Source organism: Arthrobacter sp. MDT1-49-2 (genome assembly GCF_059090185.1).
In genome coordinates this window covers 54,826-101,648 of record NZ_JBNHFK010000012.1, presented here as the reverse complement: position 1 = coordinate 101,648, position 46,823 = coordinate 54,826, and the positions used below count along the sequence as shown (strand labels likewise).

The window sequence follows — 46,823 nt, the reverse complement described above, 5'->3', positions numbered from 1 at the left end:
AAAGCGTTTTACCGCCGTTCCGGTCCCAGCATCAACCGGAGTCTTTTCCGCCTGCCCGGTGAAGGGCACGGGAGTTGGACTCTGATTTTTGAAGGGATTTGGCCGCCATACTCGGGCGCTTTTCCAGCGTCCCGGCCGCGGCGACTTAGAAGACTTTACACAGGTTCGAGCCCGGGTGCAACTCGGATCAGAGGTGACCCCGGACACCCTCTTTCGCACCCGTTCGGGCGCCGCCATGGCTGCTGCCGCGGCGTGTGAGCCGGGCCGCGTTCGGTGCCTGATCCGGTCCGGATCCCAGAGGCGCTAGCCCGAGGGGCACTTTTAGGGATCCTTCACCGCGGGAGCGGCGATTGGCTAGCTAGCAGTGAGGACGAAAATCCATTCCCGCGACGCCGGGCCAACAGCCCGTCGATCCCAGCCTCCCCAAACATGAGCGGCATGAAGGCCCGCATCCTTTATTCCGTCCAGCACATCGTCCCAACTCGGGAAACGCAGCGTTTCGCTTGTGGCCCAGGTCCTGTCGCCGACGCGCCAGTGATCCACATGCGTAATGAGGTCCCCATCCTGCAGGATCTCCCCACATACAGTTCCCCACCCGATGTCACGAGGAGCCTCGTCAGCCCAATCACGCCATTCCTCCACGGCGGCGTTGCGGATCTCGAAGGCGACGTGACCACAGGGGCGCAGCGCCCGGCGCGCTTGAAGCAGTACATCCACCCATGCGGATTGATCGAGGAAGTACTGCGCGACGTGGCCGGTCATAAGGATCAGATTCGCGCACTCGTCCTCCAGATCAACGGCCGTCCCCTGAATCCAGGTGATATCCCCGGCATACGGCTGCGATTTGGCGATAGAGAGCATTGTCGCCTGAGGCTCAACTCCTATTGCCCGGTGACCCTGTTCCACCAGGCGGCTGCATAGAAGGCCGGTTCCTGCGCCGATGTCCGCGACAACCTGTGCCTGTAGTTCCTGAGCCAACGCGAGGTAGAACGGGATATCGGCGCGGCCCGCATAGTCGGCGTCGTAATGAACTGCGAGCTGTTGTGTGGCGTAGTAGTTGCCATAGGGCTCGTGCATGTACAGACTCCTGACAGATTGCGGCGGGACTGTGCTGCCACATCAAAGACCACCGTGCTCGAAATCTACCAACTGGTCCCATAAGCCGATGCCCTTTAGGGCTGCCGCCGCCAGGCTCCCCTATAGGTAGGTCGTGCCGGCAAGGACCCCAGTGTCCGAACGCAGAGAGCCTGCCGAGGGGTCCGGGCCCGCCGCAAGGCTTCCGAACGGGCCCTGAAACCGACGCCCGGCACCGCCGACCAACCCACCGGAATTTTCGGGTAGACTTGTTCGCGGCCCCTCATGTGGTGTCATCCTGTGAACTCCCCCAGGACCGGAAGGTAGCAAGGGTAAGCGGGCTCTGGCAGGTGCATGGGGGGTCTTTAATTTTCCCCGGAGAGTGCTTCGTCACCGCGCCGGGAGCCGGAGTGAAAACCGTCAGTGCCAACCGATAGGCTTCTATCTGTGAGTACAGCCCTTTACCGCCGCTACCGTCCCGAAAGCTTCGCGGATGTGATTGGCCAGGAGCATGTCACGGAGCCGCTGATGGCGGCCCTGCAAAAGAACCGCGTCAATCACGCGTATCTCTTCTCCGGCCCCCGCGGCTGCGGTAAAACCACTTCTGCGCGCATCCTGGCCCGCTGCCTGAACTGCGCCCAGGGCCCCACCCCCGTCCCCTGCGGCGAATGCGACAGCTGTGTCGAACTCGCCCGCGACGGATCCGGCAGCCTCGATGTCATCGAGATTGACGCGGCAAGCCACGGCGGCGTCGACGACGCCCGTGACCTGCGTGAACGCGCCACCTTTGCACCCGTCCGAGACCGGTACAAGATCTTCATTATTGACGAGGCCCACATGGTCACGTCCGCCGGGTTCAATGCGCTCCTGAAGATCGTTGAAGAACCGCCGGAACACATCAAATTCATCTTTGCCACCACGGAACCGGACAAGGTCATCGGGACCATCCGCTCCCGTACGCACCACTACCCCTTCCGTCTGGTTCCGCCGGAGCCCCTGCTGGCCTACCTGGAAAAGCTCTGCGCACAGGAGAACGTCAGCGTGGCCCCCGGGGTCCTCTCCCTGGTGATCCGCGCCGGAGGCGGCTCCGTCCGTGACACTCTTTCCGTCCTGGACCAGCTCATGGCAGGAGCCGGCCCCGAAGGGCTGGATTACGAGCTGGCCGTGTCGCTGCTGGGCTACACACCCGTGTCCCTGCTCGACGACGTCGTGGACGCCGTCGCTGCCGCGGATTCGGCCACCGTTTTCCGTGCCGTGGACAGGGTCATCCAGACCGGCCAGGATCCCCGCCGGTTTGTCGAGGACCTGCTGGAACGCTTCCGCGACCTGATCATCGTCAACGCCATGCCGGACAGCGCCGCCGCCGTACTCCGCGGCATGCCGGAAGACCAGATCAACCGGATGCAGACCCAAGCGGCGCAGATGGGTGGCAGCGAACTCTCCCGCGCCGCCGACATCACCAACACCGCACTCACCGAAATGACCGGTGCAACCTCTCCGCGCCTGCATCTTGAACTGCTCTGCGCCCGCATCCTCCTGCCTGCAGCGGACCAGACGGAACGCGGCACCGCTGCCCGGGTGGACCGCCTTGAGCGGCGCCTCAGCTACGCCGGTGATCCCACCGAGGCCATGGGACGCGCCGCAGCAGCAGCGTCACCGGTGAACACCGTTCCCGCAGCAGCGCCCACAGCGTCCCAGACGCCGTCGTCGGCTCCCGCGGTGGACGAGGCACCCTCCGCCCCGCGCGGAACCGATGTCGCCGCCACACCGGCTCCGGGCCGTGAGCCGCAGGCGCCGACGAGCCGGAACGATGGCGGGTCGGCTGCGTCCTCCGGCAGCTCGTCCTCCGGCAGCTCCCTGGACTGGGGCGGCACCTGGTCCACCCCGGTGGAATCCCCGTCCGCACCCTCTGCTGCACCGGCCACCCAGCCGGATCCACGGGGCGGCGATCGCAGCACCCCTCCGCAGGGTTCAGGCCAGCAGAATTCAGGCCAGCAGGAGCCGGTACACGCGCCCGCAGCCGCGGCTCAGGACCAGGCAGCGCCGCATCAGGTCCCGCCGCATCAGGGCCAGGCACCCGCACAGGCGCCGGCTGCCCGCCAGCCCGCTCCCGCTGCCGGCGGTGGCGGCGGTCAGATCGAGATGATCCGCCGTGCCTGGCCGGAAATCATGGATGCGCTAACGAGTATCCGCCGCGCCACCTGGCTCAACGTCAGCAAGAACTCCAGCCCGCGGGCTTTCGACGGGAAAGTCCTGGAACTGGCGTTTACCAACCCCGGCGCCGCAACCAACTTCAACCGCCCAGACCACTTGGAGAACCTGCGCAAGGCCATCCACCAGGTCCTGGCGCTGGACTGCCAGATCAATCCGATCCATGACAGCTCGGCGTCAGCGGGTGAGTCGGGCCCAAAAGCCGATAGCCGGCGCGCGCCGGCATCCGCACCGGCAGCATCAGCCCCGGCTGCCGCTGCCACCGCGCCCGTAGCCCCGGCTGTATCCGCAGCTGCTCCGACGACTGCGCGGGCAGACTCGGCAGTGCCTGGTGGCCCTGCCCCCGATTCCGCGCTGCCGGCCGGCACGGCCCGGGTTCCGCACGCAGCCCGGAATGCCTCCCCCACGGCTGGCGCGGCAGGCGCGGCAGGCAAACCCAGCGACGCAGCCTGGCCGATAGCCGCAGCGGCCGTCTCTTCCACAGCCGCTGCGCCGGCTGACGGCACCCGCAATGACCCCCGTCAGACTCCGACCACTGCCGCGGTGGATGGACCCGCAGTGGCCGCAGGCCCCACGAACGGCGCGCCCGTGAATGCGGCGTCGGCGGCACTGCGCCGCCGTTCGGGCAGTGCACCCGGCGGTTCCGGACCGGCAGGACCCGGTTCCGGCCGCAGCGGGGGACGCGGCTCCCGCGGCGGCGGCGTCGGCGTCGACGGACCGCCCGATGCGCCGTGGCCGGACGAGCCCTCCGATCCGTATGACTCTCCCGAAAGCAACGCCTGGGAAACCGCAGAGGCACCGGCCGACGTGTACTCCGGCGGCCACCTGTCCGACTCGGAGTGGGCCACCACCAACTGGGCCGGCACCGCTTCCACCTCCCGTCCGGCAGCCGGTGCGACGTCGGCACAGAGCGCACCGGCCGCGTCCGGCCCTGCTTCAGTGTCTGGTTCAGTGTCCGCCCGGCCGCACGGGACCCCGGACAGTGCGGGTGCACCGGGCGCGGGAGTGCCGGGCGCAGGAGCACACCGGTCCGCGGCACACGGTTCACCGGCATCAGCAGGGCCGGGGGTCGCAGCCTCGGTTGCCGCACCGGCCGCACCCACTGCACCCGCTGCACCGGCGGGAAACAACCCGAACCAGCCGCTCAGCCGCTACCAGAAACTGCTCAATGAAGCTGCCCAGCGCGGCGGCGGCGCGCCCGTCCGGGGGAGCCGGCCAGTAGAATCGTCCTACGTTGAAGACGTTCCCAGTGCTGATGACATCACGCTGGAGGACTCCGGACTGGTTGGCCGCAAGGCTATTGAACGGATCCTGGGCGGACGGCTGATCGAGGAACGCAGCCTCGACGGCCGCTGACCGGCCGCCCGACGCGAAGCCCGCGGCATCGGGCAGCAGCATGGGCAAGCAGGACCCCGCAGCAGCGCTACACCGGGCAGGCACCGGGCAGGCACCGGGCAACAGGCTCACCCTGAGCCACAAACGCAGATCAACCCAGCAGAGAAGGTTACGTGTACGAAGGTGCGGTTCAGGAACTCATCGATGAACTAGGCCGGCTTCCCGGCGTAGGACCGAAGTCTGCCCAGCGCATCGCGTTCCATATCCTCGAGTCGGATCCCGATGACATGAAGAAGCTGGCCACCGCCATTGTCACCGTCAAGGACCGGGTGAAATTCTGCAGTGTCTGCGGCAACGTGACGGAGCAGGAAACCTGCAGCATCTGCCGCGACCCGCGCCGGGATCCGACCATGATCTGCGTGGTGGAGGAATCCAAGGATGTCATCGCGGTGGAGCGCACCCGCTCCTTCCGCGGCCGCTACCACGTGCTGGGCGGGGCCATCAATCCGATTGCAGGCATCGGCCCGGACCAGCTGCGCATCCGTGAGCTCCTGAGCCGGCTCTCCGATGAGCAGATCTCGGAAATCATCATCGCCACGGACCCTAACCTCGAGGGTGAAGCCACGGCCACCTACCTGATGCGCATGCTCAAAACCCTGGGCATTACCGTCACCCGCCTCGCCTCCGGCCTGCCGGTGGGCGGCGATCTGGAATACGCCGACGAAATCACTCTTGGCCGCGCCTTCGAGGGCCGCCGGAGCATGTCCTAGGCGCTAGTCGCGGCGCACCTGCCGGACAGCCGGCACAGCCATCCGGCGAGCCGGTCAGCAGCACCGGGCGTCTGTTGATACCGCGGGCGCGGGCAGCCTGCCCGGCCTCGAACGGAAGTCACCGCAGCCTCGGGACAGACCCGCCGCGACGTGACGTTAAGTGCATATTTCCCTTCTGTTTCGGCACTTCCAGAGACCGGCTATAGACTTTTTGGACGGACGCAGTGGGTCCCGCGGTCCGGTTACCCGGGAACAGACCCGGGACAATCCCTGCCGCGCCGAAGATGCCGGGCACCAGCAACCACAACGAAACTTGGGAAAGTGTACGCATGAGCCTGATAGTGCAGAAATTCGGCGGTTCCTCTGTAGCGGACGCCGAAGGCATCAAGCGCGTCGCCAAGCGCGTAGTGGACACTCACGCTGCCGGAAACGAAGTGGTGGTGGTGGTCTCCGCCATGGGTGACAGCACCGACGAGCTGCTGGACCTGGCCGGACAGATCACTTCCCTGAGCAACGCCCGGGAAATGGACATGCTGCTCAGCGCAGGCGAGCGTATTTCCATGGCGCTGCTGGCCATGGCCATCAACGAGCTGGGCGGCTCCGCGCAGTCCTTCACCGGCAGCCAGGCCGGCATGATCACCGACGCCATCCACGGCAAGGCCCGCATCATCGACGTTTCCCCGCATCGGATCAAGACCGCCATCGAAAAGGGCGACATTGCCATCGTGGCCGGGTTCCAGGGCGTCAGCCAGGAAAGCCACGACATCACCACCCTGGGCCGCGGCGGTTCGGACACCACCGCCGTCGCGCTGGCCGCCGCTCTGGAAGCGGACGTCTGCGAGATCTACACGGACGTCGACGGCGTGTACACGGCGGATCCGCGCGTGGCCCCGAGCGCGCAGAAGATTTCCACCATCTCCAGCGAGGAAATGCTCGAGATGGCGGCCTCCGGCGCCAAGATCCTGCACCTGCGCTGCGTGGAATACGCCCGCCGCTTCGGCGTGCCCCTGCACGTCCGCTCGTCCTTCAGCCAGCATGAGGGAACCTGGGTGCTGCCCAGCCCCGATGACAAGATCAAGATTCAAGAGGGAGAACCCTTGGAACAGCCCATCATCTCCGGCGTCGCCCATGACCGTTCCGAAGCCAAGGTCACCGTGGTGGGTGTTCCCGACATCCCCGGCAAGGCCGCGGAAATCTTCGGGATCGTGGCAGGGGCCAACTCCAACATCGACATGATCGTCCAGAACGTCTCCACCAAGGGATCCGGCCGGACGGATATCTCCTTCACGCTGCCGATCATCGACGGCAAGGAAGCGATTGACGCGCTCAACGCCGCCAAGGAGCAGGTCGGTTTTGACGCCATCCAGTACAACGAGCAGATTGGCAAGCTGTCGCTGATCGGCGCCGGCATGCGGTCCAACCCCGGCGTCTCGCACCGCTTCTTCGAGGCCCTGCATAATGCCGGTGTGAACATCGACATGATCTCCACCTCCGAGATCCGCATCTCCGTAGTGACCAGCGCCAAGCTGCTGGACACGGCCGTGCGTGCGGTGCACGCGGCGTTCGGGCTCGACGGCGACGACGAGGCTACGGTCTACGGCGGTACCGGGCGCTAAGCACCCCGAGTACCGGGCGGGACGCCGGTTAGGCTCCGCTACCGGGCGGAATCCGCCGGAAGGCTCCGCCGGCTGCGGGCACGGTGAATCCCGAGGGCCGCTGCCGCCAGCACGGCGCCCGTCAGGGCGCCTGCGGTGTTGGCCAGCCAGTCACCGGTGGTGCAGCTGCGTCCGAGCACCGGGACAAACGCCTGAACGGCCTCGATGAGTGCGGACAAGACGCTGCCCGCCAGGAACATGGCCACAGGCCGCCGCGTTCGAATCCCGGCCAAAAGGACCAGTGGAACAAAAAGCACTACGTTGGCCAGCGGTTCCGGGGCCAACAGGTGGGCCAGCCCGCCGTCCATCAGGCACCGCGTTTCCACCGTGCGGTAGGTGGTGGGAAACAGGGTCAGCAGCAGGATGGCTCCGGCCATCAGCCTCAGGAGCGTCCGGGCTGTGTGCTGCCGGGTAAGCAGCCAGGCGCCGAGCAGGGGCCCGATGAGGACCAGCGCTATGAACGCGGTTTGCCCCATCCACGCATGGGTGCTCAGGAAGTGGCTAATGACGTTCGCGGGAGACGATGTAGCTGCTGCCGTCGGCGCGGGTGACGGTTTCCCACAGGGCCTTTTCCTGTTCCTGCTGCGCCTTGAGCAGGGCCTTGTTTTCCTCAGTCATCGGATGGTCCAGGGAGCCTTGCTGCGCGGGGCCGAAAATCAGCCGCACTTTGCCTGTGGCCCGCATAAACCGGGACACGAAGCTTTCCTTCTCAACCATGCTGCTTACCTCTCCGACGGGATTCTGGCTCTATAGTACGCTAATAATTAGTGCACTAACTATCCGTTTCATCCTTCCTCTGCCTACCTAAAGGGGCGCGTTATGGCAATAAATACGGCTCCCTCCGCCGAGGAGGACCTGCTGCTCGAGCGCCAGCTCTGCTTCGCACTTTCGGTCGCCTCCCGCAGCATCGTTGGCGCCTACAAACCGGTACTGGAGCGCCTGGGACTTACCCACCCCCAGTATCTGCTGATGCTCGCACTCTGGGAGGAGAGTCCGCGCCGGGTCCGCGACCTCAGCGACACCCTTCTGATGGAACCTGCCACCCTCTCCCCCATGCTCAAACGGCTCGAGGCCGCGGGCCTGGTAAGCCGGGACCGGGCGCCGGGCGATGACCGGGCACTCGCCGTCGGACTGACCGATGCGGGCCGGGCCCTCCGTGCCGCTGCGCTGGAGGTTCCCGGAACCATGATGGAGCGCCTGGGCCTGGACCGCGCCGAAGTGGAAGCGCTCAACCGCAGCATGCACCGGCTGATTTCCGCCGCACAGGGCGCTCCGACAATGGCCGGGTAACCATAGAATTCCGGTTATCAAAACCGTCGAAACATTAATCGGAAAACGGCCACAAAACGGTAACAATTAATATGTGATATATGCAATGCTATTTTTTCCGCTCTACGGAAAAGTCGGTTGGAATTGATCCTGAACCGCCACTATTCTCCCTAAGGTCCTGCTTAGCGCACACCCAAGGGCGCCGCACAGCGCCCCCGAGGAGAAGAGTCACGTGGCAACACGTCCAGCACACCAGCAGCACGATCCGAACGATCCCGGAGCAGCCAACGGCTCCGGAACGGGGCGGCAACAACCGCCGGAACCGGGCGGCGCCAAACCGAAACCGTCCGTGCGTGAACGCGCTGCCAAGGCGCTGCGCCGTGAGCCGCGGTATCCGCATGACATGCATCCGGGGCTGGTGCCCGGCATTGGCGTGGACGAGCAAAGGGTCCGCTACGGCACCGACCGCCTGGTGTTCGGCGTAGCAGCCACTCTGATTCTGGGCTTCGTGGGCTGGGGGATACTGTCCACGGAAAGCCTGAAGGCCGTATCGGATGTCGCCCTGGCATGGGTAGTGGAGAACACCGGCTGGCTCTTTAATGCACTGATTGCCGTCATCGTGATCTTCATGCTTTTTGTGGGGTTCAGCCGCTACGGCAAGATCCCCCTCGGTGTGGACGGCGAGAAGCCGGAATACTCCAAATTCTCCTGGATTGCCATGATGTTTTCGGCCGGGGTGGGCATCGGCCTGTTCTTCTTCGGACCCTATGAGCCCCTGACCTATTACCTTTCGCCGCCGCCGGGCACAGCGGAGCCGGAGACCGCCGAAGCCATGCATCAGGCGATGGCCCAGACCTACTTCCACTGGGGTTTCCATGCCTGGGCCATCTACGCCCTGGTCGGCGCCGCGGTGGCCTACGGCTCGTACCGCCGCGGACGGGTGCCGCTGATGAGTTCGATCTTTACGCCGCTGCTGGGCCGCAACCGCACCGAGGGCCTGCCGGGGCGGGCCATCGACATGTTCGCCATTGTTGCCACCCTGTTCGGTACGGCAGCCTCACTGGGCATCGGCGCCCTGCAGATCGGCCGCGGCGTCGAAATTGTTTCGGGCATCGGACGGCTGCCCAACGCGGCACTGATCCTCATCATCGCCATCCTCACCGCTGCGTTCATTACTTCCGCTGTCTCGGGCATCGGCCGCGGCATCCGCTGGCTCTCAAACATCAATATGTCCCTGGCCCTGCTGCTGGCAGCGTTCATTTTTCTTGCCGGCCCCACACTCTTCCTGCTGAACCTGATTCCCTCCTCCGTGAGCGCTTACTTCTCCGAAGTCCTGACCATGATGAGCAAGGGCCCGTCCTGGGGCGAGGAGTCCGCGGCCTTCTCCGAATCATGGACCGTCTTCTACTGGGCCTGGTGGATTTCCTGGTCCCCGTTTGTCGGTATCTTCCTGGCCCGCATTTCCCGCGGCCGTACGCTGCGGGAATACGTCCAGTACGCACTGGTCATGCCCACGCTGGTCTGCGTTCTTGCCTTCGGCATCTTCGGCGGCACCGTCATCTGGATGCGCACCCAGGGCCAGCCGGGCATCAACATTGACACCTCGCCCCAGGATCTCTTCTTCCAGGTACTGAACGGTCTGCCGCTCAGCGAGTTCACGCCGTTCCTCGCCATGTTCTGCATAGCGATCTTCTTCATCACCTCTGCGGACTCCGCCTCACTGGTGATGGGCACCCTGTCCCAGCGCGGCAAGCCGGAACCGGACCGCAAGGTCACCGTGTTCTGGGGCGTGGCCATGATGGGCATTGCCGTGGTGATGCTGCTGGTGGGCGGAAACACCGCCCTGGAAGGGCTGCAGAACCTGATCATCGTCTCGGCCCTGCCGTTCGCGGTGATCCTGTTGCTGATGATGGTGGCCTTTACCAAAGACCTGCATACCGATCCGCTGATTATCCGCCGGGAGTACGCTGTCCACGCACTGGAAAACGCGGTACGGACAGGGATTGACGAACACGGTGACAACTTCGCCATCGCCGTCGAAAAGGCCCCGGAGGGTGAAGGTGCGGGCGCCGGCTTCGACTCCTATGACACCACCGTCACGGACTGGTATCAGCGCACCGATGAGGAAGGCCGGCCCGTGGATTACAACTACGCATCCGGCGAATACGCGGACGGCTGGACCGCCGAAGGCGCTGCCGGGGAAGCCGGCACCAAGCCTTCGGCGCCCGGCAACAACGAGCGGGCCGACGACGGCGAGCGCGCGGACGACGACGACGCCAACCGCAGCCCGGCACCTGTGCGCTAGTGCCGCGCAGGAAGGCCGCGCCGGCGTGTAAGTGGGACACACCGGCGCGGCCTTCCTTATCTACGCCGGTCTTATCCCCGGCGGCTGCAACGCCGGGGTGCCGGAACGCTGATGTGCCGGAACGCTGATGCGAGGAAGCGGCTGCGGGAACGGCTGCGGGCGGGATAATGGATCCGTGAGCGTTTCCGTATCCCCTGCCGTACTGACCGAGGAGCACTGGCGCGCCCGCCAGGCGGCCCACGAGGCCCGTGTCCGGCCCTTCACTGAGGGATACCTGCAGCGCCGCTCCGCCGGGCGGAAGCATCCGGTGGAGGATTTTCTTTTCACCTACTATTCCCAGAAGCCGGGCCAGCTGCTGCGCTGGCACCCGGGAGCCGGCGTCGTCCTGGCCGGGGAGGCTGCCGCCGAGCGTGCCGGCTGGAAGTTCTACCGGACCCTCACCGCTGACGAACTGGCTGCCGCAGGTCTGGATCACGGCACCCCGGCCGTCACCGTGGACGTAACCGCCTTTGCCGCTGCCCGCGGTGACGCGGCGGCGTTCACTGCCATGCTGCTCTCCCGGACGGCCGCACGGAAACCGGTGCTGGGCTGTTTCGGCATGCATGAGTGGGCCATGGCGTACAAGTCCGAGGACAACGGCATCCGGCATGACTACCTGCAACTGCGGCTGGGCCCGAAGGGCACGGACGAGCTGGTGGAGCGCAGCAAGATCCGCTGCACCCACTTCGACGCCTTCCGGTTCTACACTCCCGAAGCCGTTCCGCTGAACGAACTCACGCCCACCCGCGAGAACCAGCGGGATCTGGAACAGCCCGGCTGCCTGCACGCGAACATGGACCTGTACAAGTGGGCATACAAGCTGGTGCCGCTGCTGCCGAGCGAACTGGTGATGGACTGCTTCGAGTTGTCCTGGCGCATCCGGACCATGGACATGCAGGCCTCCCCCTATGACCTCGCAGACTGGGGGTATGCGCCCATCGAGGTGGAGACGCCCCAAGGGCGGGCGGAATACGCGGCCGCCCAACGGGCATTTGCCGAGGAATCACAGCAGCTACGGACCCGCATCCTGGGCCTGCTGGAACCCCTAGGAGAGCAGCTATGGAGCCGGAACCCACCGGACGGGTCCTCCGCATCGGAGACCGGTCCTACCAACTGATTCTCACCCGCGGGTTCCCCCTGCCGCCGCCGGAGATCTGGGCGGCCCTTACGGAGCCGGAGCAGGCGGCAGCGTGGTTCGGCCGCTGGGAGGGACGCCCGGACCGGAACGGCAGCTTTGACCTGCAGATGCTTTATGAGGACGGACTGCCTTGGAGCCGGGTGCGGGTCTGGGACTGTGCAGCACCGGATCTGCTGCGGCTGCTGGTGGGCGACGACGACGCGGTCTGGGACCTGGAGATCCGGCTGCAGGACGCCTCCGGCGGCACGAGGATGGAATTCATCCAGCACCTGGCCGATCCTGCCGCCGCCGAGAGTTACGGTCCGGGCTGGGAATACTATCTGGACCGACTCAAGGCCGCATTGAATGGAACTGCTGCACCGGAGTTCGGCGATTACTATCCGGCGCAGGGTCCGTATTTCGCGGAGCAGGCCCGGACCGCGGCCGGTACCGACGGCGCAGGCTGAGTTCGGAGGTTCGAAGGCCCGGGGTCCGGAGGCCGGAGGTCCGGAGGTCCGCCCGCGGTTCCTTGACGAGGGAACTAGGCTGGGTGCCACCCACTGATGGAGGTCTCACCGTGATCCGTCCCAACCTCGCCCGTCCCCGCCGCTCCCATCCCCGCCGCTCCCATCCCCGCGGCAGCGTTCCGCTGCTCCTGCTCTGCTCAGTGCTGGCGCTTGCCGCCTGCGGCTCGGGTTCCGACGCCGGCAATGAGCCTGCGGAGTCAGCGCCGTCGTCAGCCTCGGACTCCCCCTCCACAACCGGCTCACCCTCCGCGACCGGGACGCCCGGGCCAACGGCATCCCCGTCAGAGCCGGCGACGTCGGCCACCGCAGCCGCAACCTCACTCATAGTGGATTTCCTGGCCGACGGGCAGACCACCACCGACACCTGGACCCTGCAGTGCGACGGTGCCGCCCCGCTTCCCGGTTCCAACGTGCCGGACCCGGCGGCCGCCTGCGCCGTCCTTGCGGAGCGGGGCACGGCACTGTTCGCCGAAGCGAACCGCAACGCCATGTGCACGCAGAACATCACCGGCATGCAGCGCGCGCATGTCACGGGCACGGTGAACGGCGAGGCGGTGGACGCCACCTTCAGCCTGACCGACGGTTGCCAGATCTCCCGCTGGGAGCCGCTGACCGGGCTGCTGGGGCCCGCCGAGGGGACCCTCTAGCGCGGCCTCTTGTCAGCGGAGGATCCAACCCGCTGCTCCCGGCGTCGCAACAGCACAAGAGTCAGCACCGGCCCCACCAGCGGAAAGACGAGGCAGAACACCAGCAGGCCCAGCCGTTCAGGGGCAGTGACGGCCCGTGACCGCGCCAGCCGGACGACGGCGATGACCAGCAGGACCATCAGTGCCGTGGAAATTCCGGTGACCAGGAACTCCCAGCCCGTCGGGACCAGGGGGTTCGTTCCGCTATCCATTGCCGTTTCCTTCCGCAGCGACTGCCCGATCACGCTTCAGCCGGACATAGACCTGTTTGCGGATCCGTGCCACAACCTCGCCTGAACCGTCCTTCACCTCCACCGAGAACCACTCCAGCACCTTGTCCCCGCCGGCCGCGAGCTTGCGCAGGCGCTCGACGTCGGCCGCCTCCAGGGTGAAGCGGGCCGTGAGCTCGCCCCTTCCCGGCTTCACGAAGTCGATCTCGGCCGCCTTGTCCCAGACCACATGGTCACGGCCCAGATGGTGCAGCAGCATCATCATCCAGAAAGGGTCCGTCATGGCGAAGATGGATCCGCCAAAATGCACCCCCGCCACATTGCGGTTCCACCAGTGCTCACGCAGCCGCACGGTGACGTGGAAATAGTCCGGGTCCAAGCGGAGAATCCGGATTCCCGTGAAGGCGAACGGCGGCCAGAGGTTCATGAACCGGCGGAGCGTGCCCGGCTGTAGTTTGAGGAGTCTCACCCGACCACTGTAGCCAAGTGTGACCTGCATCATGCCGCGGTGCCGGGCAGGGTCAGCCGCGAGGTGCTCATGCCGTATTATGAATAAGCATGCTTAGTATCCCCTCCGGACGAAGGCATTCTCCGTCCGGAGACCCGTGAACTGGAGGCGCACTATGTCAATCGAAGCTAGACCCGAGGACCTGTCAGGGGCAGGCTCTACCGGTCCGGGTGAGTTCGTCCCCTGGTGCAGCAACTGCGGCACCGACGAGTTCCTGATCATCGAATCCGTGGAACCGGCAGCGAAGCCGGGCAGCGGGGAATTCCTGGAAATCAATTACACGTGCGCGGAGTGCGACCGGTTCTACGGCCACCCGATCCGCCACTCCTCCGTGTGGGCGCGCGGCAAGGTCCGCTCCGAGGACCTTGCCGCCGAATACATGCACTGCGGCGAACCCATGCAGCCCCGGGACCACCGTCAGCAGTCCATTTTCGAGCCGGTGTCCACCTCGTCCATGCCGGCACAGGCACCCTCGGACGTCCAGCTGGACACCACCGTGCTGCGCTGCCACTGCGGCTTCCAACTGGAGATTCCGGCCTGATACGGACGCCGTCCGCGTAACATATCCAACGCCGCTAGAATGGGCAGTGCAAGCTCGCGGAGCGCTGAATCAGCGTGAGACGGCACGGTCCGCGGCCACCCATTTCACTCACAGGAGTTGCCGGATGCCCCGGATCGTTGTCGATGTCATGCCCAAACCTGAAATCCTTGATCCGCAGGGCAAAGCCATTGCCGGGGCGCTTCCCCGCCTCGGGCTGAGCGGATTCACCGGTGTCCGGCAGGGCAAGCGTTTTGAGCTGACCGTGGACGGAGATGTCACTCCGGAAATCCTGGAACAGGCCCGCACCGCTGCAGCCACTCTGCTGTCCAACCCCGTGATTGAAGACGTCACCCGCGTCGAAGTTATCCCGGAGGCCTGATCTTGAGCACTCCCCTGATCGGCGACTTTTCCGTTGCCCCCGAAAACGCTGCCCTGCGGGCGGTCCGGATCGGTGTGATCACCTTTCCCGGCACCCTCGATGACCGCGACGCCGCCCGCGCCGTGACCATCGCCGGCGGCACCGCCGTCGGCCTCTGGCACGCGGAAGCCAACCTGCACAGCGTCGACGCCGTGATTGTCCCCGGAGGTTTCTCCTACGGGGATTACCTGCGTGCCGGCGCCATCTCCCGGTTCGCCCCGGTGATGGAAAAGGTGGTCGACGCCGCCGCCGGTGGGATGCCCGTGCTGGGCATCTGCAACGGTTTCCAGATCCTGACCGAGGCGCACCTGCTGCCCGGTTCCATGATCAAGAACAACCACCTGAAATTCTCCTGCGCGGACCAGCTGCTGCGGGTGGAAAACAACACCACCGCCTGGACCTCCGCCTACGAGCAGGGCGCCGGCATGGTCATTCCGCTGAAGAACCAGGACGGCCAGTACGTCGCGGATGAAAAGACCCTGGATGAGCTTGAAGGCGAAGGCCGGGTGGTCTTCCGCTACGACGGCGAAAACCCCAACGGCTCCCGCCGCGGCATTGCGGGCATCACCAATGCGGCCGGCAACGTCGTCGGCCTGATGCCGCACCCCGAGCACGCCGTGGAGCCCGGCTTCGGGCCGGACTCCTCTGCCTACGGCGAGGTCGGCCTGGGCTACGGCACCGACGGCCTGCGTATCTTCAGCTCAGTTCTCAACACGCTCGTTGCCGGAGGCAAGTCATGACCGTTTCCCCCGCCGCGCAGAAGTTCAACATCGACACGGTTGAGCACGCCGCCGCCACCCCGGATACCGAGCTGCCCTGGGCCGAACTCGGCCTGAAGGAAGACGAATTCCGCCGGGTCGTGGAGATCCTGGGCCGCCGCCCCACCGCGGCGGAACTGGCCATGTACTCGGTCATGTGGTCCGAGCACTGCTCCTACAAGTCCTCCAAGGTGCACCTGAAGCAGTTCGGCGACAAGGTCACCGAGAAGATGAAGGAACACCTGCTGGTGGGCATCGGTGAGAACGCCGGCGTGGTGGACATCGGCGAGGGCTGGGCCGTGACCTTCAAGGTCGAGTCCCACAACCACCCCTCCTTCGTGGAGCCCTACCAGGGCGCCGCCACCGGCGTGGGCGGCATTGTCCGCGACATCATCTCGATGGGCGCCCGCCCGGTGGCCGTGATGGATCCGCTGCGTTTCGGCGCCATCGACCACCCCGACACGGCACGTCTGGTGCACGGCATCGTCTCCGGCATCGGCGGCTACGGCAACTCCCTGGGCCTGCCGAACATCGGCGGCGAGCTGGTCTTCGACTCCGTGTACCAGGGCAACCCGCTGGTGAACGCGCTGGCCGTGGGCGTGCTGCGGCACGAGGACATCCGGCTGGCCAATGCCTCCGGCGCCGGCAACAAGGTGGTGCTCTTCGGTGCCCGCACCGGCGGCGACGGCATCGGCGGCGCCTCCGTGCTCGCCTCGGAATCCTTCGACGCGGACAAGCCCTCCAAGCGTCCCGCGGTCCAGGTGGGCGACCCGTTCGCCGAAAAGGTGCTCATTGAGTGCTGCCTGGAACTGTTCAAGGCCTCCGTGGTGGAGGGCATCCAGGACCTCGGCGCGGCCGGCATTTCCTGCGCGACGTCGGAACTTGCCTCCAACGGCGACGGCGGCATGCACGTGGAACTGACCAACGTGCTGCTGCGGGACCCGTCCCTGACCCCGGGCGAAATCCTGATGTCCGAGTCCCAGGAACGCATGATGGCCGTGGTCACGCCGGAGAACGTCGAGGCGTTCGAAGCCATCATGGACAAGTGGAATGTGGAGTACTCCTGGCTGGGCGAGGTCACCGGCACCGGCCGGCTGGTCATTGACTGGGACGGCGAGACCATTGTCGACGTCGATCCGCGTACCGTGGCCCACGAGGGTCCGGTCTATGAGCGGCCGATGTCCCGACCGGCGGCACAGGACAGCATCTCCGCCTCCTCCTTCGACGGGGAGCGCCCCATCGGCTCCGCCGCCATCAAGGACACCATCCTGGAGCTGATGGCCTCCCCCAACATGTGCGACAAGTCCTGGGTCACCAACCAGTACGACCGGTACGTGCAGGGGAACACCGCCCTGGCCATGCCGGATGACGCCGGCGTGATCCGGGTGGATGAAACCACCGGCCTGGGCGTGGCCATCTCCACTGACGCCAACGGCCGCTACTCCTACCTGAACCCCTACGAGGGCGCGAAGCTGGCCCTGGCCGAGTCCTACCGCAACGTGGCCACCTCAGGTGCCACCCCGCTGGCGGTCACCGACTGCCTGAACTTCGGTTCCCCCGAGGACCCCGAAGTGATGTGGCAGTTCGCTGAGTCCGTCCGCGGGCTGGCCGACGGCTGCCGCGAACTCGGCGTTCCGGTCACCGGCGGCAACGTCTCGCTCTACAACCAGACCGGCGGCGTCGCCATACATCCCACCCCCGTGGTGGGCGTGCTGGGCGTCTTCGACGACGTGGCCCGGCGCACGCCGTCGGGCTGGCGCGAGGACGGCCAGGCCATCTACCTGATGGGCGTGACCCGGGACGAGCTGGACGGCTCCGAATACGCGAACCTGCGCGGACACCTGGGCGGCCAGCCGCCGAAGGTGGACCTGCAGGCGGAGAAGCTGCTCGGCGAACTGCTGGTCAACGCCTCGCGCGACGGCATGATCGACGCCGCGCACGACCTCTCCGAAGGCGGCCTGGCGGCGGCACTGTCCGAGATGGCACTGCGCTTCGGCGTCGGCGCCCGCATCGGACTGGACGAGGTCTGCGAGCGGGACGGGGTGGACCTGTTCACCCTGCTGTTCTCCGAATCCCAGGCCCGCGCCGTGGTCTCCGTGGCCCGCAGCGAGGAAGTCCGGTTCAAGGACATGTGCTCCGCCCGCGGTTTCGCGCACAGCCGGATCGGCGTGGTGGACACCGAGATCGGCGCACTGGACTTCCAGAGCCGCTTCTCCGTGCCGCTGGAGGAACTGAAGGCAGCACACGAAGGCACCCTGCCGAAGCACTTCGGCTGAAACCGGCAGACATGTGCTGACGGGCGGGCCTGCCTCTGCAGGCCCGCCCGTCAGGCCGGGGACCGCCAATTGCAACAAATTCATAAAGAACGTGCAATATTAGCTCGTGAGCATAATCCCCGAATACCGTGCAGCCAATGCAGGCATCCCCACCCAGCGGCTGCTGCTGGACCTGATGTCCGTTGCCGAGGTGGATGCCCTCATTATTCAAAAACGCCTGCCGGACTGGGCCGATGACTTTCCGCAGCCCGCAGACTACGACGCCGCCCGCCGGTTTTTTGAGGCAGGGCTGCTCTCCCCGGCTGCCGCCGCCTTCGGCACGCGGATGATCCGTGAACGTGCCACCTCCCGGGTGGTGGGCACCATCGGATTCGAAGGCATTCCCACCGAACACGCCGTGGAGATCAGCTACAGTGTGGTGCCCTCCTGCCGGCGGCAGGGCTACGCCTCGGAGGCACTGATTGCCCTGTCCCGGTTCGCCCTGGCGCAGCCGGGGGTGGAGGAAGCCATCGCGTATACCGATCCCGGAAACACTGCGTCCAACTCGGTGCTGCTGACCGCCGGCTTCCTGCCCGAAGAAGAGGGCGAGATCGCCCTGAAGTTCACGCTTCGGCGCGATCAGCTGCCGGACGCGAGCCGGTAGGCCGAGGCAAAATACCTGTTGGTGTAGAACGCCTGCACGCGCACATTGACCCGATCCGCTGCTGCGATGACCCGGTTAGCGGGGCGGCTGTACGCAGCGATCCGGAAGAACAGCCGGTTCTCCTCGTCGAGTTCGGCGTAGAAACCTTCCTCACCGCACTCCGGATGCCCCGGAAGGGTGCCGTAGCCAAACCCGGCGCGCTGGCCGCGCACCGGCGCCCCGCCGTCGTCGACCGCCGCCTCGGTGGCCCACAGCACCCGGCACGGCGCGTAGTAGCGCACCCGCCACAGCCCGACCCCCGAAGCCATCTCCACCCCGGGTGCGGCCCGGGGCGTCCCGGGACGGACATGCAGGCCCGCACCCCGGTGCAGATCCCAGTCCAGCAGACCCTCCGTCAGCCGCAGGAACCCGGCGGCCGGATCCGGCACCGCCAGCTCTTCCTTGCGCAGCACCAGCCGGTAGCCCGCCGGCCACCGGTCAGTCATCGGCGCCGGGTAGGGCCGCTCGGTGCTTCCGGTATCCGGGTAGGTCAAGGCACGCCTGCTCCCGCTCATCCCTGCGCCAACCCTTTCCAGCGCAGCGATTCCCGGTCCCTGCGCGGCAGCGAGGCCACCACCAGGTCGTAGGAATCCTCCACCATGTCGGTCACCATTCCTTCCGGCAGCCCGGCAGCAACCTCCACCTGGTTCCAGTGCGTCTTGTTCATGTGCCAGGCGCCGGTGATTTCCGGGTGCGCGGCACGCAGCTGCACGGCGAGCTCGGGCTCGCATTTCAGACTGATCATCAGGGGCTGCGCGGCGAGCGCTGCCAGCGCGAACATCTTGGCCCGGCCGCCCGCTGCCCGCACCTTAAACACGGAGGATTCAGGTCCGAAGGGAAAATCCTCATAGGCCCCGGGCAGCGCCAGGCAGATCCGGCGCAGAGCATCTGCATCCATGCCGAAAGCCTAACCCCGCCTCCGGGTCTTGGGCACCGCCTGCCCTTGGATGGCAGGATGGAGGAGAGGCACGCCTGCCGGCGTACCCGACATCGAGCAGAGGACGGACGGTTTGGAGCACAGGAACCACAGGGATAGTTCCGTGGCGGAAGCGGCAGGGCGCGCGGCAGACTCCAGGACCTTTGAGCGGGTTGCCCGCCTGGGCTATGTGGCCAGTGGCATAGTCCACGTGGTTATCGGCGTCATCGCGCTGCGGATCGACTCCGGCGGCTCCGGCAATGCCGACACCAGCGGGGCGGTCGCCGCCCTGGCCGAACAGCCCGCCGGATCCGTGCTGCTCTGGTTCTGCTTCATCGGCTGCTACGCCCTGGCCCTGTTCCAGTTCTCCCGCATCTTCCTGGCCGGACAGCGGTTGAAGGACAAGGAACTGTGGAAGGACCGTGCCAGCAATGCCGGCCAGGTCATTGTGTACGGAGCCATTGGGACTATCTTTGCCAGCTTCGCCCTGGGCCGCGGCAGCAATGACGGCAGCTCGTCCTCCGTCAGCTGGACGGCCCGCCTGCTGGCCGTTCCCGCCGGCCAGTGGATTCTCGCCATTGCCGGGCTCGTGGTGGTGGGCGTGGGCGGCTACTTCATCTTCAAGGGAGTGACGCGCCGTTTCCGCCGGCAGCTGACGGGCATCCCGAGCGGGGTGTGGGACCGTGCCGTGGACATCACGGGCGTGGCCGGTTTTACCGCCAAGGGAATATCCCTCGCCGTACTGGGTGTGCTGCTGACGCTGGCTGCCGTGAAGGCGGATCCGGAACAGTCCACCGGACTCGACGGCGCGCTGCATACCCTGCGGGACCAGCCCTTCGGCGTGGTGGCCCTGGCCGCCGTGGGCATCGGGCTGATGCTCTACGGCCTGTACATCGGCATCATCAGGGCCCGGTTCGCCAAGCTGTAAGCAGGACCGCTCAGAGACCGAAGCGCGGAGCCTCGATAACCGGGCAGGTATCCATCACGACGTCGAGACCGGCGGCCGCGGCACGCGCGGCCGCCGCTTCGTCCACCACGCCGAGCTGCAGCCACACGGCCTTCGCGCCCACCTCGATGGCCTGGTCCACAATGTCACCCACCCGGTGCGAATTCACGAAGCAGTCCACCACGTCAATGCTGCCCGGAATCTCGCTGAGCTTTTTGTAGCCCTTGTTGCCGTGCACGTCGTCGCCCTTGAGGCTGACGGGGATGATCTCCATCCCCAGGTGGTCCTGGAGATAGCGGGAAACACCGACGGCGGTGCGCATCGGATTGTTGGACAGGCCGACTACGGCCCAGCGGCCAGGCGTCGCCAATAGACTGCGGATAACCTCTGGATCATTGGCATGCGCGGTAGCGGTGCCGTGGGGCTCTGACATCTGCCGTCCTTATGGGAAGCCGGGATGGGGCTCCAGCTTATCCCCGCATGCGTCACTGGAGGAAAGATTCAATGGCCTCGGTCAGTGCCGAATCGGGCAGGCCGCTGGTGTCCGTCTCCACCAGCCGGAATTCACCCTCATCCAGCGCCTCGGCGGCACGGCGGGCCAGGTCCTGGGTTTCCCCGGCACTGGCGCTGCCGGCCAGGATCAGAACCGGGATGCTGACCCCGCCCAGTCCTTCGATCTCGCTCTGCATCACCAGCAGCTCGTCCTCACCGTCCCCCAGGGACAGGGTGGGCTCAAGCGCCACCACCCGGCTCACCACGGTGGATTCCTCCGCCGCGCGCAAGGCCAGGAAGGCGCCGTCGAAAAACCCGTAGAGGGCGGTATCGCCACCCGCCACCTGCAGCACGGCCAGCAGATCATCGACGTCGGATTCGGCGGTGTATTCCTCGCCGATTCCGCTCTCCCCGATCCCCCTGCGGTCATAGGTGTACACGGTGTGGGTTTTTGACAGGGTGTCCGCCAGGGCGGCCGTGGCCCGGCTGGTCCGGTGCGCCAGCAGCGGCCCCACGATCGCCAGCGGAGGCCCGCTGCCCTGCCGCGACCAGGCGATGGGGGTTCCATCGGCGGAGAGCACCCTCCCGGACGCGGCGTCTGACAAGTCGGCCATAACAACCCCTCGGAGGTGGCTGGAAGAACGGACAGGAACCCCTCGCGGAGACCCTTAAAACAGGTTAGGAGCCCCTTCGCGCAGGGGTCAACGGATACACGGACGTAGACCTTCCCCTGCCCGGCATCGGTTGTTCACACCCCGGCAAAGGCTGTTCTTTTTCACCGTTGGGGCTCGTAGGGTGACCGCATGAAGAGACACAGCAGGTGGTTCGTTCCACTCATCGGAATAGTTATCACCTATGGTGCCGTGCAGACTCTTGCCTCAACCGTGCTCTCTTCCAGCATGGGCGAAGGAGTGCAAGCCATACTCCTTATCGCCATGCTTCTTGCCTGGCCAGCGGTCAGCCTCTTCCTTTTGATCCGAACGGTACGCAACGCCCATGTGGTATTCCGCGCCTATCGGCGTTCCCGCGGCCACCTCACCAAGTCCGAGCAGGCGGAGGAACAACAGCGGCAGATGTATGCCAACTGCTGGCAGGCCGCTCGGACGCTCACGGCACAGCTTGCATCGGGTCAGCTGCCCCCGCCCCGGGAGGTATGGGGCATAGTCCTTGAACCCGGTGAAAATGTCCGGCTCCACATCTCGGCCGACTACGCCCAGTTTTATGGGATTAACGGTGGCTATGTGCATACTTCCGGTTTTTTCTGGGGCAACCCGGCATTCGTGCTCGCGGGCCTCGGGATAACTGCCATTGCCAACAGTTCTCGGCGCAAGGCTGCAGAAGCCGCCTCGCGCCAGCGCTGGCGAGAGCTTCAGCACTCGCAAATGTTTCTGACCGAGCGCAGAATAATCTGTCAGGTCAATGGCCGGTGGTTGAGTTTTTATTACTCCCACGTATCCGCCTGTTACCCGGAACCGGAGAACAACAGTGTTGTCTTTGAGTTCCATGCGGTAGAGCCGCTCCTGATCGGCGGACCCCAGGCTCCCCTGGCCGCCACCTATGCGGTCTGGGCCCTCTACGGCGAGCGCGGTTTGAGCGATCATCCCGGACTGCGAAGCCTGCGCAGCTGATCGCTGGCCGGGCGAACATTTCGTTCTGTGAATCACCCCGGAGTCCGGGACTTGTCCGATGGGCGAATCCCGCGTTTAGTAGTCCTTGACCATCCCGAGCGGCTGAGAGACCTGGATCGATGAAGCCGCAGCAACCCTGGTTGCCGTATTTCCTCCTTGAACTACGGCAATAACGAGGCTGGTGTCGCAGGAAGCCGTTACCCCGGCTAAGGACACCTTCCGTAGGGTGCTACTGCCAGGACCGATGGAGTGTTTTCTATGACAGCAGTGTTGTCCCCTTCCACGACCGCGTCCGGCACCGGCACAGCAAAGCCCGCCGATCCTGCCCTGCCGGTCACCTTCGAGGCTCTGGGCCGCAGTTTCGGTACCGGAGCAAATGAACACGTGGTACTCCGCGATGTCACTTTCGACGTCCGGCCCGGAGAGGTCCTGGCCATTCTGGGCTCCAGCGGCTGCGGGAAATCCACGCTGCTGCGTGCCGCCGCCGGCCTGGACCGGCCCACCACGGGCGGCGTCCTGATTGACGGCCGGCCCGTGCACGGCATCGATGAGCGGTGTGCCTTCGCCTTCCAGGAGCCGCGGCTGCTGCCCTGGCAGACCCTGCAGGCCAACATCGCCATCGGCCTGCCGAAGTCCGCGAGCGCCAGCCGCGGAAAGGCCAAGGTAGCCGAACTCCTGGAACTGGTGGGTCTGGCGGCGTTTGCCAAGCACCGGCCGCGGGCGGTGTCCGGCGGCATGGCCCAGCGCGCTTCCCTGGCCCGTGCCCTGGCCCGCGAACCCGGTGTCCTGCTCCTGGACGAGCCGTTCGGTGCCCTGGACGCACTGACCCGGCTGAAGATGCAGGACCTCCTTCTCGCCGTTCACAAGGCGGCCCCCGCCACCGTGCTGCTGGTCACCCACGACGTTGATGAGGCCCTGCAGCTCGCGGACCGGATCATCGTCCTGGGCAGGGAACCCGGCGCACCGGGTGCCACTATCACCAACGTGGTCACCGTACCCGGCGCCCGTCCCCGGGACCGCGCCTCCGCGGAGCTGGCCCGAATGCGCGGCGAGCTGCTGGCCCTGCTCGGCGTCGACCGCCACTAGCTCTCCCCTGCAGGCAGCCGCTCCCGCTGAGCGCTGCCCGGCATCACCCTTCCCACTCCGGGGAGAACTCTCCCTGTTTTGCCCCGTTCCGGGCCGCCCCCATGGCGCATGTGCCCGGCCTGCCCCTTTCCAGCCTTGCTCTTTCCGGTCTGGTCCCTCGTGGCCCGGCCCCTCATCTAAGGAACCATCATGACTGCCCCGGCATCATCCACCTCCCGCCCGTCCTTCCTGCCCTTCTCCGTCCGCGGACGGAGTGCACGCACGTTAGCCGGTCTGGCCGCCGTTGCCGCCCTGGCACTGACCGGCTGTGTCGCCGGTGAGGATGCAGCGGGCGCTGCCGCCGTCGAAAACGCCGACGGCGGAACCCTCACCCTGGATTTCGCCACTTACAACCCCCTCAGCCTGATCATCAAGGACCAGGGCTGGCTGGAGGAAGCCCTGGCCGAGGACGGCGTCACAGTGGAATGGGTCCAGTCCGCCGGCTCGAACAAGGCAAACGAAAACCTGCGCTCCGGTGCCATCGACGTCGGGTCCACCGCGGGATCCGCCGCGTTACTCAACCGCGCCAACGGCTCCCCCATCAAGGTCATTGACGTGTTCTCCCAGCCGGAGTGGGCTGCCCTGGTCGTGGGACCGGATTCGGACATCACCTCGGTAGCGGACCTGGCCGGTAAATCAGTCGCTGCGACCAAGGGCACTGACCCGTACTTCTTCCTCGTCCAGGCGCTGGAGGAAGCCGGACTCAGCCTCTCCGACGTGACGGTGGAACAGTTGCAGCATGCCGACGGCCGGGCTGCCCTGGAAAACGGCTCCGTGGACGCCTGGATCGGATTGGATCCCATCATGGCCGGTGCCGAACAGAACGGCGCCAAGCTCGCCTACCGCAACCTGGACTTCAACACCTACGGTCTCCTCGCCGCCAATGAGTCCTTCCTCGCGGAGGAACCGGAACAGGCCCAGACCGTGGTCAACGCCTATGCGAAGGCCCGCGCCTGGGCTGCCGCCAACCCGGAGGAGACCGCGCAGATCCTGGCCGACGTCGCCGGGCTGGATCCCGCCGTCGCCAGCACGGTCATCCTGGAACGCAGCAACCTGGACACGGATCCGGCCCCGGGAGAAGCCCAGCGCAAGGTGCTGGAGAAGATCGGCCCCACGCTGGTGGAAACCGGAGACGTGGCCGGGCAGGAGCAGATCGATGCGGCCCTGGACGCCCTGCTGGAGGACAGCTACGTCCGCAACGCCGATCCCGACTCGCTGGGAGCCTCCTCATGAGCACCGCCCTTCCTCCTGCAGCACGAACCGGCGCAACCGCCGCTGGAACCAAGACTGTAACCAGGACTGCGCCCAAGACTCCGGCACGGGGATCCCTGCTGGACAACCCGGCCGCCCGGCTGGGCCTGGGGCTGGTGGTCCCGGCCCTGGTCCTGGCCGCCTGGCAGCTCACCACCGCCGCCGGGGTGTTCAGCCCCGTGCAGCTGCCCTCCCCGGCCGCGGTGTACAGCGCTGCCGCTGATCTGGTGGAGCGCGGCCAGCTGGGCACCCATATCGCCATTTCCACCCAGCGGGTGCTGACCGGGTTTGCGCTCGGGGCCGTGCTCGGCCTTCTCCTTGGCGCGCTGCTGGGGCTGTCCCGGGTGGCCGACGTCCTGCTGGGCCCGGCCATCGGTGCCCTGCGTGCCGTACCCTCCCTGGCCTGGGTGCCGCTGCTGATCCTGTGGATGAAGATCGGCGAGGATTCGAAGGTCACGCTGATCACCATCGGCGCGTTCTTCCCCGTCTTCACCACCGTTGCCCTGGCCCTGCGGCATGTGGACCGCAACCTGGTGGAAGCCGCCCGGGCCTTCGGGCTGCGCGGGGTGAAGCTGCTGACCACCGTCCAGCTGCCCGCGGTGGTCCCGGCAGTGTTCTCCGGCCTGCGGCTGGCCCTGGCCCAGGCCTGGCTGTTCCTGGTGGCGGCGGAACTGATTGCCTCCTCCATGGGGCTGGGGTTCCTGCTGACGGATTCACAGAACAACGGCCGGACGGACCGGATGTTCCTGGCCATCATCCTGCTGGCCGTGATCGGCAAGACCACTGACGCGGTCCTGGGCATCGCCGAGAAACAAGCGGTGAAGAAATGGGCGTAGTCACGTCAATCGGAACCGGCCCCCGGCCCGCGGCACAACCCGGACAGCCCGAAGAGCCCGCACAGCCCGGGCAGCAGGCAGAGCCCGCCACGGAAGCCGAACGCATCGCTTTCTGGGAGGCAGCCGCCCGCAAGCTCCAGTGGGAGCAGCCGTGGCAGCGCGCGCATACGTTCCGCAAACCGGAACGGCTCAGCGGGTCCGGGACTGCCGACTCCGAGTACACCATCCCGTCCATCGAATGGTTTGCCGGCGGCCGGCTGAATGCCGCAGTGAACTGCGTGGACCGCCATGTGGCCGCCGGCCGCGGCGACACCGCGGCCCTGCACTTCGAAGGCGAACCCGGAGACCGCCGCACCGTCACCTACGCGCAGCTGCAGCGGGAGGTCTGCCGGGCCGCCAACGCCCTGCAGTCCCTCGGGATTGAGGCCGGTGACCGGGTGGTCATCTACCTGCCGGTGCTGGTGGAAACCATCGTCATCACCCTGGCCTGCGCCCGGATCGGAGCGGTGCATTCCCTGGTCTTCGGCGGTTTCTCCGCCGAAGCGCTGAAATTCCGGGTGGAGGACACCGGCGCCAAACTGCTGGTCACCACGGACGGACAGTTCCGGCGCGGCGCGGCCGTCCCGGTCAAGGACAACGCGGATGCCGCCGTGGCCGGGACCAACAACATTGAGCACGTGCTGGTGATCCGGCGCACCGGATCGGACATCAGCTGGGTCCCCGGACGCGACGTGTGGTGGCACGAGAGCGTGGACACGGCGTCGGACATCCATCAGGCACCGTCCTTCGACGCCGAGACGCCGCTGTTCATCATGTACACCTCCGGAACCACCGGCCGGCCCAAGGGACTGGTCCACACCACCGGCGGCTACCTCACGCAGGCGGCCTGGAGCTACGAATACCTTTTTGCCCACCCGGATCCCGGGCAGCGGTCCGCGGATGTGCACTGGTGCACCGCGGACCTGGCCTGGGTCACCGCCCACACCTACGAGATCTACGGGCCGCTGGCCAACGGGGCCACCCAGGTGATCTTCGAGGGAACCCCGGATACCCCGCATCCGGGCCGGCACCTGGAAATCATCGAACGCTACCGCGTCACCAGCTACTACACCGCCCCCACTCTGGTCCGGGCGCTGATGGGCTGGTTCCCGGACGGCGTGCCGCAGGGCTATGACCTCTCCTCCATCCGGCTGCTGGGCACCGTGGGCGAGGCCGTGAACCCCGAGGCGTGGCGCTGGCTCCGTGACCAGTTCGGCCGCGGCGAGGTGCCCATGCTGGATACCTGGTGGCAGTCCGAGACCGGCGCCACCATCCTCTCCCCCCGCCCCACGGACACCACCTTCAAGCCCGGTTGCACCGCTCGGGCACTGCCCGGGGTCTCCACCCGGATCGTGGACGGCGACGGGAATCCGGTGCCCGCGAACACCCAGGGCTTTATTGTGGTGGACCGGCCGGGGCCGGGCATCGCCCGCACCGTCTGGGGCAACCCGCAGCGGTACCTGGATTCCTACTGGCGCCAGTACGCGGAGCAGGGCTGGTTCCTGGCCGGCGACGGCGCCCGGTACGACGACGACGGCGACACCTGGATCCAGGGCCGGGTGGATGACGTGCTCAACGTCTCCGGGCACCGGCTCTCCAGCATCGAAATCGAATCCGCACTGGTCTCCCACCCCTGGGTGGTGGAGGCCGGGGTCTGCCCGGTGGCCGATGCCCGGACCGGGCACGCCGTCGCCGCGTTCGTGGTGCTCACCGCTGCCGCGGACCCGGCCCGTGCCTACGAGGAACTGCGGGCCCACGTCACCCGTGAGATCGGACCGATCGCCCGGCCGGCCGCCGTCGTGGTGGTCCCGGACGTGCCCAAAACCCGGTCAGGGAAGATCCTGCGCCGCCTGCTCACCCAGCTGTTCGAAGGAACTCCGCTCGGGGATACCAGCAGCCTGCAGAATGAGCCCTGCATCGCCCGGATTGCGGCGGTCTGTGCCGCCCACCGGGCAGGCAGGGAGGCTAATGCTTGCGCGTGAGGGTCACCCGGTCCAGCACCACGGACCCGCCCATGTTCTGTTGGACCTGGACAAACTCCGTGTGCGAGACCTCCAGGATGAACCGGTTTGTCCTGAACGGCAGCAGCTCCTCATGCCGGCCGTCCATGATCTCCAGGAACATCATCTCGGCCTGCTGCCGCGGCATGGGTTCCGTGAAGGACACCCGGTGCGCGGCCGAAGCCTCTTTGTAGCCCGTCTCCACCACAATCACGTACTCGTCCACGCCGGCCTCCCTGAACGCCGTCTCTTCCCACAACCCCGCTACCGCCACCCAAACCCATCTCCGGCCCAAACCACAACGGCGCAAGGCCCGATTCCCCCGGCACCACCCCAGGAAGGAGCACTCAGCCCATGAGTGACCACCAGTTCGGTTTCCGTACCCGCGCCCTGCACGCGGGCGGTACCCCCGATGCGCTGCACGGAGCCCGCGCCGTGCCCATCTACCAGTCCACGTCCTTCGTCTTCAAGGACACGGACGACGCCGCGAACCTGTTCTCACTGCAGAAGTACGGCAATATCTACTCGCGGATCGGCAACCCCACGGTTGCAGCGTTCGAGGAGCGCATCGCCTCCCTGGAGGGCGGGATCGGCGCGGTGGCGACGGCGTCGGGCATGTCCGCCGAGTTCGTCACCTTCGCGGCACTGTGCTCGGCCGGGGACCACATTGTGGCCTCCGCCCAGCTCTACGGCGGCACCGTCACCCAGCTGGATGTCACGCTGCGCCGTTTCGGCATTGAAACCACCTTTGTCCCCGGCACCGATCCGGCGGACTATGCCGCCGCCGTGCAGGAGAACACCAAGGCCGTCTACGCGGAGGTGGTCGCCAACCCCAGCGGGGAGGTGACGGACATTGAAGGCCTGGCGAAGGTGGCGCACGACGCCGGGGTGCCGCTCATTCTCGACGCCACCCTGAGCACGCCCTACCTGGTGCAGCCCTTCAAGCACGGGGCGGACATCATCATCCACTCCGCTACCAAGTTCCTGGGCGGTCACGGCACCACCCTGGGCGGCGTCGTCGTCGAAAGCGGCAAATTCAACTGGGGCAACGGGAAGTTCCCGGCCATGACCGAACCGGTGCCCAGCTACGGCAACATCTCCTGGTGGGGGAACTTCGGCGAATACGGTTTCCTGACCAAGCTGCGCTCGGAGCAGCTGCGGGACATCGGCCCTTCACTGAGCGCGACGTCGGCGTTTGCCCTGCTGCAGGGGGTGGAAACCCTGGCCCAGCGGATGGACGAGCATCTGGCCAACGCGCAGGCAGTGGCCCAGTGGCTCGAGGCGGATCCGCGGGTGTCCTGGGTCAGCTACGCCGGCCTGCCCTCGCATCCGCACTACGAACGCGCCCGTAAATACCTGCCCAAGGGCCCGGGGTCGGTATTCAGCTTCGGTGTGGCCGGCGGCCGGGCGGCTGGACAGAAGTTCATCGAATCCCTGCAGCTGGCATCGCATCTGGCCAACGTGGGTGATTCCCGCACCCTGGTCATCCACCCCGGGTCCACCACCCATCAGCAGCTCTCCCCCGAGCAGCTTGCCGGAGCAGGCGTCCCCGAAGACCTGATCCGGATTTCCGTAGGGCTGGAGGATCTGGCGGACATCCTCTGGGACCTGGACCAGGCCCTGTCCGCCGCCACCGCGCCGGCGCTTCCGGCCGCAGAACCGACCCTCGAGGAGAGCACCCATGTCCGCTGACAGCCCGTCCGCCGATACTCCGGCCCGCACCTGGACGGGGCCGACGGCGCCGGAACGGCTCGCGCTGCTGCGTTCGGCTCAGTCCATCGCCATAGTGGGTGCCTCGGACAAGCCCTCCCGCGCCTCCTACTTCGTGGCCACCTACCTGCTGTCCTCCGCGCGGTACCGCGTTTATTTCGTCAACCCAACGGCGAAACAGATTCTGGGCCGCCCGGTTTACGCCTCGCTGGCGGATCTGCCGGAGGCACCGGACATTGTGGACGTTTTCCGCCGTACCGAGGACCTTCCCGGCGTGCTGGACGAAGCCGTGGCCGCCGGGGCGAAAACCCTGTGGCTGCAGCTGGGCTCCTGGCATGAAGAGGTGGCCCGGAAGGCCGAGGCCGCGGGCCTGAACGTGGTGATGGACCGCTGCGTGAAGATTGAACATGCCCGGTTCCACGGCGGACTGAACCTGGCCGGGTTTAATACCGGCGTCATTTCATCCAAACGCCAGCTGACGTCCTAGCGGTTGTTACCTCCGGGGCCGCCCTGGCCGGGGTGGGACGGGCCGGATCGGCCGTGATCCTGCATGTGGCTTTTCTCCGGAACGACGGCCCGGTTTTTGGTGTTGGTGACACCCGGACCCATGATGTCCCGCAGGCCGCCGTCGGCACGCCGGTTGTGTCCCGGAACATGGCCGGTCTGCGGGCCGGGGACTACTCCCTTGCCGGTTCCGGAGCCTGTGCCGGTTCCAGGGACTGTCCCGGTTCCGGGCCGGCCGGGGGCCGGGACCGGAGCGGGGACGGGTTTCGGCACGGCGGCCGGGGCCGGGGCCGGAACAGGCTCGGCCACCCCGCCCTCCGGTGCTTCCTGTTCTGCGGCCGGCGCGTCCGCCGAAACCGGCGGCGCTGACGGTTCCGCCGGCTCGGACGGTTCCAGAAGCGCTGCGGCCGGCTCCGGGACTTCTTCGGCGGCTTCGGTTTCGGATTCCGGCGGTGCCTTCTCCACGGTGGGGACGTCCTCCGGAGTGAAGGTCACGGAGGGACGCGGATCGGCCCGGATCAGGAAATCGGGATTCGCAGCCACACCGGTGGCACCGGCGGCCATGGCTCCCAGCAGGGCCGCACTGAGGATGATTCCCCGGCCGCGCTTGGATTTACGGACCAGGGGCACCGGAGTGCCGGCGAGCAGTCCGCCCAGCTTGCCGGCAGGCTCGGGTGCTGCGGTGTGTGCCTCGCTGCGCAGGGCCAGGAGGGCAGCAACCAGCTCGGGGGATTCCTCGACCCCGGCTTCGGCGAGGAGGCCGCGGACATAGAGTTCATCCTGCGCGTTAGCTTGCCCGCTCATCCGCTGCCACCTCCTTCCGTTCCAGTTGCTCTTTCAATGTCCCCAGGGCCCGGCGCTGAAGCTGCTTGACCGCTCCCGGTGTCCGTCCCATGATCTTCGCCGATTCGTCGATGGAAAGATCAGCCACCACGCGCAGCAGGAGGACTTCCTGCTGCTGCGGCGAGAGTCCCTCCAGCAGATGGGCAACACCGGCCGGACCGCCCAGGACGCTGTCCTCGGCGGATTCCGATGCCCGTGTATCCTCGACCGGATCAAAAACGGCCAGTCCCGGTTCACGTTCGCGCCGCCGGACGTCATCCACCATCCGCGCATGCGCCACGGAGAAAGCGAAGGTACGGGCGCCGCGGAGGCCGCCGTCGAGAGTGTCCAGCTTGGAAAACAGGGTCAGGAAGACTTCCTGGGCCAGCGCTTCCGGGTCATCGCAGCCCTTGGACCGCAGGTAGCCGAGGATGCCCGGTGCGAAGTCGTCGTAGATTTCCCGCAGGGCCGCCGGTTTCCGGGCGCGCGCATCACGAAGCGTTTGCTCAGTGAGGGGGGCGGCCACGGCGGATCACTCTCGTAGGGTGCGGGGTGGTCCAAATGCTACCGTGCCCGAGCCTGTCAGCGCATGCGCAACGGCCGCACCGATGCTCGTTGGGGGGATAAGCCTCGGCGCGGCCGTTACAAACAGGTAATCGCGGGCGGGTACGAAAAGGTTACGCGCCGGCGGAAAAAACTTTTCCCCGGTGTCCGGCAGGGCCTAGTGGGCCTCCACAATCCGGGAGTTTTCGGCGAAACGGCGGTTCTTCAACACCGGCAGGAACTGGCGGACATCCTCAATCCGGCGGCGGGTAACCTCGGCTGTCACCACTGCTTCCCGTTCGTCCCCCAGGCTGGCCTGCGGCACTCCCATGGGATCCAGGATGGCGGAGTGGCCCACCGTATGCCGGCTCGATGTTCCCGCCGCCGCAACCCAGAGCGTGTTTTCAATGGCGCGGGCCTTCAGCAGGGTCTCCCAATGCTCCACCTTGTGTTCGCCCTTGAACCACGCCGCCGGGACGGCCAGCAGATCGGCGTCCAGGTCCGCGAGCGCGCGGGCGAGTTCCGGAAAGCGCAGGTCATAGCAGGTCATCACGCCCACCCGCAGGTCCCCCACCTGCATGACCTTGACGCCGCCGTCGCCGGGCTTGATCCGGTCCGATTCGGCGTAGCTGAACGCGTCATACAGGTGCAGTTTGCGGTACGTCCCGGTGATCCGGCCGGTGGCATCGATCAGGACCAGGGTGTTGTAGGGCCGTTCCTCGTCGCTCGACTCGTAGCCGCCGGCAATCACCGCGATGCCCATTTCCGCCGCCAGCAGGGAAAGCTGCTGGACAAACGTGGTCCAGGAACCGGCGACGGCGGCGGCCAGCGAACCCTCCACCTTGCCGATGCTGAACATTGATTCCTCGGGAAAAATGATCAGGTCCGAGCCCTCCGCCCGGGCTTTCCCCGCGAGGGCTCGCATGGTGTCCAGATTCTCCCGGACTTCCCCCGCAGGGCTGAACTGGCCGACGCTGACTTTCACCCGAAACCACCTTTGCTAAGCACGTTTGTGTCCCAGACTAGCTGAGGTCACTGCCGGCGGACCGGGGCAGTTCAATGATGACGGGCGAACGCCGCAGGCCGTGCACGGTTCCCCGCCGGCGCTCCCCTACACTTGGGGCGCATGGATGAAATCACTGCTCCCGTTGACCTCGGCTCCCCGGCCGGAGCCCTGAATCCCGCCGCGGTGGGCTTCGCCCGCAGTGCGCTGCACCGCCCGGTGGTTCCTTCCGGCGCCGGCGGCGGCTGGCGGACCAAGCGGTGGGAATACTGGGGCATTGTGACGCCGGAGCTGGTGCTGGGACTGACCATCGCGCACCTGGATTACGCCTCCACCCTGCAGCTCTATGTGCTGGAGCGCGGCACCGGGAAGGAAACCAGCGCCGAACCGTTGAAGCTGCTGCCCTCCTACGCGGATGTCTCCGTGCCGGACACGCTTCCGCCGCTGACCGCGTTCGGATCCTTCGGCGGAGCCACGCTGCGCTTCCATGACGCCGACGGCGGCACGCACCTGCACGCCTCCTCCGCCCGGATCTCCGCGGATCTGTTCGCCGTTGCCGACGGCGACGTCCTTGGGGTGGTGGTCCCGTGGTCCGAGCGGCGCTACCAGTACACCCTCAAGGACGTGGCACGCCGCGTCTCGGGCAGCGTCAGCGTGGACGGCCGGGAATACAACGTCGGCGGCGAGGATTCCTTTGCCGTGCTGGACCGCGGCCGCGGACGCTGGCCGTACTCGCGCCGCTGGAACTGGGGCGTAGGCTCGGGCACCGTGGACGGCACCCGGCTGGGACTGCAGTTCGGCGGCAAGTGGACCGCCGGCACCCCGGCGACGGAAAACGCCCTGATTGTGGACGGCCGGCTGCACCATTACGACGGCGAACTGGACTTCGAGTACGACCTCGCCGATCCGGCGTCGACCTGGCGGGTGCGCGGCCCCTGGATCGATGCGGTGCTGACCCCCTTCCACCGGCGCACCTCGGCAACCAACGCCGTCGTGATCAAGGCGCAGGTCTGGCAGGCCTTCGGCACCTGGGCGGGCACCGCCCGGACCCCGGACGGCACCGAATATTCACTGGACGGGCTGACCGGCTGGATCGAGGAAGCCCGGAACCGCTGGTAGGCCCGCCGGCCTAGGGAATGCTTCCCGCCGCCAGCAGCCAGGCGCCTGCCGCCAGCATCAGCGCCGGAAGAAGCACCACCGCCGCCCCCAGCAGCAGGACACGGGGCGGCGGTTTTCCAAGCCTGCCCGGCCGGTCCTGGGTATCGCCGGGCTGCCCGTCAGGCGGAGTCGGATGGTTCAGGTGCCGGCGGTTCAGGTGGCGGCGCAGCGAGAGTCTGACGACGCTGAAATGCACCGCTTCGGCCAGGACGAAGGCTCCGGCGAAGGCACTCGCGGCGCCAGCAAACACGGTGTAGGTCTGCTGCAGCAGGGCCAGCAGGCCCAGTAGGATTCCCAGCACGCCGACCCAGAGGGCGCGGGCCGAACGGTCACCGGCGTACCGGTCCCGGGCGGCCGCGTATTCCGGCGCCGTCTCCTCGGTGAAACCCTCCAACGCCCGGTAGGCGGCCCGGTGCAGCAGATACCGGGCGGCCAGCACAAGCACCGTTCCACCCATTAGCAGCACCAGGGACCATCGCAGCCCCTCGCCGGAGCCGGCGAGACCGGCAGCAAAACCGGTGGCCAGCACCCATGCCTCCGCAGCGATCAGGGCTGCCGCACCCTTCCGCGCGTCGGGCGATTCGCGCAGCAGGTCCCGGAGGAACCCGGCGGGAACGGCCCGGGACAGGCGCCGAAGGAGGAACCCTGCCCGGAAGATCACCGCCGCTGCCAGCCAAAGTGCCAGGGCTGCGGCTCCGCCTGCCGGAACCTGGGTGATCAGCGGCGCCAGGAAACAAAAGAGGACACCCTGCAGCCAGGGCAGCAGGGCCAGATGCCGCATCCGGGCCAGGACTTCCTGCTTCAGCTGGTCCAGGGGTCCGCGGTCCGTCGGGGACGCCGCCAGCATTCCGCTCAGCAGCGCCGCCTGGTCCCCCACCACCTCTTCACCGTGGGACACCCGTCCGCTGAGCAGCAGCAGCTGCCGGTTCTGCGGGTCCGCGGCCAGCCCGTCCGCGAGCGCCCGGCGCGCCTGATCATGCTGGCCCATGCTGATCCGGATGTCGGCGAGGAGGGCGAAATTGTCCCCGGAGGGCTGCAGTCGGAGGGCTTCCTGGACCCCCTCCAGCGCTTCCCGGTAGCGGCCCTGCTCGTGGTGCACCAGCGCCAGCCAGGCGTGTGTGCCGGCCTGTTGGTCATCCAGGTCCCGGGCCTGCACGGCGGCCGTCTCGGCGTCGGTAAACCTGCCCTGCAGCGCCAGTCCGCGGGAGAGGTTGATCAGTGCCGAGGTGCTGCGCGGCTCCAGTGCCAGTGCCTCCCGGGCTGCGGACTCACCCTCCGTCCCCTCCCCCAGGTTGTTCAGCGTCTGGCTCAGCAGGGTCCAGACGTACGGCTCCGCACGGTGGGCATCCAGATGTGTCCGAAGCAGTTCCAGCGCGTCCCGGTGGCGCGCCGCGGCGGTCAGGACCTGCCACCGCACGCCCAGCTGGTCCAGGTCGGCACCGGTGCTCACAGCATCTGCCTCGCCCGCAGGTACTCGGCGAGGTCGTTGTACCGCCCGTGCCGGTTGCTGAACTTCACCACGTTGACCGCTGATTCAAGCCACGGGAGGGTGGAGGGCCGCACCTCCGCAAAGGCCAGGTTGATGTGCTCCATGGTGACGGGCTGGATCTCCCGTGCCTCGATGGAGCGCATCATCGCTTTCTCCGCTGCGGTGGTGCAGAGATGGGCGAGGTCGGCTCCGGAGAACCCGTCAGTGCGGCCCACTATTTCCTCCAGGTTGATCCCGGCAAGCGGCCGGTCCTTGAGGTTGTGGTTCAGGATGGCCCGGCGCGCCGCCGGGTCCGGCGGAATCACCAGCACTGCGCGGTCCAGCCGGCCGGGCCGCATCAGCGCTTCATCCAGATCCCACGGATGGTTGGTGGCCGCCAGCACGTACAGCCCGTCATTGTCCCCGGACATGGAGTCCAGTTCCAGCAGCAGCTGGTTGACCATCTGGCGCAGCCAGACCGAGCTTCCCACCATGGAACTGCGCTTGAGCCCGATGGCATCCACCTCGTCGATGAACAGGACGGTCGGCTGGTGTGCGCGTGCGGAATCGAAGATGGCTTTGAGGTTTTTCTCGGTCTGGCCGATCAGCGGGTCAACTACGTCGGTGATGGACACGGACATAAACGCCGCGCCCAGTTCCCCGGCAACGGCGCGGGCCAGGAACGTCTTGCCGCATCCGGGCGGCCCGTACAGCAGCAGTCCTCCGCGCAGGGATTTTCGAAAGGTCTTGGCCACGTCGGCGTGCCGCATGGGCACCAGGAAGGATTCGTTGAGCCGCTGCTTGACCGGTTCCAGGCCGCCGACGTCGGCGAGTGTCAGGGCGGGCACCTCGGGTTCGGTAATGGCGACCGGTTGGCCGTCGTCCCCGAGCCTGATCCGGCCCGGTTCCACGAAGGGCGGCGGGAGGGTGGAATCGATGTCCGATTCCGCCTGCTCCCAGTCGAAGTCGGAGTTGTCATCCCGGCCGGTCCGGTCGGACGGCGTGTCCTGAGCGGTCTCTGCCAGCTCAGGAACGGCCGACTCAGGAACCGCCGGCTCAGGATCGGCCGCGGCGCCGGAGCTGGGAGTGTCGCGGGCCGTCTCGGGCGGGGAGGCAACGGGTGCCGGTGCGGAAGCAGCGGGATTGAGCGCGGCCGCCGCCCGGCTGAGCAGTCCGAGGGCAGCAGCGCTTCCGGGGTCAACGGCCAGGACGGCGTTGATCTGTCCCAGCGCGTCCACGGCTCGGTTACCGTCCAGCAGCAGCTGGGCCAGATGCAGGCGCAGCGCGGTGTCTTCCGGGCTGGCCGTGACGGCGCGCTGCAGGCTGGCGATGAGTTCTTCGCTGATTCCGTCCATGGTCCAAGACTCTAGCCCAGCGGCTTCCTTCGCCCGGATCGGTCAATTCCCGGGTCGGAACTACGCTGGAGGGATGAAACCCCTTCGCGTGCTCGTGTCCGGAATTCTCCTGCTGCTACTCAGTGCCTGCGGAAGCAATAACAGTGCGGACGGCGTACTGGAAAGCTACGGGCTGGCGGAGGCAGACGCCCGCCAGGTGGTCGAGCAGCTGGACCGCACCAATGAGGACCGGGCCCGGGGACTGACCGCCTCGGTCACCTAGTGACCCTGAGCGATGACAGCGGCGAAGCGGCGCTGCCGGTGGAGGAGTTCTATCTGGCGGTCGCGCCGTTTTCCACCACCACGCATGACTGCTTCAACCACAGCCTTTCGGGGTGCCAGGGTGAGCTGGTGAACACGCCCCTGCAGGTGCGCATCACGGCTGAGGACGGCACGGTGCTGGCCGATGAAGCCGTCACCACCTATGACAACGGTTTTGTCGGGTTCTGGCTGCCGAAGGATATCAACGGCACCCTCGAGGTCAGCTCCGAGCTGGGCGCTGCCAGCCAGCAGTTCAGCACGTTTGCGGACAGTCCCACGTGCCTGACCACCCTGCACCTGGTCTGAGCCGGCCGCCTGAACCTGCCGCCGGTCCCGGCACGCCGCTGCGATCGTTGACGCTGCGATCGCGTCACTGTTAGCTTCGGGCCACGCCGTTCCACCTGCCTAGGAGCCCTGCATGCCCAGTGTCATCTCGTCCGTGTCCTTCGACGCCCTCGATCCGCAGCAGCTTGCCGCGTTTTGGACCGCCGCCCTGAACTACCGGGTGGCCGGGACCGAAGAAGGCGTGGTGTCCCTTGTTCCGGCCGGTGCCGGCACCGGCCCGGACATCGACATCATCCCGGTGCCCGAGGGAAAGACGGCCAAGAACCGGCTGCATCTGGACCTGCGGGCGTCCGAGGGCAGCACGCAGGCCCAGGAAGTGGAACGCTTGCTCGGGCTGGGTGCCGTCCGGGCCGACGTCGGGCAGGGGGCGGATGTTTCCTGGGTGGTGCTGGCGGACCCGGAAGGCAACGAATTCTGCGTGCTCGGCCGTTCCGCGGAGGATGCCGCACTGAATTAGCCGCCCACCCGTTAACGGCGAAAGCCCCGCAGCCACAAGGCTGCGGGGCTTTCGAACGGACGGAACGGACCTACTCGCTGATCAGGTCCCGCACCACGATGGTCTGGTCGCGGTCCGGGCCCACGCCGATGGCGGAGAACCGGGTGCCGGACATCTTTTCCAGCGCCAGCACGTAGTTGCGGGCATTCTCCGGCAGGTCTTCCAGGGTCTTCGCGCCGGTGATGTCCTCGGTCCAGCCGTCGAAGTACTCGAAAATCGGCTTGGCGTGGTGGAAGTCGGTCTGCGTCATCGGCATTTCGTCGAAGCGGACGCCGTCGACGTCGTACGCCACGCACACCGGGATCTTCTCGATGCCGGTGAGCACGTCCAGCTTGGTGACGAAGTAGTCCGTGAAGCCGTTGACACGGGACGCGTGGCGGGCCAGGACGGCGTCGTACCAGCCGCAGCGGCGCGGGCGGCCGGTGTTCACGCCGAACTCACCGCCGGTCTTCTGCAGGTACAGGCCCATGTCGTCGAACAGTTCGGTGGGGAACGGCCCGGCCCCTACACGGGTGGTGTACGCCTTGATGATGCCCACCGACCGGGTGATCCGGGTGGGGCCGATGCCCGAGCCCACGGACGCGCCGCCGGCGGTCGGGTTGGAGGAGGTCACAAACGGGTAGGTGCCGTGGTCCACGTCCAGGAAGGTGGCCTGGCCGCCCTCCATCAGGATGACCTTGCCCTCGTCCAGGGCGGTGTTCAGCTCATACGTGGAGTCGATGACCATCGGACGCAGCCGGTCCGCGTAGGAGAGGAAGTACTGCACCATCTCCTCGGCGTCGACGTCGCGGCGGTTGTAGACCTTCAGCAGCAGCTGGTTCTTCTGCTTCAGGGAGCCTTCGACCTTCTGGCGCAGGATGGACTCGTCGAAGATGTCCTGCACGCGGATGCCCAGGCGGGCCACCTTGTCCATGTAGGCCGGGCCGATGCCGCGGCCGGTGGTGCCGATGGCACGCTTGCCCAGGAAGCGTTCGGTGACCTTGTCCATCACCTGGTGGAACGGTGCCACCAGGTGGGCGTTGGCGGAAATGCGCAGCTTGGAGGTGTCCGCTCCGCGGGATTCCAGGCCGTCGATCTCGGTGAAGAGAGCCTCGAGGTTCACCACGCAGCCGTTGCCGATCACGGGAATGGCGTTGGGGCTGAGGATGCCTGCAGGCAGCAGCTTAAGTTCGTATTTTTCACCGCCGACGACGACGGTGTGGCCGGCATTGTTGCCGCCGTTGGGCTTGACGACGTAGTCGACGCGGCCGCCGAGCAGGTCGGTGGCCTTACCTTTACCTTCGTCGCCCCACTGGGCGCCGACGATGACTATAGCTGGCATGGGATCCTCCCCCATTAGTTACGGCGGGAACCTGCTTGGTGCAGGTCCGCTGCCGTGCATGAGAACGCCCCTGAACTTGCCGGTCCTGCCGTAACGGCCTACCTCAGCGCAAGTTGCGGGGCTCTTACCTGCCAAGTTTAGCCGATCATGCTTTCGGTCACCCTAAAATACGCGGCCCCGCAGGTACCGTGGGCGTCATGGACCGATTCCGCGGCTATATCGCCGGGCTGGGCACCTCCTCCGGCACGCGGTTTGTGGTGGGACACTGGCAGGACTCTCCGCTGGGCACGTTTACCGATGTGATGGTGGAGGACGACGCCGGCCTCCGCACCCTGCTGGCGCCCTCCGACACCGTGGCGGACTACGTGAACGGGACCTACCGCTTTGACCGCACCGTGGTGGCGCCGGTGGAGGCACGGCTCTCCGCGAGCGCGCTCCGGGTGGCCGCCGGACCGCTGCGGCTGAACGTGCGGCTGGGTCCGGTGACCGTTCTGGGCCGGTTGCTGGAGCACGTGCCGGTGCCGCTCGCCGTCGCCCCCTGGTGGCTCCGGGCCATCAATCCGGTGGCGGCCCTGCTGGTGCCCGGCGTGCAGACGGCAGGGTCCGCCGGCGGGGGACGGCGCGAGTTCTACGGTGTCCGGTCCATCCGTTCCCTCACCGGTGTGGACGCCACGTGGGACGGGGTGGACCTTGGCCCGCTGCGGCCGGTCGATCCTCCGGTGAAGTTTGGTTTCAGCTCTGTGCCGGCCACTCCGCAGATCGTCGCCGTGACCACCACCATCCTTCCCTGAGGCCGGGCCTGCGGCCTAACCGCTGAGGTCTTTGAAATAGCGCAACAGGCCACTGCTGGAAGCCGAGGTTCATAGCGCAGTTAATTTCATAGTGCAGTTAATGCTGCCAGCCAGTACCCCAGGCTGCGTTATCTGCACTATGAACCATCAAAACGGGCATCTCGAGGCCGCTCTCCTGCGCGTGGTCCGGCCCGGACCGCCTCACAAGGCAGGCCCCCGAGGCCCGGAATGCTCAGAGAGGCCGGACCGGCTGGCGCAGCACGGAGCGCAGCTTCTCCGGGGCGGTGCGCCGCGGGTCGTTGAGGTACACCTCGTGGTGGTCGCCGTTGAAGGTCAGCATCCGTTCGGGCATCCAGGTGTGGTGCAGCCGCGCGAGGACCGGCGCCTCGTCGTCGTAAGGACCGACAAAGAGGATCTGCGCCGACAATCCTTCACGCAGCGGCAGCAGCCGCACCCGGGCCGCTTCCGGCAGCTCCTTTTTCGCCGCCACCTCGGCCCCGGCCTGCTCGACCATCTCCGCGGTGATCCATTCCGGCAGCGGAATCAGCATGGTCCAGTCCCAGGAGTCCTTGTCACCGCTGACGAACACCTCCGGGTCCTCCGCCCGCCACAGCCCTTCCAGCGGACCCACGGTGAAATCCTGCTCCAGTTCCTTTTTTGACCGGAACTTCAGCGTGTAGGCCACCGGGTACAGGCACTCCAGTGCACGGGCGTACTCCGGGGACGTGTTCGGGTCCCCGTGTCCGTCCACTGCCAGATACTGCAAAGGTGGAACCTCTACCAGGGTGAAGTCCCTGCGGCCGGGTGCGTAAAGCTCCGGATAGGACTTCCGGAACTCGAACTTGTCCATAACGGCCCTCCAACTCAGCGGGACTTCAGGGTAGGCGTTCCGTGCCGGCTTGGGCAGACCGGGCCTGCCGCGCGGCAGGCTCCGGCACTGTCTTCGGGCAGGGGACGCTAGGGTGTGCCCATGCGTCCAACCGAAAAACCTGTCCGGTACCGGGAGCGGCATGCCTGATCTGATTCTGCTGAACGGGCCGCCGGGGATCGGCAAATCCACTCTCGCCCGGAGGTACGCCAACGACCATCCCGGGTGCCTCAACCTGGACATCGACCAGGTGCGCTGCCTGATCGGAGGATGGGAAGAGGATTTCCAGGCTGCCGGAGAGATAGTCCGTCCGATTGCGGTGAGCATGGCGGCTGCTCACCTGACCGCCGGCCGGGACGTCATCATGCCGCAGTTTTTCGACGCCGACGCCGAGATTGCCGTCTTCCGGAAGGCCGCCGAAACGGCCGGGGCCGGGTTTCGCGAAATTGTCCTGACGGACACGAAGGCCGGCTCCCTCGAGCGGTTCGCAGTTCGTGAGCCGAATGAACATACCCCGTGGCACGCGCAGATCAACGCCCTGGTGGAGCATCAAGGCGGACCGGAGCAGCTGGGATCCATGTACGAGAATCTGGCCGCCGGGCTGCGGACGCGGCCGGACGCAGTCCTGATCCACAGCACTTATGCGGCGGTGGATGAGGCGTACGCGGACCTGTTGCGGGCCCTCGACTCCCTGCGTGCGCCGCAGCTGTCCTGACAGGCCAATGCTAGAGCTCAAAAACAGCAAGACCGGCGGCCCCCGAAACGGGGACCGCCAGTCTTTTAGAGACTGCGGTTAGGCCAGCTCGCCCTCGATGGCGGCCTTGGCCTGCGGATCGGAATCATCCAGGAACTTCCGGATTCGGTCCACTTCCTCAGCTTCGCCGATGGCTGCCGCCGCACGGCCCAGCGCGTACAGCGAGCGCAGGAAGCCGCGGTTGGGGACATGCGACCACGGGATGGGTCCGACGCCGCGCCAGCCGGCACGGCGCAGGGAGTCCAGGCCGCGGTGGTAGCCCACCCGGGCGTAGGCGTAGGACTCGATGTTCTGCCCTTCCTCGAACGCCTCGTCGGCCAGCGCGGCCCACACCTGCGAGGAGGTGGGGAACCGTGCAGCCAGGTCCACCGGTTCGTCGCCTGCCTCCAGCCGGGCGACGACGTCGGTTTCCTCGGGCAGGTAGGTGGCGTCCGGGCCGAGCAGGTTCTTGCGGAATTCGTCTGACATTAGAGCGCCTTGCCTGCCGATCCGAGGTTCTGTGCGGCTTCGACCACGCGGGCGGCCATGCCCTTTTCGGCGGAGGCACCCCAGACGCGCGGATCGTACTGCTTCTTGTTGCCCACTTCGCCGTCGACCTTCAGCACGCCGTCGTAGTTGCGCAGCATGTGGTCGGCCACCGGGCGGGTGTAGGCGTACTGGGTGTCCGTGTCGATGTTCATCTTGATGACGCCGTAGGAGACGGCGTCGGCGATCTCCTGCGCGGAGGAACCGGAACCGCCGTGGAAGACCAGGTCAAACGGGCGTTCCTTGCCGATGGATTCGCCCACCGCGTCCTGGATTTCCTTCAGGATTTCCGGGCGCAGCTTCACTCCGCCGGGCTTGTACACGCCGTGCACGTTGCCGAAGGTCAGGGCCGTGATGTAGCGGCCCTTGCTGCCGTCACCGAGCGCTTCGATGGTCGCCATGCCGTCCGCAACGGTGGTGTAGAGCTTGTCGTTGATGGCGTTCTCCACGCCGTCTTCCTCGCCGCCCACGGTGCCGATCTCCACCTCAAGGATGATCTTGGCGGCCGCGGTGCGAGCCAGCAGGTCCTGGGCAATGCGCAGGTTGTCCTCAAGGGTTTCGGCGGAACCGTCCCACATGTGCGAGTTGAAGATGGGGTCCTCGCCGCGCTTCACGGCGGCTTCCGAGGCGGCCAGCAGCGGCAGGACGAAGTCATCCAGCTTGTCCTTGGGGCAGTGGTCGGTGTGCAGCGCGATGTTCACGTTGTAGCTCTTGGCTACTTCCTTAGCGTAGGCCGCGAAGGCGAGGGAGCCGGTGACCATGTTCTTTACCGTGGAGCCGGACCAGTAGGCCGCGCCGCCGGTGGATACCTGGACAATGCCGTCCGATCCGGCTTCGGCGAAACCGGCCAGTGCCGCGTTGAGCGTCTGCGAGGAGGTGACGTTGACGGCCGGGTAGGCGAAGCCCCCTGCCTTGGCGCGGTCAATCATCTCGGCATAGATCTCCGGGGTTGCAATAGGCATGCTGACTCCAAGGTCGATTGTGGCAGGGCCTGGCGCCCTCGTTGGCTTCCTACATCCTAGCCATAAGTATCCTGCCGGCAGCAGGTGATGTCACCGGATAACACGGTGCCGCACCCGGAACCGGTACCGGGTCGCGCTAGTTCACCTTCTGTCCGAAGACATGGCGGCGGATCCAGCCGTGCATGGCAATGGCTGCGGCGGACCCGGCATTGATGGAGCGGGTGGAACCGAACTGCGCGATGGACAGGGTGGCATCGGCTGCGGCGTGGACTTCCGGGCTGAGCCCCGGGCCTTCCTGGCCGAAGACCAGCACGCAGTTTTCCGGCAGTTCGTAGGTTTCCAGCGGCACGGAATCCGGGAAGTTGTCGATCCCGATGATGCTCAGGCCCTCGCTGCGGGCCCACTCCACGAAGTTCTCCACCGTCGGGTGGTGGCGCACGTGCTGGTAACGGTCGGTGACCATGGCGCCGCGGCGGTTCCACCGGCGTCGTCCGATGATGTGCACTTCCTTCGCCATGAACGCATTGGCGGTCCGGACCACGGTGCCGATATTGAAGTCATGCTGCCAGTTCTCGATGGCGACGTGGAACGGGTGCCGCTTGGTGTCCAGGTCCGCCACGATCGCGTCATGGTTCCAGTAACGGTATTCATCCACCACGTTGCGGGCGTCGCCGTTGGCCAGCAGTTCCGGGTCCCAGTGCCCGCCCTCGGGCAGCGGTCCCTCCCAGGGGCCAACGCCCACCTGGTGCAGGGGGCCGGCGGCCGGGTCTGCGGCGTCAACGGGGAGTTCTTCGGGGCTGTCTATCACCCTTCCAGCCTAAGGTGAAAGACTGGCAGGGTCCGCCGCGTCCCCTTTGACTCCGGTCCCTGGCGCGGCGGCGGGTAAGCAAGGCAACAACGAAGTATGCGAGAAATGGGAGACCGTGGGCGAAAACGAGAACATTGAGTGCTGGCTGACGGACATGGATGGCGTGCTGGTCCATGAGAACCATCCGATTCCGGGAGCCGCGGAGCTCATTGACCGGTGGGTGGCAACTTCCAAGCGGTTCCTGGTGCTGACCAACAACTCCATCTACACCCCGCGGGACCTGGCCGCGCGGCTGCGGGCCTCCGGCCTGGAGGTGCCGGAAGAGAATCTGTGGACCTCCGCCCTGGCCACCGCCGAGTTCCTCAAGGACCAGGTCAAGAACGCCGGGGCTCCCGGCCGCTGCTTTGTGGTGGGCGAAGCCGGACTGACGACGGCGCTCCATGAGGCGGGCATGATCCTCACGGACACCAACCCGGACTATGTGGTGCTCGGCGAGACCCGCACGTACTCCTTCGGCACCATCACCAAGGCCATCCGGCTGATCCTGGGCGGCGCCCGGTTTATTGCCACCAACCCGGACGTCACCGGCCCCTCGCAGGAGGGAGTGCTGCCGGCCACCGGAGCCATCGCGGCATTGATCACCGCGGCCACCAACATGGAGCCCTACATTGTGGGCAAGCCGAACCCGATGATGTTCCGTTCGGCGATGCGCAAGATCGACGCGCATTCCGAGACCACCGCCATGATCGGTGACCGGATGGACACCGACATTGTCGCCGGCATTGAAGCCGGGCTGCACACGGTGCTGGTGCTCAGCGGCATCACCCAGCGCGAGGACGTGAACCGGTACCCGTTCCGTCCCACGCAGATCATGAATTCCGTGGCGGACCTGATCAACACCGTTTAGCCGCCCGGGTCCGGAGCCGGCTGTCCGGAGCCTGCTATTCCAGCGGCTCCGGACCGTCCGTCGGCTCGGGCGGGTCAATGATCCGGAACACCTCCGCGAGCGCATCCTGATAGGCCTTCGGGCTCCACTGCGGGCTGGCGTGCGCCGGGCTCGCCCCCTCGGTGACCACGGAGTCCGACACCAGGTTCGCGCCCAGGGCCGCCGACCACGCTGCCCTGGCGGAGTAGTAGTTCACCGTCCTGTCCTCGGGGTTGCCGATGAAAGCCACCTTGGTGTCGCCGAGGGACCCGCCGAATCGCGGAGCGGTGAAATGGTAAATGTAGGACGCCTGGGACTGGATCAGGGTCGTGGAGGGCGCCAGCGGGGAAAGCTGGGCGAGCGTCTGCTCGCCGATGGTGCGCCAGGAGCGTTCGTTCTTGTGCATCACGCGCTCCCCCAGCTCGTATCCGCCGCGCAGGCCCATGGGAATCCGGTAGCCGGCGTCGTACAAAAACACCGTGCCCTCGAACATGGCCCGGTCCCGGACGTCGTTCCGCCCGGCCGGACTGGAATCCAAGATGATCAGTTCGACGGCGATCCCGCGCTCACGAAGGCCCGCGGCCACCTGCACGGCCAGCATGCCGCCGAAGCTGTGCCCGTAGAGGTAGATGCGTTCCAGCCGGTGTTTCCGGATATAGGCGTGGACGGCCGCCAGGATGTCCCCGACTTTCAGCCCGAGGTTGGAATAGCCGATGCCCGCCAGCTGCCCGCGGGTGGCCAGGGCGGGGCGGAGGGACCCAAGGATCCAGTGGGCCTCTTCCCAGCTGGTTTTGTAGCCCGGGAACAGGAACCACATGGCGCGCGGGTTGCTCCGCTCGGCGTCTTCATCCGCGACGCGGAGAATCTCCAGTTCCTCGCGGTAGCGCTGAATCCGGTGCGTGATGCCCAGATCCGCGCTGAGGAGCAGCCCGGCGAGTGAGCCGGCCAGGAACCGGCGGCGCGAGACCCGGTGCAGCTCGGCAACCTTGCGGAGGGTTTCCGCCGCGTCACGGGCGGATTCCGGTCCGGGGAGGGCCGGGCCGGACGGGGCAGTGCTAGTCGAGTCCGAGTTCATCCTTGCCAAACGCGAACAGATACGGCACTCCGGCTTCAGCCTCAATGCGTTCCTTGGCTCCGGTGTCCCGGTCCACGATCACTGCCACGGCCACCACGTTGCCGCCGGCCTTCCGCACGCCCTCCACGGCGGTCAGCGCCGAACCGCCCGTGGTGGAGGTGTCTTCCAGGACCACCACGTTGCGTCCGGCGACGTCGGGCCCTTCCACCTGGCGGCCCATGCCGTAGGACTTCTGCGCCTTGCGCACCACAAACGCATCCACGGCCCGGCCGGCCCGCACGGCGGCGTTCATTACGGCGGTGCCCACCGGATCGGCACCCATGGTCAGGCCGCCGGCGTTGGTGAACTCGATGCCCGCTTCATCAAGGAGGTTCAACATAACGTCGCCGACCAGCGGGGAGGCCTCGTGCTGAAGGGTGACGCGGCGCAAGTCAATGTAGTAGTCCGCTTCGGCGCCGGAGGACAGCACCACCTTGCCGCGGACCACCGCCAGTTCCATGATCAGGTCGAGCAGGCGGGCACGGGCCGGGGCGATCGCGGGCGATGTCATGCCTTAATCGTATCCGGCAGGCCCTGCAGCGCTCGATATAAGCCGCTTTGCGACGCCGCCGGGCAGCAGGTGCCGCACCAGAATCACGCCGTTTTCGCGGGCGCCGGAAGGGACAGGCATATAGGCTGAGGTCCATGCGTGAACTACAAAAGGAAATCATTGCCGAATTGGGAGTTCAGCCCTCCATTGACGCCGCCGGGGAGATCCGGCGCCGGGTGGACTTCCTCAAGGAATACCTGCGGGCCTCGCACACCAAGGGCTATGTCCTGGGCATCAGCGGCGGCCTGGATTCCACCCTGGCCGGGAAGCTTGCCCAGCTGGCCGTGGACGAACTGCAGGCCGAGGGAACCGAGGCCACGTTCATTGCCCTGCGCCTGCCCTACAAGGTCCAGCATGACGAGGAGGACGCCCAGGCCGCCCTGGCCTTCATCGGCCCGTCCGAGTCCCTGGTGTACAACGTGGGTCCGGCCGTGGACGGCTTTGAGGACGAATACGTGAAGATGACCGGCGAGAAGATCACCGACTTCAACAAGGGCAACATCAAGGCCCGGGTCCGCATGACCGCGCAGTATGCCGTGGCAGGCCAGCACAACCTGCTCGTTATCGGCACCGATCACGGCGCCGAATCCGTCACCGGATTCTTCACCAAGTTCGGCGACGGCGGCGCGGACGTCCTGCCCCTCTCCGGCCTGAACAAGCGGCAGAACCGCGCCCTGCTTGCCGAACTTGGCGCCCCGGAGCAGCTGGTGTCCAAGGCTCCCACGGCCGATCTGCTGGACGATAAGCCGGGCCAGACGGACGAGACCGAGCTGGGCCTGAGCTATGACACGATCGACGGTTACCTGGAGGGCGAAGACGTCCCGGCCGAGGACGCCGAGAAGATCGAGGCACGCTTCCTGATGACCC

The 46,823-nt window shown here is 66.7% G+C and carries 51 protein-coding genes and 1 other RNA gene (1 of these 52 running past the window's edge); 30 read left to right on the top strand and 22 right to left on the bottom strand.

Translation table 11 applies throughout. The annotated features are described in order from the left end of the window. Window positions 1-354: 354 nt before the first annotated feature. Entirely contained in the window at window positions 355-1,077 is a 723-nt protein-coding gene (locus tag AC5RTS_RS15580) for a class I SAM-dependent methyltransferase (protein WP_493992918.1), read from the bottom strand. A 271-nt stretch (window positions 1,078-1,348) separates the two neighbouring features. On the opposite strand from AC5RTS_RS15580, the gene ffs reads away from it, so the two are divergent. From ffs to AC5RTS_RS15560, 4 genes are all read left to right on the top strand, one after another. Next, window positions 1,349-1,444: signal recognition particle sRNA small type (ffs, locus tag AC5RTS_RS15575), an RNA gene on the top strand. A gap of 77 nt (window positions 1,445-1,521) precedes the next feature. Then, a complete protein-coding gene (locus tag AC5RTS_RS15570; RefSeq protein ID WP_493992917.1) occupies window positions 1,522-4,641 on the top strand; it encodes a DNA polymerase III subunit gamma and tau in 3,120 nt (1,039 codons plus the stop codon). A gap of 152 nt (window positions 4,642-4,793) precedes the next feature. Next, the gene (recR, locus tag AC5RTS_RS15565; protein ID WP_493992916.1) at window positions 4,794-5,390 is read left to right on the top strand and encodes a recombination mediator RecR; all 597 of its coding nucleotides are present in this window, start codon (window positions 4,794-4,796) and stop codon (window positions 5,388-5,390) included. Between the two features lie 329 nt (window positions 5,391-5,719). Beyond that, window positions 5,720-7,006: an aspartate kinase gene (locus tag AC5RTS_RS15560; RefSeq protein WP_493992915.1), complete on the top strand. Its 1,287-nt coding sequence runs from the start codon at window positions 5,720-5,722 to the stop codon at window positions 7,004-7,006. Window positions 7,007-7,044: 38 nt separating this feature from the next. Here the strand turns inward: AC5RTS_RS15560 and AC5RTS_RS15555 are convergent, their stop codons facing one another. Together AC5RTS_RS15555 and AC5RTS_RS15550 are read right to left on the bottom strand one after the other, a co-directional pair. Next, the gene (locus AC5RTS_RS15555; RefSeq protein WP_493992914.1) at window positions 7,045-7,521 is read right to left on the bottom strand and encodes a VanZ family protein; all 477 of its coding nucleotides are present in this window, start codon (window positions 7,519-7,521) and stop codon (window positions 7,045-7,047) included. Between the two features lie 25 nt (window positions 7,522-7,546). Continuing rightward, on the bottom strand, window positions 7,547-7,762 hold the full coding sequence (locus AC5RTS_RS15550; RefSeq protein WP_493992913.1) for a hypothetical protein: 216 nt from the start codon (window positions 7,760-7,762) through the stop codon (window positions 7,547-7,549). Between the two features lie 102 nt (window positions 7,763-7,864). On the opposite strand from AC5RTS_RS15550, the gene AC5RTS_RS15545 reads away from it, so the two are divergent. From AC5RTS_RS15545 to AC5RTS_RS15525, 5 genes are all read left to right on the top strand, one after another. Then, window positions 7,865-8,335, top strand: coding sequence for a MarR family winged helix-turn-helix transcriptional regulator (locus tag AC5RTS_RS15545; RefSeq protein WP_493992912.1), 471 nt, complete (start codon window positions 7,865-7,867; stop codon window positions 8,333-8,335). Between the two features lie 211 nt (window positions 8,336-8,546). After that, window positions 8,547-10,619 (top strand): BCCT family transporter, encoded by a 2,073-nt coding sequence (locus AC5RTS_RS15540; RefSeq protein WP_493992911.1) that lies wholly within the window; start codon window positions 8,547-8,549, stop codon window positions 10,617-10,619. Between the two features lie 175 nt (window positions 10,620-10,794). Beyond that, a complete protein-coding gene (locus tag AC5RTS_RS15535; protein ID WP_493992910.1) occupies window positions 10,795-11,775 on the top strand; it encodes a 3-methyladenine DNA glycosylase in 981 nt (326 codons plus the stop codon). Further along, window positions 11,718-12,242, top strand: coding sequence for an SRPBCC domain-containing protein (locus AC5RTS_RS15530; protein WP_493992909.1), 525 nt, complete (start codon window positions 11,718-11,720; stop codon window positions 12,240-12,242). The genes AC5RTS_RS15535 and AC5RTS_RS15530 overlap by 58 nt, the downstream gene beginning before the upstream one ends. A gap of 110 nt (window positions 12,243-12,352) precedes the next feature. After that, entirely contained in the window at window positions 12,353-12,949 is a 597-nt protein-coding gene (locus AC5RTS_RS15525; RefSeq protein WP_493992908.1) for a hypothetical protein, read from the top strand. Here AC5RTS_RS15525 and AC5RTS_RS15520 read toward each other — a convergent pair. Next, window positions 12,946-13,200, bottom strand: coding sequence for a hypothetical protein (locus AC5RTS_RS15520; RefSeq protein ID WP_493992907.1), 255 nt, complete (start codon window positions 13,198-13,200; stop codon window positions 12,946-12,948). The genes AC5RTS_RS15525 and AC5RTS_RS15520 overlap by 4 nt on opposite strands. Next, complete coding sequence (locus tag AC5RTS_RS15515; protein WP_493992906.1) at window positions 13,193-13,687, bottom strand: DUF4442 domain-containing protein; 495 nt, start codon at window positions 13,685-13,687, stop codon at window positions 13,193-13,195. The genes AC5RTS_RS15520 and AC5RTS_RS15515 overlap by 8 nt, the downstream gene beginning before the upstream one ends. A 154-nt stretch (window positions 13,688-13,841) precedes the next feature. Between AC5RTS_RS15515 and AC5RTS_RS15510 the strand changes: the two genes are divergently transcribed. The 5 genes from AC5RTS_RS15510 to AC5RTS_RS15490 all read left to right on the top strand — a co-directional run bounded on the left by AC5RTS_RS15510 (window position 13,842) and on the right by AC5RTS_RS15490 (window position 18,362). After that, window positions 13,842-14,267 (top strand): hypothetical protein, encoded by a 426-nt coding sequence (locus AC5RTS_RS15510; protein ID WP_493992905.1) that lies wholly within the window; start codon window positions 13,842-13,844, stop codon window positions 14,265-14,267. A gap of 124 nt (window positions 14,268-14,391) precedes the next feature. Continuing rightward, complete coding sequence (gene purS, locus AC5RTS_RS15505) at window positions 14,392-14,646, top strand: phosphoribosylformylglycinamidine synthase subunit PurS (protein WP_493992904.1); 255 nt, start codon at window positions 14,392-14,394, stop codon at window positions 14,644-14,646. Further along, window positions 14,646-15,425, top strand: coding sequence for a phosphoribosylformylglycinamidine synthase subunit PurQ (gene purQ / locus AC5RTS_RS15500; protein ID WP_493992923.1), 780 nt, complete (start codon window positions 14,646-14,648; stop codon window positions 15,423-15,425). The genes purS and purQ overlap by 1 nt, the downstream gene beginning before the upstream one ends. After that, window positions 15,422-17,719, top strand: a complete 2,298-nt coding sequence (gene purL / locus AC5RTS_RS15495; RefSeq protein WP_493992903.1) for a phosphoribosylformylglycinamidine synthase subunit PurL — start codon at window positions 15,422-15,424, stop codon at window positions 17,717-17,719. The genes purQ and purL overlap by 4 nt, the downstream gene beginning before the upstream one ends. Window positions 17,720-17,825: 106 nt before the next feature. Continuing rightward, window positions 17,826-18,362, top strand: coding sequence for a GNAT family N-acetyltransferase (locus AC5RTS_RS15490; RefSeq protein WP_493992902.1), 537 nt, complete (start codon window positions 17,826-17,828; stop codon window positions 18,360-18,362). Here the strand turns inward: AC5RTS_RS15490 and AC5RTS_RS15485 are convergent. Beyond that, window positions 18,338-18,916, bottom strand: a complete 579-nt coding sequence (locus AC5RTS_RS15485) for a DUF1990 domain-containing protein (protein ID WP_493992901.1) — start codon at window positions 18,914-18,916, stop codon at window positions 18,338-18,340. The genes AC5RTS_RS15490 and AC5RTS_RS15485 overlap by 25 nt on opposite strands. After that, on the bottom strand, window positions 18,913-19,299 hold the full coding sequence (locus AC5RTS_RS15480) for an MmcQ/YjbR family DNA-binding protein (protein WP_493992900.1): 387 nt from the start codon (window positions 19,297-19,299) through the stop codon (window positions 18,913-18,915). The genes AC5RTS_RS15485 and AC5RTS_RS15480 overlap by 4 nt, the downstream gene beginning before the upstream one ends. 142 nt (window positions 19,300-19,441) lie before the next feature. On the opposite strand from AC5RTS_RS15480, the gene AC5RTS_RS15475 reads away from it, so the two are divergent. Beyond that, on the top strand, window positions 19,442-20,245 hold the full coding sequence (locus AC5RTS_RS15475; protein WP_493992899.1) for a DUF1206 domain-containing protein: 804 nt from the start codon (window positions 19,442-19,444) through the stop codon (window positions 20,243-20,245). 10 nt (window positions 20,246-20,255) lie between these two features. Here AC5RTS_RS15475 and AC5RTS_RS15470 read toward each other — a convergent pair whose 3' ends face one another. Then, window positions 20,256-20,696, bottom strand: coding sequence for a CoA-binding protein (locus AC5RTS_RS15470; RefSeq protein ID WP_493992898.1), 441 nt, complete (start codon window positions 20,694-20,696; stop codon window positions 20,256-20,258). Window positions 20,697-20,748: 52 nt separating this feature from the next. Continuing rightward, a complete protein-coding gene (locus tag AC5RTS_RS15465; protein ID WP_493992897.1) occupies window positions 20,749-21,369 on the bottom strand; it encodes an alpha/beta fold hydrolase in 621 nt (206 codons plus the stop codon). Window positions 21,370-21,558: 189 nt separating this feature from the next. On the opposite strand from AC5RTS_RS15465, the gene AC5RTS_RS15460 reads away from it, so the two are divergent. The 5 genes from AC5RTS_RS15460 to acs all read left to right on the top strand — a co-directional run bounded on the left by AC5RTS_RS15460 (window position 21,559) and on the right by acs (window position 27,616). Continuing rightward, window positions 21,559-22,383 carry a hypothetical protein gene (locus tag AC5RTS_RS15460; RefSeq protein ID WP_493992896.1) on the top strand — a complete coding sequence of 275 codons (825 nt, stop codon included), beginning with the start codon at window positions 21,559-21,561 and terminating at the stop codon, window positions 22,381-22,383. Between the two features lie 258 nt (window positions 22,384-22,641). Next, window positions 22,642-23,469 (top strand): ABC transporter ATP-binding protein, encoded by an 828-nt coding sequence (locus AC5RTS_RS15455; RefSeq protein WP_493992895.1) that lies wholly within the window; start codon window positions 22,642-22,644, stop codon window positions 23,467-23,469. Window positions 23,470-23,658: 189 nt separating this feature from the next. After that, window positions 23,659-24,741 carry an aliphatic sulfonate ABC transporter substrate-binding protein gene (locus AC5RTS_RS15450; protein WP_493992894.1) on the top strand — a complete coding sequence of 361 codons (1,083 nt, stop codon included), beginning with the start codon at window positions 23,659-23,661 and terminating at the stop codon, window positions 24,739-24,741. Continuing rightward, window positions 24,738-25,595 (top strand): ABC transporter permease, encoded by an 858-nt coding sequence (locus AC5RTS_RS15445; RefSeq protein WP_493992893.1) that lies wholly within the window; start codon window positions 24,738-24,740, stop codon window positions 25,593-25,595. Before AC5RTS_RS15450 ends, AC5RTS_RS15445 begins: the two co-directional genes overlap by 4 nt. Further along, window positions 25,586-27,616 carry an acetate--CoA ligase gene (gene acs / locus AC5RTS_RS15440; RefSeq protein WP_493992892.1) on the top strand — a complete coding sequence of 677 codons (2,031 nt, stop codon included), beginning with the start codon at window positions 25,586-25,588 and terminating at the stop codon, window positions 27,614-27,616. Before AC5RTS_RS15445 ends, acs begins: the two co-directional genes overlap by 10 nt. On the opposite strand, the gene AC5RTS_RS15435 is transcribed toward acs, so the two are convergent. Further along, window positions 27,600-27,860 (bottom strand): hypothetical protein, encoded by a 261-nt coding sequence (locus AC5RTS_RS15435; protein WP_493992891.1) that lies wholly within the window; start codon window positions 27,858-27,860, stop codon window positions 27,600-27,602. The two genes, acs and AC5RTS_RS15435, sit on opposite strands and share 17 nt — an antisense overlap. Before the next feature lie 128 nt (window positions 27,861-27,988). Here AC5RTS_RS15435 and AC5RTS_RS15430 point away from each other — a divergent pair, with 128 nt between their 5' ends. Both AC5RTS_RS15430 and AC5RTS_RS15425 read left to right on the top strand, forming a co-directional pair. Next, window positions 27,989-29,326 carry an O-acetylhomoserine aminocarboxypropyltransferase/cysteine synthase family protein gene (locus AC5RTS_RS15430; RefSeq protein ID WP_493992890.1) on the top strand — a complete coding sequence of 446 codons (1,338 nt, stop codon included), beginning with the start codon at window positions 27,989-27,991 and terminating at the stop codon, window positions 29,324-29,326. Next, complete coding sequence (locus AC5RTS_RS15425; RefSeq protein WP_493992889.1) at window positions 29,316-29,831, top strand: CoA-binding protein; 516 nt, start codon at window positions 29,316-29,318, stop codon at window positions 29,829-29,831. Before AC5RTS_RS15430 ends, AC5RTS_RS15425 begins: the two co-directional genes overlap by 11 nt. On the opposite strand, the gene AC5RTS_RS15420 is transcribed toward AC5RTS_RS15425, so the two are convergent. From AC5RTS_RS15420 to AC5RTS_RS15410, 3 genes are all read right to left on the bottom strand, one after another. Next, entirely contained in the window at window positions 29,828-30,652 is an 825-nt protein-coding gene (locus AC5RTS_RS15420) for a hypothetical protein (protein WP_493992888.1), read from the bottom strand. The two genes, AC5RTS_RS15425 and AC5RTS_RS15420, sit on opposite strands and share 4 nt — an antisense overlap. Beyond that, window positions 30,636-31,196 (bottom strand): RNA polymerase sigma factor, encoded by a 561-nt coding sequence (locus tag AC5RTS_RS15415; protein WP_493992887.1) that lies wholly within the window; start codon window positions 31,194-31,196, stop codon window positions 30,636-30,638. The genes AC5RTS_RS15420 and AC5RTS_RS15415 overlap by 17 nt, the downstream gene beginning before the upstream one ends. A 195-nt stretch (window positions 31,197-31,391) precedes the next feature. Continuing rightward, a complete protein-coding gene (locus tag AC5RTS_RS15410) occupies window positions 31,392-32,198 on the bottom strand; it encodes a carbon-nitrogen hydrolase family protein (RefSeq protein WP_493992886.1) in 807 nt (268 codons plus the stop codon). A gap of 141 nt (window positions 32,199-32,339) precedes the next feature. Between AC5RTS_RS15410 and AC5RTS_RS15405 the strand changes: the two genes are divergently transcribed. Then, the gene (locus tag AC5RTS_RS15405) at window positions 32,340-33,335 is read left to right on the top strand and encodes a DUF2804 domain-containing protein (RefSeq protein ID WP_493992885.1); all 996 of its coding nucleotides are present in this window, start codon (window positions 32,340-32,342) and stop codon (window positions 33,333-33,335) included. A gap of 10 nt (window positions 33,336-33,345) precedes the next feature. Here AC5RTS_RS15405 and AC5RTS_RS15400 read toward each other — a convergent pair whose 3' ends face one another. Both AC5RTS_RS15400 and AC5RTS_RS15395 read right to left on the bottom strand, forming a co-directional pair. Next, window positions 33,346-34,824, bottom strand: coding sequence for a tetratricopeptide repeat protein (locus AC5RTS_RS15400; RefSeq protein WP_493992884.1), 1,479 nt, complete (start codon window positions 34,822-34,824; stop codon window positions 33,346-33,348). Beyond that, window positions 34,821-36,197 (bottom strand): ATP-binding protein, encoded by a 1,377-nt coding sequence (locus tag AC5RTS_RS15395; RefSeq protein ID WP_493992883.1) that lies wholly within the window; start codon window positions 36,195-36,197, stop codon window positions 34,821-34,823. Before AC5RTS_RS15395 ends, AC5RTS_RS15400 begins: the two co-directional genes overlap by 4 nt. A 73-nt stretch (window positions 36,198-36,270) precedes the next feature. Here AC5RTS_RS15395 and AC5RTS_RS15390 point away from each other — a divergent pair, with 73 nt between their 5' ends. The 3 genes from AC5RTS_RS15390 to AC5RTS_RS15380 all read left to right on the top strand — a co-directional run bounded on the left by AC5RTS_RS15390 (window position 36,271) and on the right by AC5RTS_RS15380 (window position 37,299). Then, on the top strand, window positions 36,271-36,459 hold the full coding sequence (locus AC5RTS_RS15390; protein WP_493992882.1) for a hypothetical protein: 189 nt from the start codon (window positions 36,271-36,273) through the stop codon (window positions 36,457-36,459). Beyond that, window positions 36,459-36,803, top strand: a complete 345-nt coding sequence (locus tag AC5RTS_RS15385) for a CueP family metal-binding protein (RefSeq protein ID WP_493992881.1) — start codon at window positions 36,459-36,461, stop codon at window positions 36,801-36,803. Before AC5RTS_RS15390 ends, AC5RTS_RS15385 begins: the two co-directional genes overlap by 1 nt. 112 nt (window positions 36,804-36,915) lie before the next feature. Further along, window positions 36,916-37,299, top strand: a complete 384-nt coding sequence (locus AC5RTS_RS15380; protein WP_493992880.1) for a VOC family protein — start codon at window positions 36,916-36,918, stop codon at window positions 37,297-37,299. Between the two features lie 70 nt (window positions 37,300-37,369). On the opposite strand, the gene AC5RTS_RS15375 is transcribed toward AC5RTS_RS15380, so the two are convergent. Beyond that, the gene (locus AC5RTS_RS15375) at window positions 37,370-38,659 is read right to left on the bottom strand and encodes an adenylosuccinate synthase (protein WP_493992879.1); all 1,290 of its coding nucleotides are present in this window, start codon (window positions 38,657-38,659) and stop codon (window positions 37,370-37,372) included. Window positions 38,660-38,856: 197 nt separating this feature from the next. On the opposite strand from AC5RTS_RS15375, the gene AC5RTS_RS15370 reads away from it, so the two are divergent. After that, window positions 38,857-39,450 (top strand): hypothetical protein, encoded by a 594-nt coding sequence (locus AC5RTS_RS15370; RefSeq protein WP_493992878.1) that lies wholly within the window; start codon window positions 38,857-38,859, stop codon window positions 39,448-39,450. 232 nt (window positions 39,451-39,682) lie between these two features. On the opposite strand, the gene AC5RTS_RS15365 is transcribed toward AC5RTS_RS15370, so the two are convergent. Next, window positions 39,683-40,300 (bottom strand): GyrI-like domain-containing protein, encoded by a 618-nt coding sequence (locus AC5RTS_RS15365; RefSeq protein ID WP_493992877.1) that lies wholly within the window; start codon window positions 40,298-40,300, stop codon window positions 39,683-39,685. Window positions 40,301-40,460: 160 nt separating this feature from the next. Here AC5RTS_RS15365 and AC5RTS_RS15360 point away from each other — a divergent pair, with 160 nt between their 5' ends. Next, window positions 40,461-41,033, top strand: coding sequence for an AAA family ATPase (locus AC5RTS_RS15360; protein WP_493992876.1), 573 nt, complete (start codon window positions 40,461-40,463; stop codon window positions 41,031-41,033). 78 nt (window positions 41,034-41,111) lie between these two features. On the opposite strand, the gene AC5RTS_RS15355 is transcribed toward AC5RTS_RS15360, so the two are convergent. The 3 genes from AC5RTS_RS15355 to AC5RTS_RS15345 all read right to left on the bottom strand — a co-directional run bounded on the left by AC5RTS_RS15355 (window position 41,112) and on the right by AC5RTS_RS15345 (window position 43,364). Beyond that, window positions 41,112-41,540 (bottom strand): DUF3151 domain-containing protein, encoded by a 429-nt coding sequence (locus tag AC5RTS_RS15355; RefSeq protein ID WP_493992875.1) that lies wholly within the window; start codon window positions 41,538-41,540, stop codon window positions 41,112-41,114. Continuing rightward, window positions 41,540-42,559 carry a class II fructose-bisphosphate aldolase gene (gene fbaA / locus AC5RTS_RS15350; protein WP_493992874.1) on the bottom strand — a complete coding sequence of 340 codons (1,020 nt, stop codon included), beginning with the start codon at window positions 42,557-42,559 and terminating at the stop codon, window positions 41,540-41,542. Before fbaA ends, AC5RTS_RS15355 begins: the two co-directional genes overlap by 1 nt. 136 nt (window positions 42,560-42,695) lie before the next feature. Then, window positions 42,696-43,364: a TrmH family RNA methyltransferase gene (locus AC5RTS_RS15345; RefSeq protein ID WP_493992922.1), complete on the bottom strand. Its 669-nt coding sequence runs from the start codon at window positions 43,362-43,364 to the stop codon at window positions 42,696-42,698. A gap of 157 nt (window positions 43,365-43,521) precedes the next feature. Here AC5RTS_RS15345 and AC5RTS_RS15340 point away from each other — a divergent pair, with 157 nt between their 5' ends. After that, window positions 43,522-44,274, top strand: a complete 753-nt coding sequence (locus AC5RTS_RS15340; protein WP_227906026.1) for an HAD-IIA family hydrolase — start codon at window positions 43,522-43,524, stop codon at window positions 44,272-44,274. Between the two features lie 34 nt (window positions 44,275-44,308). On the opposite strand, the gene AC5RTS_RS15335 is transcribed toward AC5RTS_RS15340, so the two are convergent. After that, on the bottom strand, window positions 44,309-45,367 hold the full coding sequence (locus AC5RTS_RS15335) for an alpha/beta fold hydrolase (protein ID WP_493992873.1): 1,059 nt from the start codon (window positions 45,365-45,367) through the stop codon (window positions 44,309-44,311). Next, window positions 45,348-45,917, bottom strand: coding sequence for an orotate phosphoribosyltransferase (gene pyrE / locus AC5RTS_RS15330; protein ID WP_493992872.1), 570 nt, complete (start codon window positions 45,915-45,917; stop codon window positions 45,348-45,350). Before pyrE ends, AC5RTS_RS15335 begins: the two co-directional genes overlap by 20 nt. Before the next feature lie 134 nt (window positions 45,918-46,051). On the opposite strand from pyrE, the gene nadE reads away from it, so the two are divergent. After that, window positions 46,052-46,823, top strand: partial view of an NAD(+) synthase gene (gene nadE, locus AC5RTS_RS15325; RefSeq protein WP_493992871.1) — the 5' portion only. It continues 50 nt past the right edge of the window; 772 of the gene's 822 nt are visible here — the first part of the coding sequence; its start codon is at window positions 46,052-46,054; its stop codon lies off the right edge, out of view.

Excerpts from the sequence above, each read along its gene's own strand:
- AC5RTS_RS15365 (WP_493992877.1), bottom strand. The coding sequence starts at position 40,300 with ATGGACAAGTTCGAGTTCCGGAAGTCCTATCCGGAGCTTTACGCACCC.
- AC5RTS_RS15460 (WP_493992896.1), top strand. The coding sequence starts at position 21,559 with ATGAAGAGACACAGCAGGTGGTTCGTTCCACTCATCGGAATAGTTATC.
- AC5RTS_RS15390 (WP_493992882.1), top strand. The coding sequence starts at position 36,271 with ATGAAACCCCTTCGCGTGCTCGTGTCCGGAATTCTCCTGCTGCTACTC.
- AC5RTS_RS15545 (WP_493992912.1), top strand. The coding sequence starts at position 7,865 with ATGGCAATAAATACGGCTCCCTCCGCCGAGGAGGACCTGCTGCTCGAG.
- AC5RTS_RS15430 (WP_493992890.1), top strand. The coding sequence starts at position 27,989 with ATGAGTGACCACCAGTTCGGTTTCCGTACCCGCGCCCTGCACGCGGGC.
- purL (WP_493992903.1), top strand. The coding sequence starts at position 15,422 with ATGACCGTTTCCCCCGCCGCGCAGAAGTTCAACATCGACACGGTTGAG.
- AC5RTS_RS15405 (WP_493992885.1), top strand. The coding sequence starts at position 32,340 with ATGGATGAAATCACTGCTCCCGTTGACCTCGGCTCCCCGGCCGGAGCC.
- AC5RTS_RS15580 (WP_493992918.1), bottom strand. The coding sequence starts at position 1,077 with ATGCACGAGCCCTATGGCAACTACTACGCCACACAACAGCTCGCAGTT.
- AC5RTS_RS15485 (WP_493992901.1), bottom strand. The coding sequence starts at position 18,916 with ATGAGCGGGAGCAGGCGTGCCTTGACCTACCCGGATACCGGAAGCACC.
- AC5RTS_RS15530 (WP_493992909.1), top strand. The coding sequence starts at position 11,718 with ATGGAGCCGGAACCCACCGGACGGGTCCTCCGCATCGGAGACCGGTCC.
- AC5RTS_RS15555 (WP_493992914.1), bottom strand. The coding sequence starts at position 7,521 with ATGGGGCAAACCGCGTTCATAGCGCTGGTCCTCATCGGGCCCCTGCTC.
- AC5RTS_RS15425 (WP_493992889.1), top strand. The coding sequence starts at position 29,316 with ATGTCCGCTGACAGCCCGTCCGCCGATACTCCGGCCCGCACCTGGACG.
- AC5RTS_RS15560 (WP_493992915.1), top strand. The coding sequence starts at position 5,720 with ATGAGCCTGATAGTGCAGAAATTCGGCGGTTCCTCTGTAGCGGACGCC.
- AC5RTS_RS15470 (WP_493992898.1), bottom strand. The coding sequence starts at position 20,696 with ATGTCAGAGCCCCACGGCACCGCTACCGCGCATGCCAATGATCCAGAG.
- AC5RTS_RS15550 (WP_493992913.1), bottom strand. The coding sequence starts at position 7,762 with ATGGTTGAGAAGGAAAGCTTCGTGTCCCGGTTTATGCGGGCCACAGGC.
- AC5RTS_RS15445 (WP_493992893.1), top strand. The coding sequence starts at position 24,738 with ATGAGCACCGCCCTTCCTCCTGCAGCACGAACCGGCGCAACCGCCGCT.
- AC5RTS_RS15370 (WP_493992878.1), top strand. The coding sequence starts at position 38,857 with ATGGACCGATTCCGCGGCTATATCGCCGGGCTGGGCACCTCCTCCGGC.
- AC5RTS_RS15465 (WP_493992897.1), bottom strand. The coding sequence starts at position 21,369 with ATGGCCGACTTGTCAGACGCCGCGTCCGGGAGGGTGCTCTCCGCCGAT.
- AC5RTS_RS15375 (WP_493992879.1), bottom strand. The coding sequence starts at position 38,659 with ATGCCAGCTATAGTCATCGTCGGCGCCCAGTGGGGCGACGAAGGTAAA.
- AC5RTS_RS15335 (WP_493992873.1), bottom strand. The coding sequence starts at position 45,367 with ATGAACTCGGACTCGACTAGCACTGCCCCGTCCGGCCCGGCCCTCCCC.
- AC5RTS_RS15520 (WP_493992907.1), bottom strand. The coding sequence starts at position 13,200 with ATGGATAGCGGAACGAACCCCCTGGTCCCGACGGGCTGGGAGTTCCTG.
- AC5RTS_RS15380 (WP_493992880.1), top strand. The coding sequence starts at position 36,916 with ATGCCCAGTGTCATCTCGTCCGTGTCCTTCGACGCCCTCGATCCGCAG.
- acs (WP_493992892.1), top strand. The coding sequence starts at position 25,586 with ATGGGCGTAGTCACGTCAATCGGAACCGGCCCCCGGCCCGCGGCACAA.
- AC5RTS_RS15480 (WP_493992900.1), bottom strand. The coding sequence starts at position 19,299 with ATGGATGCAGATGCTCTGCGCCGGATCTGCCTGGCGCTGCCCGGGGCC.
- pyrE (WP_493992872.1), bottom strand. The coding sequence starts at position 45,917 with ATGACATCGCCCGCGATCGCCCCGGCCCGTGCCCGCCTGCTCGACCTG.
- fbaA (WP_493992874.1), bottom strand. The coding sequence starts at position 42,559 with ATGCCTATTGCAACCCCGGAGATCTATGCCGAGATGATTGACCGCGCC.
- AC5RTS_RS15450 (WP_493992894.1), top strand. The coding sequence starts at position 23,659 with ATGACTGCCCCGGCATCATCCACCTCCCGCCCGTCCTTCCTGCCCTTC.
- AC5RTS_RS15455 (WP_493992895.1), top strand. The coding sequence starts at position 22,642 with ATGACAGCAGTGTTGTCCCCTTCCACGACCGCGTCCGGCACCGGCACA.
- AC5RTS_RS15355 (WP_493992875.1), bottom strand. The coding sequence starts at position 41,540 with ATGTCAGACGAATTCCGCAAGAACCTGCTCGGCCCGGACGCCACCTAC.
- AC5RTS_RS15340 (WP_227906026.1), top strand. The coding sequence starts at position 43,522 with ATGGATGGCGTGCTGGTCCATGAGAACCATCCGATTCCGGGAGCCGCG.
- AC5RTS_RS15395 (WP_493992883.1), bottom strand. The coding sequence starts at position 36,197 with ATGGACGGAATCAGCGAAGAACTCATCGCCAGCCTGCAGCGCGCCGTC.
- AC5RTS_RS15510 (WP_493992905.1), top strand. The coding sequence starts at position 13,842 with ATGTCAATCGAAGCTAGACCCGAGGACCTGTCAGGGGCAGGCTCTACC.
- AC5RTS_RS15420 (WP_493992888.1), bottom strand. The coding sequence starts at position 30,652 with ATGAGCGGGCAAGCTAACGCGCAGGATGAACTCTATGTCCGCGGCCTC.
- purS (WP_493992904.1), top strand. The coding sequence starts at position 14,392 with ATGCCCCGGATCGTTGTCGATGTCATGCCCAAACCTGAAATCCTTGAT.
- AC5RTS_RS15360 (WP_493992876.1), top strand. The coding sequence starts at position 40,461 with ATGCCTGATCTGATTCTGCTGAACGGGCCGCCGGGGATCGGCAAATCC.